This window comes from Bradyrhizobium sp. MOS001 (assembly GCF_004634465.1).
Classification (GTDB): Bacteria; Pseudomonadota; Alphaproteobacteria; order Rhizobiales; family Xanthobacteraceae; genus Bradyrhizobium; species Bradyrhizobium barranii.
The window spans coordinates 1-56,081 of the sequence record NZ_SPVJ01000009.1 but is presented as its reverse complement, the minus strand read 5'-3'; the positions used below and the strand labels follow the sequence as shown (position 1 = coordinate 56,081).

Annotated in this window: 52 protein-coding genes, 3 pseudogenes and 1 riboswitch (1 of these 56 running past the window's edge); of the genes and pseudogenes, 31 read left to right on the top strand and 24 right to left on the bottom strand. The window is 64.8% G+C overall.

Annotated elements, in window-relative coordinates; all coding sequences use genetic code 11:
- Positions 1-62 carry the 3' portion of a DUF1491 family protein gene (locus tag CT676_RS15190; RefSeq protein ID WP_063986550.1) on the top strand. It extends 283 nt beyond the left edge of the window, so only the last 62 of its 345 coding nucleotides appear in the window; its start codon lies off the left edge, out of view; the stop codon is at positions 60-62.
- Here CT676_RS15190 and CT676_RS15185 read toward each other — a convergent pair.
- Positions 59-1,033 (bottom strand): DUF2336 domain-containing protein, encoded by a 975-nt coding sequence (locus CT676_RS15185; protein ID WP_085402710.1) that lies wholly within the window; start codon positions 1,031-1,033, stop codon positions 59-61. The two genes, CT676_RS15190 and CT676_RS15185, sit on opposite strands and share 4 nt — an antisense overlap.
- A 255-nt stretch (positions 1,034-1,288) precedes the next feature.
- On the opposite strand from CT676_RS15185, the gene CT676_RS15180 reads away from it, so the two are divergent.
- Both CT676_RS15180 and CT676_RS15175 read left to right on the top strand, forming a co-directional pair.
- A complete protein-coding gene (locus CT676_RS15180) occupies positions 1,289-1,477 on the top strand; it encodes a hypothetical protein (RefSeq protein ID WP_014496746.1) in 189 nt (62 codons plus the stop codon).
- Between the two features lie 15 nt (positions 1,478-1,492).
- The gene (locus tag CT676_RS15175) at positions 1,493-2,254 is read left to right on the top strand and encodes a hypothetical protein (protein WP_085402711.1); all 762 of its coding nucleotides are present in this window, start codon (positions 1,493-1,495) and stop codon (positions 2,252-2,254) included.
- Here CT676_RS15175 and CT676_RS15170 read toward each other — a convergent pair.
- Positions 2,251-3,114: a LysR family transcriptional regulator gene (locus CT676_RS15170; RefSeq protein WP_085402712.1), complete on the bottom strand. Its 864-nt coding sequence runs from the start codon at positions 3,112-3,114 to the stop codon at positions 2,251-2,253. The genes CT676_RS15175 and CT676_RS15170 overlap by 4 nt on opposite strands.
- Before the next feature lie 95 nt (positions 3,115-3,209).
- On the opposite strand from CT676_RS15170, the gene CT676_RS15165 reads away from it, so the two are divergent.
- On the top strand, positions 3,210-4,037 hold the full coding sequence (locus tag CT676_RS15165) for an MBL fold metallo-hydrolase (protein WP_135214853.1): 828 nt from the start codon (positions 3,210-3,212) through the stop codon (positions 4,035-4,037).
- Between the two features lie 22 nt (positions 4,038-4,059).
- On the opposite strand, the gene CT676_RS15160 is transcribed toward CT676_RS15165, so the two are convergent.
- The 3 genes from CT676_RS15160 to CT676_RS15150 form a co-directional block, all read right to left on the bottom strand.
- A complete protein-coding gene (locus CT676_RS15160; protein WP_085402714.1) occupies positions 4,060-5,139 on the bottom strand; it encodes a Cj0069 family protein in 1,080 nt (359 codons plus the stop codon).
- Between the two features lie 160 nt (positions 5,140-5,299).
- Complete coding sequence (locus tag CT676_RS15155; protein ID WP_085402715.1) at positions 5,300-5,707, bottom strand: GFA family protein; 408 nt, start codon at positions 5,705-5,707, stop codon at positions 5,300-5,302.
- Positions 5,708-5,845: 138 nt separating this feature from the next.
- On the bottom strand, positions 5,846-8,194 hold the full coding sequence (locus CT676_RS15150) for a TonB-dependent receptor (RefSeq protein WP_244623169.1): 2,349 nt from the start codon (positions 8,192-8,194) through the stop codon (positions 5,846-5,848).
- Positions 8,195-8,393: 199 nt separating this feature from the next.
- Positions 8,394-8,602, bottom strand: a riboswitch (cobalamin riboswitch).
- A gap of 231 nt (positions 8,603-8,833) precedes the next feature.
- On the opposite strand from CT676_RS15150, the gene CT676_RS15145 reads away from it, so the two are divergent.
- The 4 genes from CT676_RS15145 to CT676_RS15130 all read left to right on the top strand — a co-directional run bounded on the left by CT676_RS15145 (position 8,834) and on the right by CT676_RS15130 (position 14,379).
- Positions 8,834-9,199 (top strand): hypothetical protein, encoded by a 366-nt coding sequence (locus tag CT676_RS15145; RefSeq protein ID WP_085402716.1) that lies wholly within the window; start codon positions 8,834-8,836, stop codon positions 9,197-9,199.
- 102 nt (positions 9,200-9,301) lie between these two features.
- The gene (locus tag CT676_RS15140; RefSeq protein WP_085402717.1) at positions 9,302-9,694 is read left to right on the top strand and encodes a FixH family protein; all 393 of its coding nucleotides are present in this window, start codon (positions 9,302-9,304) and stop codon (positions 9,692-9,694) included.
- A gap of 84 nt (positions 9,695-9,778) precedes the next feature.
- A complete protein-coding gene (locus CT676_RS15135) occupies positions 9,779-11,212 on the top strand; it encodes an efflux RND transporter periplasmic adaptor subunit (protein ID WP_085402718.1) in 1,434 nt (477 codons plus the stop codon).
- Entirely contained in the window at positions 11,209-14,379 is a 3,171-nt protein-coding gene (locus CT676_RS15130; RefSeq protein ID WP_085402719.1) for an efflux RND transporter permease subunit, read from the top strand. Before CT676_RS15135 ends, CT676_RS15130 begins: the two co-directional genes overlap by 4 nt.
- 80 nt (positions 14,380-14,459) lie before the next feature.
- On the opposite strand, the gene arsC is transcribed toward CT676_RS15130, so the two are convergent.
- Genes arsC through CT676_RS15110 form a run of 4 tightly spaced genes read right to left on the bottom strand, consistent with a single transcriptional unit; the run spans position 14,460 to position 16,459 of the window.
- Entirely contained in the window at positions 14,460-14,879 is a 420-nt protein-coding gene (gene arsC, locus CT676_RS15125; RefSeq protein WP_071915639.1) for an arsenate reductase (glutaredoxin), read from the bottom strand.
- The gene (locus tag CT676_RS15120; RefSeq protein WP_085402720.1) at positions 14,876-15,577 is read right to left on the bottom strand and encodes an MIP/aquaporin family protein; all 702 of its coding nucleotides are present in this window, start codon (positions 15,575-15,577) and stop codon (positions 14,876-14,878) included. The genes arsC and CT676_RS15120 overlap by 4 nt, the downstream gene beginning before the upstream one ends.
- Positions 15,577-16,104, bottom strand: coding sequence for an arsenate reductase ArsC (locus tag CT676_RS15115; RefSeq protein ID WP_085402721.1), 528 nt, complete (start codon positions 16,102-16,104; stop codon positions 15,577-15,579). Before CT676_RS15115 ends, CT676_RS15120 begins: the two co-directional genes overlap by 1 nt.
- Entirely contained in the window at positions 16,097-16,459 is a 363-nt protein-coding gene (locus CT676_RS15110; RefSeq protein ID WP_063984569.1) for a metalloregulator ArsR/SmtB family transcription factor, read from the bottom strand. The genes CT676_RS15115 and CT676_RS15110 overlap by 8 nt, the downstream gene beginning before the upstream one ends.
- A gap of 98 nt (positions 16,460-16,557) precedes the next feature.
- Here CT676_RS15110 and CT676_RS45225 point away from each other — a divergent pair, with 98 nt between their 5' ends.
- The 5 genes and pseudogenes from CT676_RS45225 to CT676_RS15085 all read left to right on the top strand — a co-directional run bounded on the left by CT676_RS45225 (position 16,558) and on the right by CT676_RS15085 (position 21,006).
- Positions 16,558-16,758, top strand: a complete 201-nt coding sequence (locus CT676_RS45225) for a GDCCVxC domain-containing (seleno)protein (protein ID WP_080586512.1) — start codon at positions 16,558-16,560, stop codon at positions 16,756-16,758.
- Between the two features lie 90 nt (positions 16,759-16,848).
- The gene (locus CT676_RS15100) at positions 16,849-17,166 is read left to right on the top strand and encodes a helix-turn-helix domain-containing protein (protein ID WP_085402786.1); all 318 of its coding nucleotides are present in this window, start codon (positions 16,849-16,851) and stop codon (positions 17,164-17,166) included.
- 50 nt (positions 17,167-17,216) lie between these two features.
- Positions 17,217-18,587, top strand: a complete 1,371-nt coding sequence (locus tag CT676_RS15095; RefSeq protein ID WP_085402722.1) for an NAD(P)-binding domain-containing protein — start codon at positions 17,217-17,219, stop codon at positions 18,585-18,587.
- Complete coding sequence (locus tag CT676_RS15090) at positions 18,584-19,804, top strand: MFS transporter (protein WP_167768055.1); 1,221 nt, start codon at positions 18,584-18,586, stop codon at positions 19,802-19,804. Before CT676_RS15095 ends, CT676_RS15090 begins: the two co-directional genes overlap by 4 nt.
- Before the next feature lie 28 nt (positions 19,805-19,832).
- Positions 19,833-21,006: pseudogene (locus tag CT676_RS15085) on the top strand (MFS transporter).
- A gap of 7 nt (positions 21,007-21,013) precedes the next feature.
- On the opposite strand, the gene CT676_RS15080 reads toward CT676_RS15085, so the two are convergent.
- On the bottom strand, positions 21,014-21,796 hold the full coding sequence (locus tag CT676_RS15080) for a sulfite exporter TauE/SafE family protein (RefSeq protein ID WP_049831723.1): 783 nt from the start codon (positions 21,794-21,796) through the stop codon (positions 21,014-21,016).
- Between the two features lie 712 nt (positions 21,797-22,508).
- Here CT676_RS15080 and CT676_RS15070 point away from each other — a divergent pair.
- The 3 genes from CT676_RS15070 (at position 22,509) to CT676_RS15060 (ending at position 24,905) form a co-directional block, all read left to right on the top strand.
- Entirely contained in the window at positions 22,509-23,405 is an 897-nt protein-coding gene (locus CT676_RS15070) for a DUF1259 domain-containing protein (RefSeq protein ID WP_085402723.1), read from the top strand.
- Positions 23,406-23,432: 27 nt separating this feature from the next.
- Positions 23,433-24,029: a Fe-Mn family superoxide dismutase gene (locus CT676_RS15065; protein WP_085402724.1), complete on the top strand. Its 597-nt coding sequence runs from the start codon at positions 23,433-23,435 to the stop codon at positions 24,027-24,029.
- A 129-nt stretch (positions 24,030-24,158) separates the two neighbouring features.
- Entirely contained in the window at positions 24,159-24,905 is a 747-nt protein-coding gene (locus CT676_RS15060; protein WP_085402725.1) for a sulfite exporter TauE/SafE family protein, read from the top strand.
- A 73-nt stretch (positions 24,906-24,978) separates the two neighbouring features.
- Here the strand turns inward: CT676_RS15060 and CT676_RS15055 are convergent, their stop codons facing one another.
- Both CT676_RS15055 and CT676_RS44025 read right to left on the bottom strand, forming a co-directional pair.
- A complete protein-coding gene (locus CT676_RS15055; protein ID WP_085402726.1) occupies positions 24,979-25,917 on the bottom strand; it encodes a transcriptional regulator GcvA in 939 nt (312 codons plus the stop codon).
- Between the two features lie 207 nt (positions 25,918-26,124).
- Positions 26,125-26,337, bottom strand: coding sequence for a hypothetical protein (locus tag CT676_RS44025; RefSeq protein WP_161495875.1), 213 nt, complete (start codon positions 26,335-26,337; stop codon positions 26,125-26,127).
- On the opposite strand from CT676_RS44025, the gene CT676_RS15045 reads away from it, so the two are divergent.
- Positions 26,324-27,016, top strand: a complete 693-nt coding sequence (locus tag CT676_RS15045) for a glutathione S-transferase family protein (RefSeq protein WP_085402727.1) — start codon at positions 26,324-26,326, stop codon at positions 27,014-27,016. The two genes, CT676_RS44025 and CT676_RS15045, sit on opposite strands and share 14 nt — an antisense overlap.
- 347 nt (positions 27,017-27,363) lie before the next feature.
- Here the strand turns inward: CT676_RS15045 and CT676_RS15040 are convergent, their stop codons facing one another.
- The 3 genes from CT676_RS15040 to CT676_RS15030 are packed head-to-tail and all read right to left on the bottom strand — an operon-like array spanning position 27,364 to position 30,818.
- Complete coding sequence (locus CT676_RS15040) at positions 27,364-27,948, bottom strand: DUF1254 domain-containing protein (protein ID WP_063984559.1); 585 nt, start codon at positions 27,946-27,948, stop codon at positions 27,364-27,366.
- A complete protein-coding gene (locus CT676_RS15035; protein ID WP_028149914.1) occupies positions 27,945-28,523 on the bottom strand; it encodes a DUF1214 domain-containing protein in 579 nt (192 codons plus the stop codon). Before CT676_RS15035 ends, CT676_RS15040 begins: the two co-directional genes overlap by 4 nt.
- A 9-nt stretch (positions 28,524-28,532) precedes the next feature.
- Positions 28,533-30,818, bottom strand: coding sequence for a PBP1A family penicillin-binding protein (locus CT676_RS15030; protein ID WP_135214850.1), 2,286 nt, complete (start codon positions 30,816-30,818; stop codon positions 28,533-28,535).
- A 292-nt stretch (positions 30,819-31,110) separates the two neighbouring features.
- Here CT676_RS15030 and CT676_RS15025 point away from each other — a divergent pair, with 292 nt between their 5' ends.
- The gene (locus tag CT676_RS15025) at positions 31,111-31,626 is read left to right on the top strand and encodes a YcgN family cysteine cluster protein (RefSeq protein WP_085402729.1); all 516 of its coding nucleotides are present in this window, start codon (positions 31,111-31,113) and stop codon (positions 31,624-31,626) included.
- A 156-nt stretch (positions 31,627-31,782) separates the two neighbouring features.
- A complete protein-coding gene (locus CT676_RS15020) occupies positions 31,783-33,366 on the top strand; it encodes an MDR family MFS transporter (RefSeq protein ID WP_135214849.1) in 1,584 nt (527 codons plus the stop codon).
- Positions 33,367-33,369: 3 nt separating this feature from the next.
- On the opposite strand, the gene CT676_RS15015 is transcribed toward CT676_RS15020, so the two are convergent.
- The 8 genes and pseudogenes from CT676_RS15015 to CT676_RS14980 form a co-directional block, all read right to left on the bottom strand.
- Complete coding sequence (locus CT676_RS15015; protein ID WP_085402731.1) at positions 33,370-35,070, bottom strand: alpha/beta-hydrolase family protein; 1,701 nt, start codon at positions 35,068-35,070, stop codon at positions 33,370-33,372.
- Between the two features lie 21 nt (positions 35,071-35,091).
- The gene (locus tag CT676_RS15010; protein WP_135214848.1) at positions 35,092-37,608 is read right to left on the bottom strand and encodes a GAF domain-containing protein; all 2,517 of its coding nucleotides are present in this window, start codon (positions 37,606-37,608) and stop codon (positions 35,092-35,094) included.
- Positions 37,609-37,710: 102 nt separating this feature from the next.
- Positions 37,711-39,354 (bottom strand): annotated as a pseudogene (locus CT676_RS15005) (thiamine pyrophosphate-requiring protein); the annotation flags it as partial.
- 191 nt (positions 39,355-39,545) lie between these two features.
- Positions 39,546-39,980, bottom strand: coding sequence for a hypothetical protein (locus CT676_RS15000; RefSeq protein ID WP_085402734.1), 435 nt, complete (start codon positions 39,978-39,980; stop codon positions 39,546-39,548).
- Positions 39,981-40,330: 350 nt separating this feature from the next.
- A complete protein-coding gene (locus CT676_RS14995; protein WP_014496710.1) occupies positions 40,331-40,495 on the bottom strand; it encodes a Flp family type IVb pilin in 165 nt (54 codons plus the stop codon).
- Positions 40,496-40,712: 217 nt separating this feature from the next.
- Positions 40,713-40,898: a hypothetical protein gene (locus CT676_RS14990; RefSeq protein WP_085402735.1), complete on the bottom strand. Its 186-nt coding sequence runs from the start codon at positions 40,896-40,898 to the stop codon at positions 40,713-40,715.
- Positions 40,899-41,096: 198 nt separating this feature from the next.
- Complete coding sequence (locus CT676_RS14985; protein ID WP_085402736.1) at positions 41,097-41,333, bottom strand: hypothetical protein; 237 nt, start codon at positions 41,331-41,333, stop codon at positions 41,097-41,099.
- A 60-nt stretch (positions 41,334-41,393) separates the two neighbouring features.
- Positions 41,394-42,380, bottom strand: a complete 987-nt coding sequence (locus CT676_RS14980; RefSeq protein WP_085402737.1) for a Ku protein — start codon at positions 42,378-42,380, stop codon at positions 41,394-41,396.
- A gap of 235 nt (positions 42,381-42,615) precedes the next feature.
- Here CT676_RS14980 and CT676_RS44020 point away from each other — a divergent pair, with 235 nt between their 5' ends.
- The 12 genes from CT676_RS44020 to CT676_RS14925 all read left to right on the top strand — a co-directional run bounded on the left by CT676_RS44020 (position 42,616) and on the right by CT676_RS14925 (position 55,539).
- Complete coding sequence (locus tag CT676_RS44020; RefSeq protein ID WP_166351390.1) at positions 42,616-42,771, top strand: hypothetical protein; 156 nt, start codon at positions 42,616-42,618, stop codon at positions 42,769-42,771.
- 235 nt (positions 42,772-43,006) lie between these two features.
- On the top strand, positions 43,007-43,681 hold the full coding sequence (locus CT676_RS14975) for a response regulator transcription factor (protein ID WP_014496705.1): 675 nt from the start codon (positions 43,007-43,009) through the stop codon (positions 43,679-43,681).
- A gap of 92 nt (positions 43,682-43,773) precedes the next feature.
- The gene (locus CT676_RS14970; RefSeq protein WP_085402738.1) at positions 43,774-45,150 is read left to right on the top strand and encodes a sensor histidine kinase; all 1,377 of its coding nucleotides are present in this window, start codon (positions 43,774-43,776) and stop codon (positions 45,148-45,150) included.
- A 161-nt stretch (positions 45,151-45,311) separates the two neighbouring features.
- On the top strand, positions 45,312-46,715 hold the full coding sequence (locus CT676_RS14965; RefSeq protein ID WP_085402739.1) for a hypothetical protein: 1,404 nt from the start codon (positions 45,312-45,314) through the stop codon (positions 46,713-46,715).
- Between the two features lie 99 nt (positions 46,716-46,814).
- A complete protein-coding gene (locus CT676_RS14960; protein WP_085402740.1) occupies positions 46,815-47,084 on the top strand; it encodes a hypothetical protein in 270 nt (89 codons plus the stop codon).
- A gap of 131 nt (positions 47,085-47,215) precedes the next feature.
- Positions 47,216-48,325, top strand: a complete 1,110-nt coding sequence (ccmI, locus tag CT676_RS14955; protein WP_085402787.1) for a c-type cytochrome biogenesis protein CcmI — start codon at positions 47,216-47,218, stop codon at positions 48,323-48,325.
- A 37-nt stretch (positions 48,326-48,362) separates the two neighbouring features.
- Positions 48,363-48,872 carry a cytochrome c maturation protein CcmE gene (gene ccmE, locus CT676_RS14950; RefSeq protein ID WP_085402741.1) on the top strand — a complete coding sequence of 170 codons (510 nt, stop codon included), beginning with the start codon at positions 48,363-48,365 and terminating at the stop codon, positions 48,870-48,872.
- A complete protein-coding gene (locus CT676_RS14945; protein ID WP_085402742.1) occupies positions 48,869-50,848 on the top strand; it encodes a heme lyase CcmF/NrfE family subunit in 1,980 nt (659 codons plus the stop codon). The genes ccmE and CT676_RS14945 overlap by 4 nt, the downstream gene beginning before the upstream one ends.
- 4 nt (positions 50,849-50,852) lie before the next feature.
- On the top strand, positions 50,853-51,335 hold the full coding sequence (locus CT676_RS14940; RefSeq protein WP_135214846.1) for a cytochrome c-type biogenesis protein: 483 nt from the start codon (positions 50,853-50,855) through the stop codon (positions 51,333-51,335).
- Between the two features lie 108 nt (positions 51,336-51,443).
- Positions 51,444-52,787: a methyl-accepting chemotaxis protein gene (locus tag CT676_RS14935; RefSeq protein WP_135214845.1), complete on the top strand. Its 1,344-nt coding sequence runs from the start codon at positions 51,444-51,446 to the stop codon at positions 52,785-52,787.
- Positions 52,788-53,006: 219 nt separating this feature from the next.
- Positions 53,007-54,584 carry a Do family serine endopeptidase gene (locus tag CT676_RS14930; RefSeq protein ID WP_135214844.1) on the top strand — a complete coding sequence of 526 codons (1,578 nt, stop codon included), beginning with the start codon at positions 53,007-53,009 and terminating at the stop codon, positions 54,582-54,584.
- A gap of 274 nt (positions 54,585-54,858) precedes the next feature.
- Positions 54,859-55,539 (top strand): response regulator transcription factor, encoded by a 681-nt coding sequence (locus CT676_RS14925; protein ID WP_063986547.1) that lies wholly within the window; start codon positions 54,859-54,861, stop codon positions 55,537-55,539.
- Positions 55,540-55,662: 123 nt separating this feature from the next.
- Here CT676_RS14925 and CT676_RS14920 read toward each other — a convergent pair.
- A pseudogene (locus CT676_RS14920) lies at positions 55,663-56,081 on the bottom strand (IS5/IS1182 family transposase); the annotation flags it as partial.

The following is a 56,081-nucleotide window of genomic DNA, read 5'->3' as shown; positions in this document are numbered from 1 at the left end:
CCTGGATCGTCGAGACCGAGGACCGCAAAGGTCGTCACTTCCTCGAATTGGCGAAGACCTAGCGGTCCGATCCGTCGGTGCCCGTCCGCACCGCGGGCGCGGAGCCCGGCTGCACGCCCGGCCGGGTCTGATTGGCGCCCGCACGCGCGCGCTGGCGTTCGCTCTCATGCAGCGACGACTGGTATTTTGCGCGCGTGACTGCGAGCGTCGAGCCGCGCCAGGCCGCCAGCATCACCAGCGCGGAGCGGTCGCTGAGCCGGTCGTAGAGCCGTGACAACCGGTACACCGCATCGACCGACGTGCCGATCTCCGGCTTGAAGAACAGGAGGATGCGCTGGAAGTTCGGGCTCGGCATGTCGAGCGCGCGCGCGGCGACCGCGAGCGCTTCGCCGCCGGCATCGTCGACGATCTGCGCTGCGACGCGCGAGGGCAGGATCAGGCTGTCGCCGAGCTCGTAGGTGAAATTCTCGACATCGTTGGCGATTGCCGCCATCTCCAGGATCTGGATCGCGCGCTTGGCACGCACGGTCGGAATCCGCGGCGCGGCCCTCAGCGGGGTCTGCCCCAGATTGTGCAGGACCAGCGCGCGCTGGGTCGCATCGGCGCGGAAGAACATCTCGTGGATCTCGGCCGCTTCCTTCGGCTGCATCGCCATGTTGGCGGCCATGCGCAACTCGGCGTCGGTCGGCGTGCGAGCAGGCGAAGCCGCCTGCTGCGAGCTGCGAATTTCGCGCGCGAGCGGAACCCTGCGGCCTTCCTGGGTCGCGACCAGCCCGAGTTTCTGCAGGACCGGGACGGGCGTCTGCGGATAGATCGCAAGCTTCGCCTTGACGGCCGCGCGCGTCGCATCGTCGACCTGGTCGATCAGCCGCGTCGCAAGCTCGATGAACTGGCGCTGCTCGTCGTCGCTGTGGGTGGGCGCCTGGACATAGAGGTCCGTCAGCACGCGCAGCAGCGTCGGGCGAACATCAACGCCTTCGCGACGGGAGAGGCTCATCAGCCCGTCGAATCCGGGAAACAGCGACTTGGTCATGGAGAGATACGCGACCTGGAAGAGATACTCGTCCGCGAGCCTAACGCAGGTTCCTTTAAAGGCTCGTTAAGGAAAACGAGGCGTGAAGTCGACCCCATCATTTCAGGTGTTGTCGTCCCGCAACGGGACGCGGGAGGCCGCCCGTGAAGTTACGGTCCGGCAGGCGCGTTTACACCCCGTTAACCATGAACTGATCTTAATGAACGCACGTTGCACCAGCGCGCTCGGTCGCGCGGCAATTGATAGAGAGCTGATATGGGGACCATTATCGAATTTCCGGCCGGTCGCCGGGCAGGCTCGTCGGGGGATGCCACGCCGCGTACGGAAACGGGAACGATTCTGATCCTCCCCGTGATCCGCATCGAGCGCCAGACGGAAGAAACCAGCGGCGATCGCGGGCCGGAGCAGGGCACAGCACCGGGGCGCCGTCGTCGTCGCCGCTAGCGTCCGGCTTTTGCAATGCCGGATGCCATCCGCCAGATTCGGCCTGTCGTAACGGCCGTCCTGCTCGCACTCGTCGGTGCGACGCTCGGCGCGTGCAGCGGCGGCGATTTCGGCCGCACCCGCGCTGACATGCGCAGCGACGACATGCATCGCTGGCTCGGGGCCGAGGCCACCGGCAGCGTTGGCCTGAAGTCGTCACAATTCCAGCTCACCGACGCGGAGCGCCAGCTTCGCGATCTTGCCTATCCCATGATCGAGCCGCCGCTGTCGCGGCCCGCCTGGAAGAGCGTATTCGGCGACTACAAGGCGCTGCCGTCGCCCTGGCAGCAGAAGGTCGTGTTCGACCGCACTATGTATGGGCGCACGCTGATCGACGAGCCGCATCGCTCGCATTCCTCGCGCTATGCGCAGCTGATCGAGGACGTGCGCAACGACATCACCCGTTTCGAGCCGTTCTTCGGCTCCGCGATCCGCGTCATCGATCTCGACAGGAAGCGCGATGCGACCATGGCGCGCGTCTCCGAGCTCTCGCCAAGGGAGAGGGAGGATGCGGTCGCGCGCATGCGGGAGAACTCGCTGATCATCCAGTGGGTGCAGCTGTGCCTCGAGCAGCGCGTCTCGTCCTATCGCTGGGCGCTGGAGCGTCTGGTGATCCAGGCGCCCGACGGCATGGCCGCCGATGCCGACCGCCTGATCGGCGAACTCGCAGCCCAGACCGCCAATCCGCCGGTTGCGGCCCAGCCGCCCTATGGCCGCGCAGTCATCTCGAAGGGCTAGGACTTCCTGCGTTTGTTGCGCCGTGGGCCGGTCGGATCCGGCTTGCGCCGCTGCTTCTGAAGTTTCCCGACAAAATCCTTCAGCGCATCCGCCAGCGGCTCTGAGGCGCGGTAGGCAAGCCCGACCTCGCGTTTGACCCTGACCTCGATCTCGCGCACCGCGACATCGGGATTGCCGCGCGCCACGCCTTCCGGGACGATCGCAATGCCGACGCCGGCCGCGACCAGCGCCATCGCCCAATCCTCCGATTGCGCGATCGCCGCGGTCTGCCTTCGTTGTGAACTCCGGCCGAAGAATTCGCTTTGCTCGCAATGGCAGCGGTCGATCAGGGGGACGCCGGCGAGATCGGCAGCCCGCAGCTTCTCCTTCAGCGTCAGCGGATGCGAGGGCGGAAGTGCGGCGACATAGCGCTCGCTCCACAGCGCGACGAAATGCTCGTCGGCGCGGAGCATGCTCTTTGAGATGATCCGCGCATCGGCGCCTTCGTCGCTGCCGACGAGGCGGAGCGCGATGTCGGTGCGCGCCGTCAGCGGCTTCAGCAGCGCGATCGTTCGGGGTATGTCGAGCGTGCGCATCAGTCCCAGCGTGACGGTGGTCTTCGTATTCGGCTTCCTGAAGAGGCTGCGTGCGGCGTCCGCCTCGTCGATGATGCGGCGGGCCAGCGCATGAAACTGCTCGGCCGAGGCGGTCGGCGCGACGCCCTTCTTGTGCCGGATGAACAGCGTGGTGCCGAGTTCGGCCTCCAGATGGGTGATCGCGGTCGAGATCGACGGCTGCGACACGAAGCAAGCGCGTGCCGCCGCGGTCAGTTTGCGCTCGCGATACACGGCGGCGAAGTAGCGAAGCTCGCGGATGTCCATAGGTTATGCCTAGAGATAGTATCAATATTCAATATTTTACTTATGGATTGCCCGGTGGCAAGCAGCGCCCTGCTCACAACAGGCAGGGAAGCGCCATGAAGATCCACCACCTCAACACCGGCACGATGTGCCCCATGGGCCGCCGCCTTGTGAACGGCACCGGCGGCCTGTTCCAGCGCGCCCGCCTGGTCTGCCATTGCCTGCTGGTCGAGACGAGGGACGGACTCGCTCTGGTCGACACCGGCATCGGTCTCGGCGATATCGCAACGCCCAATCGGCTGGGTGGCCGATGGCTGCGCCAGACCGCGCCGAGGCTGGACCCGGCGGAGACGGCGGTCGAGCAGGTGAAGGCGCTCGGCTACTCACCCGGCGATGTGCGCCACGTGCTCCTGACGCATCTCGACCGCGACCACGCCGGCGGCGTGCCGGACTTTCCCCATGCCGCGATCCACGTCCACCGCGCCGAATACGACATGGCGGTGCTACGCAAGCCCGCGCCGCCCGAAGGGCGCTATGTCACGGGGCAGTGGAGCCATGGGCCGGGCTGGACCTTCTATGGCGAGGCCGGCCAGGACTGGTTCGGCTTCAAGGGCGTGCGCGCGCTCGGCGACAAGGAAGCCGACATCCTGATGATCCCGCTCGCCGGCCACACGCTCGGCCATTGCGGCATCGCGGTGCGATCAGGTGACAAATGGCTGTTGCATGCCGGCGACAGCTATTTCCACCACGCCCAGCTCGACCCATCGCCGCGCGTGCCGTTGATGCTGGGTTATTTCCAGCGCCGCGGCGACATGGATCGCAAGATGCGGATCGCCAACCAGGCGCGGCTGCGCGCGCTGAAGCTCAACCACGGCGACCGCGTGAGCATCGTCAATAGCCACGATCCCGTCGCCTATGAAAGCTGCCGCTGCGCTGCGCATTAGGGTGTCGAAGCCAGGCCGCCGGTTATACGCCCGAACGCACTGCTTGAGTCCGGAGCAGGCGGTGCTTCACCGTTCGGGCGATTGCCGCCGGCGCGTCGTCGGGAATCGCGAAGCATGAGCTCGCGTTGATTTCGCACAGGACGTAGGTGTCGGTGCCGGCGGCGTCGCGGGGCCCGTACAGGAAGTCGGCGTCCCAGATCACCGGCAGCGACGGCTCGTCGATGCCGAGCGTGCCCATCAGCTGCGGCGTCCATTCGTCCTCCATCGCTCTTCGGAGCGCCTGGAATTGCGAAGCAGCGGGTCCGTGCATGATCCGTGGGCCCGGCTGAGCCTCGGGTGCGTCGGGGCCTTCCGGCGGCGGCGGGATCAGGGCCTTGATCAATTGATGCCCGAAGCCCGCGACCTTGGCGCCGCTCATGTAGCAGCGGATCATGCCGTCGGGTAGGCGGGGTTGGAACGCCTGGTCGATGATGCAGCCGCCCCATCCGAAATACGGTTCGCAGCGGGCGAGCAAGGCATCGAGCGGAATGTCCTCGGGTAGACTGCCGCGTTGGGCATGCAGCACGCGAACCATGGCGTCCACGTTGGGCAGGGCCTCCACCTTCCACACCCCCTGGCCACCATTGCCGCGATTTTGCTTGAGCACGCGCGGACCATTCGCCTGAAGGCGCGAAGGAAATTCGGCGCGGAAGCTTGCGGCGGTGTCATAGCGGTGCGTGTCGGCTCCCCAGCCGAGGTGACGCGTTCGGTAGAGCACGTCCTTGACGCCCATCTTCAGGATCACGTCGGGATGGGCGCTTACCCACGGCCCTTGCGCCGCAACGTCGCGAAGCAGCGGGTCGAGGGCCTCGCGCGTCTTGCCTTGATGGATCGGATCGACCCAGACGAGCACGCCATCGACGGCGAGCAGTTGATCGCGCGCGGCGTCGGCGAAAATCTCGTCGTAGATCACCGGCCGGGCTTCGATGCCGACCGCGGCGAGTGCTTCGAAAACGCGAACGAAGCGGCTGTTTTGCGCCGTCGCGTCCCGGCGCGCGGCTGCATCGCCGCGGGAGAGGATGGCAACGGTATGGCGGAGAGGAGGGTGGCGTTCGGTATCCATGCGCAAGCTCCACGAATGGCGTGCTGCGCAGAGCTTGGACCGAGGTCTCACGGGGAGTCTGCTTCGTCCCCACGCCGATGAATGTACGTGAAATCGTCCGGTCGTTGCAAGATGGTGCTTGTGCGGTTCCATCTAGACGGCGAACGCTTCGCGCGCGCCGCTACGGTGGCGGAGGATAGCGGTCGAATGTCGGCAGTTCGTGCGCGCGCTCCATCCATCGAAGGCGCTCTGCGACCTGGATGTGCATCGTCGCCGGTACGGCATCGGGATCGTCGTAGGTCGCGCTCTGGACGTCGATGACCCCGGGCAACATGTCGGCATTGACATAAAACAGGCCGGTTCCGCAGTCGCCGCAAAAGTGCCGCCGGGCATTTTCCGAGGAGTGATACACCTTGGGCTCGCCCTTGGTCACCTTGACGGCATCGTCCGCGTACATCGTCCAGCCGACGACGGGAGCGCCCGCGTGAAGCCTGCAATCGCGGCAGTGACACAGCGCGTGCACGATCGCTTCGCCCTCGACCTGATAGCGGATCGCGCCGCAGTGACAACCGCCGGTGATGGTGCTCATGCGTTCCTCCCGATGGAAGACAGGTCTCGTTGATCGATAGCTCTCGAGACCTGCGGCTTCAACGGCGCAATCGATTTGCGATTGCGTCCTACTGTCGCGTGACAACTCCTGCCACGGCGCGGGCGAGGTGATCCGCGACTACCACTTGAACGAAGCCGCGATCTCGTAGCTGCGCGGCGCGCCCAGGATGATCTGGTCGGTGTAACCCGGATCGCCCCAGGCCGCGTAGAGCTTGTTGGTCAGGTTCCTCACGCGAAAGCTGATCCGGGTCTGGTCGACGCCCGGGAAATAGGCTTTTGGAATATCGACGAACGCGTATGCGTCGAAGATCGTGTAGGCGTCCATCGTGACCAGATTGTCCTGGAAGTTGAAGCGGTCGCCGACGTGACGGACGAGGCCGCCGATCTCGACCGGCAGCTTCGTGTCGAAGCGATAGGAGGCGCCGGCGTTGGCGATGAAGTTGGGAACGTTGGGCGGCGTCTTGCCCGAATAGGACTGGAAGTCGCCATTGCCGTCGACATAGGTGAAGTCGATGAAGCGCGACTGCACGAAGGCGACGTTGCCCCATAGTTTCAGGCCCGCGACCGGATTGACCGCGGCGGCGATCTCGACGCCCTTGGAGGCCATCTTGCCGGCGACGTTGAAGAGGATGCCGCTTTCGGGGACGTAGACGTTCTTGCGCTCGATGTCGAAGGCCGAGAACGTGGCCTCCGCGCGCCTGTCGGCCGACAGCAGCTTCACGCCGGTCTCGTAGGTCCGCGACGTCGTGAGCAGCAGCGGCGTCGTGGGCCTGAGGATGAAGATGTTCGCCACCGTCGGGTCGGCTGCCGTCGCGTACTGGCTGTAAAGCATCACGCCGGGCGCGATGTCCCAGGTGTAGCCGATGCGTCCGGTGACCGGATTGAACGTCTTCGAGAAAGGATAGTTGGCTTTCAGGAGGCCATTCTCGTCGAAGCGGGTCCGCGACAGCTCGATATTCTCAAAACGGATGCCGCCGATCAGCGCAAAGGTCGAGGTCAGCTTGAGCCGGTCCTCGAACGACAGCGAGGCGGTGTCGAGATGGGTGTAGATCTTCTCGTCGCTGCGCGGGCCGTAGAGGCCGCGGTCCGGATTGAGGAGGTCGACGTAGTCATTGAAGAACAGCGTGTCCTGCGAGACGTTGAACTGGTTGCTGCTCGCCGCCACGGTGGCGACGAAGCGATTGTCCATTCCGCCGAGATTGGAATTGACGGTGAGGTCGGTGATGTTGCCGTAGAGCCGCTGCGCGTGATCGAGCGCCAGGCGCTCGCGGTAGATGCTCTGCGCGCCTGCGAAATTGCCTACGGTCTGGTCAAACGACGAGATCTCGTTGTTGAACCAGTGCCGGTGGGCGTCATAGCCATAGACCAGGCTCTTCAGCGAGATGTTGTTGGTGATGTCCCATTGAAAGCCGCTGCGCAGCCAGAGCTCGTTGGCGCCGCTGTGATTGTCGAGCACGTTGTAGTTCGTGGTCAGCGTGCGCGCGTCGATGGTGACCGGGACCGGCGTGCCGCCGCCGAGGTAATAGTTGCTCCAGAGGCCGGAGACGACGCCATACGTCGGCACGATGCCCGGCGCGTTCGCCGGCACCAGCGGCGTCCCCCAGTAGAAGCGGTCGTTGTCCTGCCTGTATTCGGTCGCGCCCCAGATCCTCAGGTTCTCGTTGACGCGATAGTTCAGCTGGCCCGAGACGTTGCTGAGCTTCGAATAGGTGTCGTCGATAAAGCCCTTGTTGTTGAAATGGCTGATGTCGAAGCGGTAGTCGAGGCCGTTGATCAGCGTGCTGCCGCCCGATCCGTAACCGGCGCGATAGCCGTTGAAGGAATCGTAGGAAGTGAAGGCGTCGTTGACGATTGGTCCGGTGTGCGGCGCCTTGTTCACGTAGTTGATGGCGCCGCCGGTCGCACCGAGGCCCGCCACCAGCGAGTCCGGTCCCTTGATGATCTCGACCTGCTGGAGACCAGCCACGTCCATGGGACGGCCGGTCATGGTCGACGGCCCGATCGGGATTCCGTTGTAGAGCGTGGAGATCTGGTCGCCGGAAAAGCCACGCATCGAGAAGATGGCGGGCGCGCCGGGCGCATCGCCGCCGGTGACGCCGACTGCAGCCTTGGCGACGTCGGTCGTGGTCCGGATGCCCAGGTTCTGCATCGTCTGTTGACCGATGACCTCGACGGTCGCCGGCATCTCGCGCGCCGTGATGCCGAGCCGGGAGCCGACGTCGGTGACGGCTGCCGTATTGAGCGGCGTCTGTACCGGCCCGCTCGGAGCTTGCGCGGCCGGAACGGCGACAGCAGGGGCGCCACGATTGCGTCCCGCGGCGCGCCGGGCCGCGCGCTGCTTCTGAGTGCCGGGGCTGACGGCAGGAGCCTGTCGCGGCGCAGGCGGCGACACGATCACCGGGCCGACCTCCCGGGAGCGGTTGTCCTGCGCCGCGCTTTGCGCGAGCGCCGCGGACGACAAGGACACCGACGAGAGCAGAGTAATCAGGAAAGCACGCGATAACGCTGGCCTTGCGCCAGCACGGAAATGAAGATTTTGCACGACAACGCTCTGCGGCGACGCAAACAAACCGTCACCGCGGTTGCCTTAGTCATCCACCTTCGCCCCAGGCGGCGGATGCACCGGCTACTTGTCCGACATCAGGGCACCCCGCCCAATGCGTTCGCGCGTGACCATGGCTGGTAGCAGGTTTCCTGGCTCGCGGGTCATCGCCTTCGACCACCTTCCCAGAGGCCCAAGCGGGGCTCCAGTGGTTCGTTTGGTCGTCGGCTATCCGCCTACAGTTGCGGGGGCAGCCGCGGAATTGCCCACTGAGGTGGACGCACCGCATTCCCTTGAAGAGTCCTTGCGGACACTACCGATCACGAAACTGGCATCAGGGGATGAGCGCGTCAACATCCGCGCGGGCTGCTGGACGGGCCGGTCGGTCGATGGTGGCCTTGTGTTGCTGTTTTGCACGATAGTCCGAAGGACCGCGTCGAAACGTCCAACCCGGCCTCCGGACGAGCCTGGGTAACGAACGCTTGACCACGATCAATAACTGCCTTTGGTGTCCGAGTATGCTACTGAGGCCGAGTTCCGGCCCGACAAGGTAAGTCGATATTGATGCAGTTCGTCCGTACCATCCTGGCAGTCGCCATCGCCATATCCTTGGCGATGCTGCCGGTTGGCGCGTCCGCGGCGAACCTCGCAATGTCGTCGGATGGCATGCAGACGGCCATGCACATGAGCGGCGACGCCGACATGTCGATGGACGATTGTTGTCCCGACATGAAGGGAACGGGCTCCCATAGCGGCGGCTACAAGTGCGGGATGGGCTTCTGCTGCGTCGGTGGGATCATCGCGCTCGGTGATGTCAGGCCCGTGGCGTTCGAACGTCTCGCCGTCATGGCCAGCACGATGGCTATTCCCCCGGATCAGGTCGTTTCCTTCCGCGGCGGCAGTCCTCCTTTCCGACCTCCTCGAATCTGATCTCGCAAAGCCCGAGACGCGAGCGGCGTGCCTGCTCGCGACGACGACTGACGTGCGCGCTTCACGCGCCACGGCGAAAGATCAATTCATGAGGACAGGACAATGCTTTCCAAAATCAGCACCGCGGCTCTCGCCGCCACCCTTTCGCTTGCCGCTTCCGCCGCGATGGCGGGCGCGGGCGACTACGCCTTCGAGCCCGTCACTCCGCAGATGAAGAAGGGCGAAGACGTCACGCTCGCCGTTCGCCTGACGAACAAGCAGACCGGCAAGCCGATACCGGACGCAGTCATCTTCAAAAGCCGCCTCGACATGGCCCCGGACGGGATGGCCGAGATGGAATCGGCGGTCGCGCCGCTGCCGTCCAGGGAGCCGGGTGTGTACGCCTTCAAGACGGACCTGCCGATGGCTGGACGCTACCAGATGACGCTGTCCGTGAAGGTGCAGGGCGAACCGGAGACCGTCACCGGCAAGGTGATCGTCACGGCGGTCAAGTGAGCGTTCGGGCGCTGCCCGGCGGCGCCCGACATTCCCCTTTTTCCTTCACACGGACGCGCGCTCCCGGGCGCGCGGATACACCATATGAAAACGCTGCGTCTCCTGACGGCTCTTGCGCTGGGCGGTGGCCTGGTCCTGGCCGGCTACTACTGGCATTCGAACGGTGCGGGCTGGCTCGCTGAGGCCGACATATCATCGGCTGCGGCTGGCGCGGAGCGAACGCCGCTTTACTACCGCGATCCAAGCGGTGCGCCGCTCTGGTCTGCGGGTCAGAAGAAGGACGACCGCGGGCGGGACTATGTGCCGGTCTACGACGACGATGGAGCGGCCGTCGCGCCGGCGCTACCGAAGGCGCAAGCGGCTTCGCCGCGAAAAATCCTCTACTACCGCAATCCGATGGGGCTGCCCGACACGTCGCCCGTCCCAAAGAAGGATCCGATGGGGATGGACTATGTCGCCGTTTACGAAGGCGACGACACCGACGACGGCACGGTGAAGCTGTCGCCCGGCAAGATCCAGCGCGCGGGCGTGAAGTCCGAGCCCGTCGCGCGGCGCCCGATCCGGGTCTCGGTGAAGGCGCCCGGCACGATCCAGCTCGATGAACGCCGCGTGTCGGTGATCGCGATGCGCGCCGAGAGCTTCGTGCAGAAGGTCGCCGACGTGACGACCGGCACGCGCGTGAAGGCCGGCCAGCCGCTGATGGAAATCTACAGTTCGGCGGTGGCGTCCGCGGCGGCGGAATATCTCGCGACGATCACCTCCAGGACGGTCGGCGGTGTCGAGATGTACGGCCGCGGCTCGCGGCAGCGGCTGGTCAATCTCGACGTTCCCGAGTCCGTCATCGCGGAGATGGACAAGACGCACACCGCGCCCGTGGCCATACGCTGGTCTGCGTCGCGCGACGGGGTCGTGCTCGAACGCAACGCGATCGAAGGCATGCGGGCCAATCCCGGCGACGTCCTGTTCCGGATCGCGGACACCTCGGTGGTCTGGGCGCTGGTCGACGTGGCCGAGCGCGATCTCGGCAACATCGCGGTGGGGCAGTCAGTCGCGGTGCGCGCGCGCAGTTTCCCCGGCCGAACCTTCACCGGGACAATCGCCGTCGTCTATCCGCAGGTGAACCGCGACACGCGAACCGTTCGCATCAGGATCGAGCTTGCCAATCCGGACGCGGTGCTGCTGCCCGACATGTACGTCGATGCCGATATCGACACGGCCGATGCCGCGCCCGTCCTGGCGATACAGGACAGCGCGGTGCTCGACACCGGCAGCCGGCAGGCCGTCCTCGTCGACAAGGGGGAAGGGCGTTTCGAACCGCGGGAAGTCAAGCTCGGCCGTCGCGGCGGCGGCTATGTCGAGGTGCGCCATGGTCTCGCGGACGGCGAGGCGGTGGTGACCTCCGCCAACTTCCTGATCGATGCGGAAAGCAACCTGAAGGCGGCGCTGAAGGGGTTTGGCGAGGCGGCATCCCAGGCCACCGACGCCGGCCCTGGCAATGCAACGGGAGATCACAAATGATCGCCCGCATCATCGCCTGGTCGGCGCGCAATCTGCTGCTCGTGCTGTTCGGGACCGGCTTCGCGGCCGCCGCCGGCCTCTATGCCCTGGTTCACCTTCCGCTGGATGCGATCCCGGATCTCTCGGATACGCAGGTCATCGTCTACACCGAGTATCCCGGCCAGGCGCCGCAGGTGATCGAGGATCAGGTCACCTATCCGCTGACGACGGCGATGCTCACGGTGCCGAAATCGAAGGTCGTACGCGGCTTCTCGTTCTTCGGCGTTTCCTTCGTCTACGTGATCTTCGAGGACGGCACCGACATCTATTGGGCGAGGTCGCGCGTCATGGAATTCCTGAACGGCGCGGCGTCCAGGCTTCCCGCCGGCGTCACCCCGACCATCGGACCCGACGCGACCGGCGTCGGCTGGGTCTACCAATACGCCGTGGTATCGAAGGAATTGAACCTGGCGGACACGCGCACGATCCAGGACTGGAATCTGAAATTCGCGCTGGCCAAGGCCGAAGGCGTCGCCGAGGTCGCCAGCGTCGGCGGCTTCGTCAAGCAGTACAACGTGGTCCTCGACCCGCAGCGGATGCGCGACCGCGGCATCAGCATGCAGAAAATACGTGAGGCGATCCGCGCCAGCAACGCCGACGTCGGCGGCCGCACCGTCGAGCTCTCCGAGTTCGAATACGTCATCCGCGGCAAGGGCTACATCAAGAGCATCAACGATCTCGGCAACATCGTGCTGAAGACGAGCAACGGCACGCCGGTGTTGTTGCGGGACGTCGCCAGCGTCGAGCTCGGGCCCGACGAGCGGCGCGGCATCGCCGAATTGAATGGCGAGGGCGAGGTTGCGAGCGGCATCGTGCTGCAGCGGTTCGGCGTCAATGCCCTCGACGTCATCGAAAACGTCAAGAAGCGCTTCAGGGAGATCGCGAGCAGCCTGCCGAAATCGGTCGAGATCGTGCCGGTCTACGACCGGTCGAACCTGATCTACGCGGCCATCGATACCCTCAAGCATACCCTGTTCGAGGAGAGCATCGTCGTCGGGCTCGTCTGCATCGTGTTCCTTCTGCATGTCCGCAGCGCACTCGTCGCGATCCTGATGTTGCCGGTCGGCGTGTTGATGGCGTTTGGCGCCATGAAGCTGCTCGGGCTGGGGTCGAACATCATGAGCCTCGGCGGTATCGCGATTGCGATCGGCGCCATGGTGGACGCCGCCATCGTCATGATCGAGAACGCACACAAGCACCTGGAACGGGCGAGGCCCGATCAGTCGCGCGTGCAGGTTCTGATCGACGCGGCATCCGAAGTCGGCCCCGCGCTCTTCTTCAGCCTGTTGATCATCACCGTGTCGTTCATGCCGATCTTCACGCTGGAATCGCAGGAGGGCCGATTGTTCAGCCCGCTGGCGTTCACGAAGACCTTCTCGATGGCCGCCGCGGCGTTGCTGTCCGTCACCCTGGTGCCGGCGCTGATGGTGATCTTCGTCCGCGGCAGGATCGTCCCCGAGAGCAGGAACGTCATCAATCGCGTCCTGATCTGGATCTACCGTCCCGTGATCAAGGGGGTTCTGCGCGCCAAGACGCTGGTCATCCTGGCTTCGCTCGTCGTGCTTGCGGTGACGATCTGGCCGGCGCGCCAGCTTGGCACCGAGTTCATGCCGGCGCTGAACGAGGGAACGCTGCTCTACATGCCAACGACGCTGCCCGGCATTTCGGTCACCAAGGCGGCCGAGCTGATGCAGATGCAGGACCGCATCATCAAGTCGTTTCCGGAGGTCGCTTCGGTCTACGGCAAGGCGGGACGAGCCGCTACTGCGACCGATCCCGCTCCGACCGAGATGTTTGAGACGATCGTCAACCTGAAGCCGAAGGAGCAGTGGCGTTCCGGCGTAACCGTCGACAGTCTCATCGCCGAGATGGACAAGGCGTTGCAGTTTCCGGGTGTCTCCAATGCCTGGACCATGCCGATCAAGGCACGTATCGACATGCTCTCGACCGGAATCCGCACGCCGGTCGGCGTCAAGGTCATGGGCAATGACCTCGCCGAGATCGACCAACTCGCGAAGCAGATCGAACGCGTCATCAAGACCGTACCCGGCACCTCGTCGGCCTACGCCGAGCGCGGCATCGGCGGCTATTATCTCGAGATCGTTCCCGACCGTGAGGCGCTCGCCCGTTACGGCATCCTGATCCAGGACGTCCAGGACACCATCGCGGCCGCGCTCGGCGGTCAGACGGTCACGACGACCGTGGAGGGACGGCAGCGGTTCACCGTGAACATGCGCTATCCGCGCGACCTTCGCGACAACCCCAAGGCCATCGCCAGCGACATCCTGGTGCCGATGCCGTCGGGCGGCGCCGTGCCGCTCGGCGAGGTGGCGAAGGTCGAGCCCGCGCGCGGGCCGACGTCGATCCGGACGGAGAACGGCCAGCTTGCGACCTACATTTACGTCGACATCCGGGATCGCGACATCGGAAGCTACGTCGCTGACGCGCAACGCGCCGTGACGGAGAGCATCCGGTTTCCCGCCGGCACCTACGTCGTGTGGAGCGGCCAGTACGAATATCTGCAGCGCGCCGCCGCCCGTCTGAAGATCGTCGTGCCCGTGACGCTCACGATCATCTTCCTGCTGCTGTACCTGAACTTCCGGGCGATGACCGAGACCCTGATCGTGATGCTGTCACTGCCGTTCGCGCTGGTCGGCGGCATCTGGATGATGTGGTGGCTCGGCTTCAACCTGTCCGTCGCCGTCGCGGTCGGCTTCATCGCGCTCGCAGGCGTCGCCGCCGAGACGGGTGTCGTCATGCTGATCTACCTTGACCATGCGCTGGCCGAGGTGAAAGCCAGGTGCAGCGCCGAAGGGAGGCCACTGACGCGCCGGGATCTCCACGACGCCATCATGGTGGGCGCGGTCGAGCGCGTGCGGCCCAAGATGATGACGGTGGTTGCCATCATGGCCGGTCTGCTGCCGATCATGTGGAGCACCGGGGCCGGATCGGAGATCATGCAGCGCATTGCGGTGCCGATGATCGGCGGCATGACGTCATCGACACTGCTGACGCTGGTCGTGATCCCCGCAATTTTCGGCTTGGTGAAGGGACGGGGGCTTCCATCGGGCGAGCGATCGGCTCCTGCCGACGAATGGACCGTGCGCGCGTCGCAAGCCGCCGAATAGGCGGGCCAGCGGAGATCGTCTTTCATGGCGACCGCCGCTCCGGCGTGAAAAAAACCGCGGCGGATTTCGACTGAGGAGCGTTAGGGGCGGTGAGTTGCCTGGCGCGCTTCGACCACCTCGCCATCTTCCTTCGTGAACCGGCCGACCGGATTGTCGAGGAGATCGACGACGGCTTCGGAAGGGCGGCACAAGCGCGTGCCCTTCGAGGTCACGACGATCGGGCGGTTGATGAGAATGGGATGCGCGAGCATCTGGTCGATCAACTGGTCGTCGGTCCATTTGGGGTCGGCGAGGCCGAGTTCCTTGTACGGCGTGCCCTTCTCGCGCAGCAATGCGCGAACCGGAATGCCCATCGCTGCAATCAGCTGCTTGAGCGTCTCGCGCGATGGCGGGGTCTTGAGATATTCGATGACAGTGGGCTCCGCGCCGCTCTGCCGGATCATCGCCAGCGTGTTGCGCGAGGTGCCGCAATCGGGGTTGTGGTAGATCGTAACGTTCATCGGGTCGTCTCCGCAATTGGGACAGGGCCGCGCGACTTCGACTGTCCGAGCAGCCAGTTCATCAACAGCATGCCGGCGAATGCTCCGCAGAGCTCCGCAAGGATGAATCCGGGCAGGTCGGTCGGACGAATGCCCGAGAACGTGTTCGTCAGCGACCGCGCGATGGCCACCGCCGGATTTGCAAACGACGTGGAGGCCGTGAACCAATAGGCTGCCGTGATGTAGAGGCCCACCAGCCAGGGAACCGCGGTCCGCTGAAATCGGATGCCGGCCAGGATCGTCGCGACCAGACCGAAGGCGGCGACCGCTTCGGCGAACCATTGCGGCCCGCCCGTTCGAACCTTCGTCGAGAGATCGAGCAGGGGAAGTCCGAACATCAGATGCGCGGCCATCGTTCCCGCGATGCCGCCGGCGATCTGCGCGACCGCGTAGAGCACGGCTTCGTTGACCGGAAGCTCGCGCTTGCCGGCGAAGACGAGGGTCACCGCGGGATTGAAATGCGCGCCGGAGATCGGACCGAGCACGGTGATCAGGACAACCAGAATGGCTCCGGTCGGCAGGGTATTGCACAGAAGCGCCAGCGCCACGTCCTTGGTCAGCGTCTCGGCCATGATGCCGGAGCCGACGACGGTGGCGACGAGAATGCCGGTGCCGAGCGCTTCGGCTGCGAGGCGCCGTGGAAGATCGAAATTGTCCATCAGCCGGCCTTCGGCGTTGAATGTGTTGCGCCCTGGGAGCGTCCGATCTCGCGCAGCTTGGTGCCGAGGGAGAGCTTGTCGATGCTCCTGAGCGGCAGGCTCACAAAGGTGTCGATCCGATTCTTGAGGTAGCGGAATGCGGTGACGAACGCTGCCTGTTTCTCCAGATCGGTACCTTCGGCTGCGGCGGGGTCCTCGATACCCCAATGTGCGGTCATCGGCTGTCCCGGCCAGATGGGGCAGGATTCACCGGCCGCATCGTCACAAACGGTGAAGACGAAATCCATCACCGGCGCATCGGAAGCGGCGAACTCCAGCCAGCTCTTCGAGCGCATTCCGTCGGCGGGGTAGTCCATGCTTTCCAGCGTGCGCAGCGCGAGCGGGTGGACCGTCCCTTTCGGGGTGCTGCCGGCGGAGAAGGACTGAAAGCGGGCGGCTCCGTCCTTGCGAAGGATCGACTCGGCGAGGACCGAGCGCGCCGAATTGCCGGTGCACAGGAACAAAACATTGTACATCTGGTCAGGCACGGCTTCGCTCCTTTCGCTTTGGCGAGCAGCAGGCTTGAAGGCTCTCGACGACCGGTTCGCAAACCTCGGGCCGGCCGCCGCAGCAATCCCGAAGCAGGAAAACCGCGACGTCCCTGAACTCCGCAAGGTTGGCGCGATAGACGATCGAACGGCTGTGTCGCTCGGAGGTGACGAGGCGGGCACGCGTCAGGATCGAGAGATGAGCCGAAAGCGTATTCGGGGGGACTTCCAGCAGACGTGCGAGGTCGCCGGCCGCAAGGCCATCGGGCTCGTGTCGGACCAGCGTCCGGAAGGCCTCCAGACGGGTCGATTGTGACAGGGCAGCGAGCGCGAGGACTGCTTCTTCAGTTTCCATATATCCAGATTTATAGAAATGATGATAAAGCGTCAATTGAATTTCCGAACTGGGCGCGTTTAGAATGCATCCTGTCTTGCGATCGAGGAAAGCCGGCAATGCAAACCCAATCGGTCATTACGTGTCCGGTCTGTCATCACGCGTCAGCCGAAACCATGCCGACCGACGCCTGTCAGTTCTTCTACGATTGCAAGGGATGCGGGACCCGGCTCAAGCCGACGAGCGGCGATTGCTGCGTCTTCTGTTCGTACGGATCGGTCCCTTGTCCGCCGATCCAGCAGAACGGAAAGTGCTGCTGAAGCCGCCCCGCCGGGGGGCGGTCTCTCCCATATTTCCAATATTCTAGAAATATGGTTGACGGCGAGGGCGGATCGGCGCATCTTATGGTCATGAAGATCGACGACGCAGCAGCACGCTTGGAAGCCCTGGGTAACCGGACACGGCTTCAGATCTATCGGGCCCTGGTCCGCGCTGGCCGATCGGGCATGCCCGTCGGCCGCTTGCAGGACAAGCTGAAGATCCCGGCATCGACGCTATCTCATCACATCAAGTCTCTGGTTGCGGTCGGGCTGATTAGTCAGGTCCGCGAATCCACGACCCTGGTCTGCCACGCGAACTACGACGGGATGCGGGGCCTGGTGGATTTCCTGGTGTCGGAGTGCTGTGCGGACGAAACCGAATGCAAGGATGCCAAGACGGCGGCCTGATTTTTTTGTGCCGAATTATTCGATGATTCTAGAACAATCGGAGTAGCGAAATGAGCGGCGGAAAGACAGTTGCCATTATCGGGGCAGGACCGGTCGGCCTGGCTGCGGCCGCGCACGTGCTCGAGCGCGGCATGTCTCCCATTGTGCTCGAGGCCGGACCCGAAGCCGGACACGCCGTCCGCCAGTGGCAGCAGGTCCAGCTCTTCTCGCCGTGGGAGTACAATGTCGACAAGGCCGCCGCGCGCTTGCTTGCACCGACGGGATGGAATTCGCCGGACCCGCAATCCTATCCGACCGGCGGCGAACTGCTCGATCGATACCTGACGCCGCTTGCGACGCGAACGTCGCTGCGCGATGTGATCCGGACCTCCAGCCGCGTCTCGGCCATCAGCCGCGTCGGCTTCGACAAGGCGAAGACCAGGGGGCGCGAGCAGGCGCCTTTTGAAATCCGCTACCAGAACGGCAGGGGGCCCGAGGTTCTGCGTGCAGATGCCGTGATCGATACCTCAGGCACATGGTTCTCCCCCAATCCGGCCGGCCGCAATGGCTTGCCGGCGATCGGCGAGCCCGAATACGGCGACCGTGTCGCCTATGGCATGCCGGATGTCCGGGGTGTCGCTCGTTCCAGATATGCTGGCAAGACCGTTGCTGTCTTGGGCGCGGGCCACTCCGCGGTTGGTACTCTCATTGATCTCGTGTATCTCGCCGGCGAAGTGCCGGGTACGCAGCCTGTCTGGCTGTTGCGCGGCGCCGATCCCGCGAAGGCTTTTGGCGGCGGCCGTAACGATAAACTCGCGGCACGCGGCGAACTCGGCAGTGCCTTCGCCGCACTTGTGGCCTCCGGGAAGATCAAGGTCGAAACCGAATTCGGCGTCACGCACCTCTCGGACTCCGAAGGTCGCCTCAAGATCGCGGCAGGGTCCTGTTGCGGTGGGCGAAGCGTGGTCGTGGACGAACTGATCGTGTCGACGGGTTTCCGTCCAGACTTCTCCTTTCTGTCTGAACTGCGTCTGCGGCTCGATCCCGCCATCGAGGCACCGGTCGCTCTGGCGCCGCTGATCGATCCCAACGAGCATAGCTGCGGGACGGTGCGTCCACACGGCGCGCGCGAGCTCGCGCATGATGAAGCGGGCTTCTTCATGGCTGGCATGAAGTCCTACGGCCGCGCTCCGACCTTCCTGATGATGACGGGTTATGAGCAGGTTCGCTCGATTGCGGCCGATCTCGCTGGCGACAAGGAGGCGGCGGCGAGGGTGGAGCTTGTGCTGCCGGAGACCGGCGTCTGCACACGTGGCGGTGTCGAGGCCGCCGGGACCGCATCGGGATGTTGCGGCGGGCCGGCGAAGGAGGATTTGTCCGCCTGCTGTTCTGCCGACGAAACAGCCAAGAAGGCCGGCGGTTCGGGGTGTGGTTGTTCATGAAGCGAGTTCTCGCGGGCCAAGCCCGAGGCCCGCTCGGCGTCGTCGCCGCGCTCGGCACCGCGCAAACGGTTGCATGGGCGTCGAGCTATTATCTCCCGGCCATCCTGGCTGCGCCGATTGCGCGCGATCTCGGTCTCGCGCCGACTTACGTGTTCGGCGCGCTGTCGGGAGCGCTCGTCATCTCTGGCCTGCTCGGCCCGCGCGTGGGGCATGCCATCGATACGTTTGGCGGGCGCAGCCTGCTCGCAATCTCGAACCTCGTGTTTGTGGCAGGCTTGCTCCTGCTGTCCGTGGCCCATGGCATGGCGGTGCTGATTGCGGCCTGGGCGCTGCTGGGGATCGGCATGGGGATGGGCCTCTATGAGGCGGCCTTTGCGACGCTTGCGCGCATCTACGGTACCAATGCACGACGAACCATCACCGGCATCACGCTGATCGCCGGTTTCGCCAGCACGCTCGGCTGGCCCCTCACGACCTGGCTCGCGTCGGAGTACGGCTGGCGCGTCGCCTGTCAGATATGGGCGGCGATCCATATCGCTGTTGCGTTGCCGCTCAATCTCTCGCTGCCGCGCGCCGTCCCATTGGACCAGCAGGCTCGACCGGGGCCGGGTGCAATCCAGCAATCCGGACGCCAGAGCGAGACCTTCGCGATGGTGCTGCTGGCTTACATGTTCGCGGCAGCTAGCTTCGTCAGTTCGGGCATCTCGGCCATTCTGCCGACCATGCTGGTTGCGTTCGGCGCGACACCGGCTCAGGCCCTGCTCGCGGGCGCGCTGGTCGGGCCTGCACAAGTCGGCGCGCGTCTGCTGGAAGCAGGATGGCTCGCCCGGTTTCACCCGCTGCTGTCGGCGAGGCTGGCCATGCTGATGAATCCGATCGGCGTCGTTGCGCTGGTGATGGGCGGACCCTTGCTCGCGTCGACCTTCACGGTGCTGTACGGAGCGGGCAACGGCATCATCACCATTGCCCGTGGGACGCTTCCATTGGCGCTGTTTGGGCCGGCCGGATTCGGCAAGCGGGTCGGCATGATCTCGCTGCCTTCTAGACTGACGGGTGCCGCCGCGCCGCTCGCATTGGGGCTGATGGTGGAGCACTTCGGCAGCAGTGCGCTGTGGATCAGCGCGCTCGTCTCGGTCTCGGCCTTCTTCGCTCTCTTGCTGCTTCGTACGGAGCGGGCAAACTCAGCGCCGCTTCAGGTGGGAGAACAAAATTCGTAAGCTCGGCGGCCGGTCTCTGATTGCGGTGATGTGCATAGGGCAGGTCGGCAACCTGTTGCCGCATGTGACGTTGTCCGCAAATCTGGCGCAGCACCTGATGCCTGAGTGGGGACTGTCGGCGGCCGAAGGCGGCTTGATGGCAAGCGGTTATGCATTCGGCTACATGCTCGCGGTGCCCGTGCTGACGACGTTGACCGACCGGATCGACGCGCGGATTGTCCTGCTCTGGGGCTCGATCGTCAGCGGGCTCGCGACCGCAGCGTTCGGAATCTTCGCGCAAGGGTTCTGGTCGGCGACCGCGATCTGGTCCCTTGCAGGACTTGGTTTTGCCGGCGCCTACATGCCGGGATTGAAGGCGCTGACGGACCGGCTTCCCGCCGGCGACACCTCGCGCGCCGTTACTCTCTATACGTCGAGCTTCTCCGTCGGCGTCGGCCTCTCGTTCCTGGTCGCGCAACTGATCGCCGACCGCTGGGGTTGGCGGATCGCCTTCCTCGTCACTGGCTTCGGCCCCGTCGCCATGGTCATCGCGTGCCTTCTGATGCGGGAGCAGCGGCCCGCGCCGAAGGCGGGGCGTCTGCTCAACTTCGCGCCCGTCTTCGCCAACCGCGAGGCGCTCGGTTACATCCTCGGCTACGGCGCGCACTGCTTCGAGCTTTACGGCATCCGCACCTGGCTGGTCGGGTTCTGGACGTTCGTCGTTGCGCACCAGGGCGCGCCGTCTTGGTTGAGTCCCGTCGTGCTGAGCTTCTGCTTCGCGGTGATCTCGATGCCCGCAAGCATCCTCGGCAACGAGGCCGCGCTGAAATTCGGCCGCCATCGGGCGATCACGGTCGTCATGATCGCATCGGCCTGTGTCGCACTTATCATCGGGCTCAGCGCGACGGCGCCGGCATGGGTGCTCGCACTGCTGCTGCTCGCCTATGGCCTGACCGTGCCCGCCGATTCAGGTGCGTTGACTGCCGGCATGTCTGCCGCTGCGATTTCCGAACATCGCGGCGCGACCCTGGCCTTGCATTCGACGGTCGGCTTCGGTCTGTCGGCGGTCGGAGCCTGGGGAACCGGCGCCGCGCTCGACGCCGCCGGCGGCCCACAGAGCGCGACCGGCCTGGCTGCTGGCGTTCGTCGTTCTTGCGGCCGGCATTGCGCTCGGTCCGTTCGCGCTGCTCTGGGCGCGGATGGATCGAACGCATCACGGCTGAGCCAGCTCTACTCGTGCCGCCATATCTCCACGGCTGAGATGACCAGGATCGCAGCCAATCCCGGCAAAAGAATCGAATTCGGGACAACGCCGAGCAGCAAGCCGCCGATGAATGTACCGACGATCGATCCGATCGCCATTGCAAGCATGAACTGCCAGTTGGCGCGGAGCACTGAAAAATTCTGATCGCGGCTATAGCGCGCGAAGCCCACCAGCATCGTCGGAAGGCTTACCGCGAGTGAGAGGCTGCCTGCCAGCTTGACGTCCGCGCCGAACAGCAGGATCAGGGTGGGGATCAGGAACTCTCCACCGGCAACGCCGAGCAACGACGCCACGATGCCAATCACGAAGCCTGCCGCTACGCCCGCGATAATCAGGTACATGCCAGTCAGCGCCGGGGCGGGTGCTGCCGCAGTGCTGTGTGCGAACAGAAGCACACCTGCGATCAGCAGCAACAAGACGGCTATGACCTTGTAGAGCGTTTCGGACTTGAGGCGCGTCGCCCAGGATGCTCCGGCATAGGCGCCAACAAGGCTGCCCGCCAGCAGATTCAGGATGACCGGCCAATGCGCATATATTTCGGCAAAGGGAACGGCGCGGGCACGAAATGGCAGCGCGCTGGCCACCACGATCAGGCTCGTCGCCTTGTTGAGGACCACGGCTTCAAGACCGCGAAACCTGAACAAGCTGATGAGTAGCGGCAGACGAAATTCGGCGCCCCCGAGGCCGATGAGGCCGCCCAAGGTACCGATGATTGCGCCCGAGCCGAACGCGGCGGAATTGTTTCGCATGGTCACGACGGAAAAAATGCGCTGGTGCGCGAAACTAGACTTGCCCGTAATCCGTCGTGGCGGGGAGCTTCACACCTGCTTACGGCAGGGCGTGGGGCTGAAGAACAGGCTAGTCTAGAATCTTGGGCGTTGCAAACTTACGTCCAATCGGCTTCGAGCGGCAGGAGACGATGACGATCCTTCGATCATGGCTCGCTTTGCTCCGACATGAAAAAAACCGCGACGGATTGCTCCGCGCGGGTGTTACGAACTTTAGATGCTGCCGGTATGCCGGTCTTTTGCTCGACGTGCCAAAGGTTCCAAACCGTCGGCGCAATCCTCGTGACGTGCCTCCGATGACTTCTGCATTCCCCGACTTAAGCAGGTTGACAGTTCGGCCATCCGGGTTTTAATTCGCCGCTACGGGGATGTGCGATCTCCCCGTGAGGCGACATGCCCAAGTATCGCGTCCTTAATCACCAAGGGCGCAGCATGTCAGCATCATACATCCCCATTTCTTCCGGCAGATTATCTAGACTGATCGGCACGGCGAATACGCCGGCGCTTATCGATGCGCGCATTGACGGGGACGTCTCAGCCGACCCCCGCCTGATACCCGGCGCCGGGCGACGCTCGCGCGACGTCCAGGATTGGGCCTCCCGCTTGATGGACCGATGCGATCGATCTCGGGGCGTGATTAGCCGCAGCTGCTTCAAGACCTAGGAGCACATCAATGAGAAACACACTCTTCGCGTTCATCGGTCTCGGCGCCTGCCTCCTTGGCTCGGTCTCGACGGCTCAAGCGCAGAACATCGACTGGCAGAAGGTTGACGAGACGCTGGGCCGCAAGCCCGCCGTTTCGGACGACGTCCACCGCTACGGCTTTCCCCGCAGCGATCTCTCCGTGACGCTGGACGGGGTGACGATCAAGCCGGCGCTGGCGCTCGGCGGCTGGGTTGCGTTCAAGCCTGGGCACGGCGGCGCCATGGTCATGGGCGACCTCGTGCTGCTCGAAACCGAGATCAATCCTGTGATGGCGAAGATGATCGCGAACGGCCTCGAGATCACGGCCATCCACAATCATCTGCTGCGCGCGAGTCCGGCGACGTTCTACATGCATGTTGCCGGGCACGGGGACCCGGTCAAGCTCGCCGCTGCGATCCACGATGCACTCGCCGAAAGCAAGACTCCATTGACCGTCGCAGCGCCGGCGAGCCCGCCGCCGGCCGTGGACCTCGACACCGCGAAGCTCGACCAGATTATCGGCAGCAAGGGACAGGCCAACGGAGGCGTCTACCAATTCAACGTGAAGCGACGTGATCCGATCACGCAAGACGGCATGCCATTGACCCCCGTCGCTCCAATGGGCGTTGCGATCGGTATCAACTTCCAGCCGACCGAGGGCGGGAAGGCGGCCATCACGGGCGACTTCGTACTGACGGGCAACGAGGTCAACCCTGTCATTCTGGCGCTGCGCGCGCACGGCATCGAGGTGACCGCGCTGCATAGCCACATGCTGGATGAGCAGCCGCGGCTTTTCTTCATGCACTTCTGGGCGAACGACGATGCTGTGAAGCTCGCCGAAGGCTTGCGCGCGGCCTTGGACAAGACTGCCAGCACGAAGAGTTGAGCCAAAGATCGAGGGAGGAGACGCCCGATGCGTTACGAACCCAAGCCGATGCCGTTCGATCCAAAGTCGATCAGCGGCATCTCCGAAAAGGTGCTCGTCAGCCACTACGAGAACAACTACGGCGGAGCCGTGAAGCGGCTCAACGCGATTGGCGCTCAGCTCGCAGAGCTCGATTTCGCCAAGGCGCCGAACTTTCTCATCAACGGCCTGAAGCGCGAGGAGTTGATCGCAACGAACTCGATGATCCTGCACGAGATCTACTTCGACGGTCTTGGTGGATCCGAGAGGCCGAGCGGCGCTCTCGCCGATGCGATTGCGCGCGACTTTGGCAGCATCGAGCGCTGGCGTACGGAATTCGCAGCCATGGGCAAGGCCGAAGGCGGCGGCTCGGGGTGGGTGATCCTTGCCTATTCACCCCGTGACGGGTGGCTCATCAATCAATGGGCCGCAGATCATACCACAACGCTCGCCGGCGGTCGGCCGGTGCTGGTGCTCGACATGTATGAGCACGCCTATCACATGGATTTCGGCGCTGCCGCCGCCCGCTATGTCGACGTCTACATGGAGGCCATTCGCTGGGAGAACGCCGCCAAATTGTACGATCGATACGCCGGGGAATCCTGAAAGAGGCGGGAGGGGGATAGGACGCCGAGGTATTGCCAAACGAGCGATCGACTGCGGGGACCCGCGACCTCCCCATCAGATGGATATCCATCCAAGTGCTCGCCTGCATTGTTCTTGGGGAGACGAGCTATGGAAGGACCTGTCTTCGCTCTCTTCGCTCTTGCCGCGCTCGCTGGCGGCTTCGTCAGCGGCTTTTCCGGATTCGCCATGGGCCTCGTGGTGTCGGGCGTATGGCTGCACATCATCACGCCGATGCAGACCGCTACCTTGATCGCGGGCTACGGCTTGCTCACGCAGGGCTACGGCATCTTCAAGCTGCGACGTCTCCTCGACCTTCGGAAGGCTTGGCCGCTCGCGCTCGGAACTGTCATCGGCATCCCGATCGGCGTCAGCATTCTCGCTTACCTGAACCCCAGCTACCTCCGATTTGGTGTGGGGGTCCTGCTGGTGCTCTACGCAATCTACGGCCTGACGAAGCCCGTATTCGCTCCGGTAAAGATCGGAGTCGGGGCCGATATCGCCATTGGCGTCTCCAACGGCTTGCTTGGCGGCCTGACAGGGCTCGGCGGCGTCATCTCGACGATTTCCTGCCAATGGCGTGGCTGGCCCAAGGACGTGCAGCGCGCGGTATTTCAGCCGGTGTTGTTCGTGGCGTTCGTTGTCATCTCGAGCTCTCAGGCCGTAGCCGGTACCATTACCAGGGAGACGCTGGTGCTCTATGCGCTCGGCGTTCCCTTCATGGTCGCCGGCCTTTGGTCCGGTTTCAAATTGTTCGGCAAGATCAACGATGAGAACTTCCGCAGGACCGTGCTGGCGCTTCTGCTGCTCGCGGGATTGTCGCTGATCGCATCGGTGCTGTCGTTCGGACTGCGTTGATATCAGCCGAATCCCCGGCGGCTTACCACCTCGGACTATTCTCCGCGGACGAGAAAATCGCCGGAAAGAGGCCTTATCGCCGCCTCGCTGCCTTTGGTGTTCCGGTGACGGATTTAAGCAGGCGCAGGTCGCTCGACGCCTCCGCGAGCAGCCAGTCACGAAATGTCGCAATCTTCGGAAGTGACGCGGTCGCCTTGGGGCAGACGATCCAATAGCTCTTCGACAATGGCACCGACTCCGGGAAGGGCAGCGCCAGCCGTCCATTGATCAGGTCCCAGGCGCCTAATGTCGTGCGGGCCAGGGCGATGCCCTGGCCGTTGATTGCGGCATCGATGACCATGCTGGCGCGATTGAGCACCGGACCATGCGTGACATCGGCGTCGTCAATGCCGACGCCACGTAGCCAATCTGCCCAGTCGGATCTGCTGTCGAGGTGGATCAGGGGAAATCTCAGGATATCCGCGACCCCGCCGATGCGGCGGCGTCCCGACAGCAGCTTGGGACTGCATACGGCGAAGAGCCGTTCCGTGCAGAGCCTTGTGGCATCGAGGCCCGGCCAGTTTCCATCGCCATGGCGGACCGCAAGATCGACCTCCTCACGCGCAAAATCGACGTGATGCATCGTTGCCGAGACGCGGAGATCGATTCCCGAATGCGCTTCCGCGAAATGGCCGAGGCGATGCACCAGCCATTTGGCGGCAAAATCCGGGGACGTGCTGACCGTGAGCACGCCTGCGTTCTGTCGCTGCAACAGCCGCTCCGTTCCGGTGGCAATTCGATCCAGCGCATCGCGTATCACCGCGAGATAGTCGCGGCCCGCTTCCGTGATGATCAGGCGCTGGCGCTCGCGGCTGAACAGCTTGATGGCGAGCTCCGTTTCCAACGCCTTGACCTGATGGCTCACCGCACCTTGCGTGACGCACAGCTCTTCGGCGGCCCGCGTGAAGCTCTCGTGGCGGGCTGCGGCTTCGAAGGCCTTTAGTGCGTTCAGCGGTGGCAAACGCGGGCGCATGACGCACCTTCCTGAGGGACTTCATGAGAAAAATTGGGGCTGGCCCGAGAAACGATGCTTTGCGGACTTTGCCCTGCCGGCCCTATGCAGGCGGCCACGACACGAAATCATGGGATTTGGAGGCAATAAATGTCAATACCTATTGCCGATCGCGGTTTTCCGGCGCGAGTTCGACGCAGCGCGACGGCTGCGGATCATAAGCAAAATTCATGGCAGGCGTTGATCGGCGGATGGCTTGCCCGCATCGAGCGGGTAAATCAGCGCGACGATCTTCGCGCGATTGCCGACAATCCCCATCTCCTTGCCGATCTCGGGCTCACTCGGGAAGAGGCCTTGGAGCAAGCGAACAAGCCGTTCTGGCGCTGATCGAGCCCGATCGACGGCAAGCGAACCGGGAGGAGAAAAGATGTCCGAGACCATCGTTTACGGCTTTCCCCGCAGCACGTTCGTCAACATCGTGCGGCTCGTCCTCACCCACAAGGACGTGGCCTACCGCTTCGAGGACCTCGAGCCCGTGATGGGCAGGAGCGAGCATCTCGCGCTCCATCCGTTCAACCGCGTTCCGATCTTCCGGCACGGCGACTTCACCGTCTACGAGACGCGCGCCATCGTCGGCTACATCGACGAGGTGTTCGCGGGAGCACGGCTGACGCCGCAGAACCCGCACGCGCGGGCTCGCATGAATCAATGGATCGGTGTCGTCGATTCCTACGTCTATCCCTACATGATCTACCATGTGACCCACGAGCGGCTGGTGTTTCCCGAGCTCGGGATTGCATCCGACGAGAAGGTGGTGGCGCACGCACTGCCGAAGGTCGAGAACGCACTCGTGGCCATCGAGCGCGAGCTCGCCGATGGTCGGGACTACCTCCTCGGTCCAGAACTCTCGATCGCGGATTTCTACCTGTTGCCAAGCACCTTTGCGTTCAGCCTGACGGAGGAAGGCAAGGCCATGTACCCGAAATATCCGGCGTTCTGTCTATGGCGGGAGCGCATGGAGAGCCTGCCGACGACGCAGAAGCTGCGCGCGATCCTGCCGCCGCGCGCGCCCATTGCGCATGCCCGCGAGTGGGCGCACTCGCACCGCCCGAGATATTGAGCTAGGTGGACTGACACTGGGGGCAGGGACTTTCCGCCAGGTACCCGACGCAGTGGATTGCGTTTTCGAGCGGCGGGGGACGACGGTGATCCTTAGATCACGGCAACCTGTGCTACGACATGAAAAAAACGCGGCGGATTGCTCCGCCGCGGGTGTTACGAACTTTCGATGTTGCCATCATGCCAGTGTTTTGCCCGACGTGTCAAAGGCGGCCAAAATGGTCTCGCCGCTGAGGTCGCGCTGCTGCTGATCGGTCGTTCAGATTAGCTAACAGTTTCAACGCCCCCGCTACTGTGCATGGGGTTGTTTTTCAGTTCTTGTTTTGAGGGCGCCGAAATGGCCGCGTTTCAGCGCCGCCCGCGCGGCGCTTCCGCCTTGGCCGGCGCTTCTGTCTGCGGCGCGCAGGTCGCAGCCTGAAGCGAGTTTTGCGCCTGCTGCATCAGGCCGGGCTCGGCGGCGAGCGCCTTCATCACGATCAGGCCGGTGGTAGCAGGGGAATCGATGATCAGGCGGTCGGCCGCGGTGATCTCTTCGTCCTCGGGCAGCTCGTTATGCTGCGGCTCGGTCATGAGGTCGAGCTCGATCACCTTCTTGCCGGCGGAGCGGTCGTTGATGGCGTAATAGGCGATCTCGTTGCGGGTGTAGAACGACACCGAGGTGTAGGCCTGGCTCACCGGCACCGTAAGCTTGAGCGGCCCGCCGGTGAGATCATAGCGGCAGATCGCGATCGCGAAGGCCGGGTCCATGAACGGCATCGGCGAATTGTTGGGATCGGCGAGGGGAAGCTGCGTCACGGCGTTGAGCTTCGTCATCGGCGTCAGCCGCGAATAGGCGTCCTGTGTCGCGATCCGCGGCAGCGCCAGCACGCTGACGAGATGGACCACGAGGCCCAGCACCACGCCCGCGACGATGGTGAACATCAGGCGGATCATGAGCAGCCCACCGTCTTGATCGTGGGCATCGGCGCATCGCGCTGGGTGCGCGTCGCAACGCCGACAGGGGTGTCGTAGAGGCGCAGCATCAGCGCGTAACGCTCGATGCCGCCGGTCGGCAGCCAGTTGCCGGCGCGCGAGCGCGAGGCGATGCGGATCTCGAACGTCCCGTCGGACTGCCGCACGATCTCCTGGCTGGTGAAGCCATAGCGCTGCAGCGAATTGGCGACGAGGTGGCCCTTGCGGTCGTACAGCGTCAGCGTCCAGAACCGCGCCGGCGGCGTCACGCCGGAGACGACGACGTCGCAGCGGCCGTCGAGCGCCTTCTTCTTCTCGTCGGCGGTCGCCGTGAAGGCGACGCCGTCACCGGTGCCGATCGGCAGCTCGCCATTGCGCACGATGGTGGCGCGCGAATAGGGATCGACGTCGGCGGTGCCGGTGCGCGGGCGGGCGGTCCAGGGGCCGATGGTCAGCGCGCCGATCTCGGTGCCGCGCGTCGTCGTCATCCAGGTCGCGCCGACGCCGACCACGCTCGCGAGCAGAAGGGCCGTCAATGTGATCAGGATCAGCCGCACGGGTTTCGATCAGTTCTTGCGCGGGACGGATGCATTCGCATTCTCTTCCGCATAGTTCTGCGGGAAGGCGAGCGCGCTCGTCGACGAGGCCGGCTTGGCCAGCTTGTCGTCGTCGGCAGCCGCCTTGGTCGCGGTCCTGGCGGCGTCATCGAGCAGCTTCTCGACGCGCACCAGCACGTCGGCGCCGCGCTTGGTCAGCACGGGCGGCGGGCCGGGCTTGGTCTCCAGCACCTTCGGTGCCGCATTGGCCTGCGCTGCCATCGGCTGCGGCGGCAGCTTCTGGCCCATGCCGATGCCGGGGATTTCCCGGACCTCGACGCCCTGATGCGCGGTGACCATGATGTCGTGCCAGGTCTGCGCCGGCAGCGAGCCGCCGGTCATGCGGTTGGTCGGCGAATAGTCGTCATTGCCGTACCACACCGCGCAGGTGAAATTGCCGGTGTATCCGACGAACCAGGCGTCGCGATACGCATTGGTCGTGCCGGTCTTGCCGGCGGTCGGAATGCCGTCGAGCGCGGCGCGGCGCGCGGTGCCTTCGCTGACGACGTGGCTCATCATGCCGGCCATGTCGGCGGCAACGGAGGCCGGGATCGCCTGTCGCGGCTTCGGACCGTCGCGGTCCCAGCGCCAGACCGGATCACCGGCACCGGTGCGCACTTCCAGCACCGAATGCGGCGTCACCGCCTTGCCGCGGTTGGGGAAGGTGGCGTAGGCGACGGCGTGCTCGATCACGGTGACTTCGTCCGAGCCGATCGGCAGCGACGGCGTGTCGGGCAGCGGTGCCTTGAGGCCGAAGCGGCGGGCGACCTCGACGATCTTGGCGCGGCCGAGCTTGGCCGGGTTCGGCGCCTTCGGCTGTTCCTTCTGGCCGATGGCAATGGACAGCTTGACGGGCACGACGTTGATCGAGCGCGTGATCGCCTGCGTCAGCGTCACCGAGCCGGAATAGGAATGGCCATAGTTCTGCGGACACCAATTGCCGATGCAGACCGGACCGTCGACCACGATCGAGTTCGGCGTGAAGCCGTTGAGGAGCGCGGTGGTGTAGACGTAAGGCTTGAACGACGAGCCTGGCTGGCGATAGGCGTCGGTGGCGCGGTTGAACTGGCTCGCGCCGTAGTCGCGGCCGCCGACCATGGCGCGGATGCCGCCGTCGAGGTCGGAGACGACGGTCGCGGCCTGGGTCGCGTGATAATCGCGGCCAAACTGGCGCAGCTGGTTCTCGATGGCGTCTTCCGCGGCCTTCTGCACGTTGGTGTCGATCGCGAGGCGCACCACGAAGACGCGCTCGGTGTACGACTTCGGGAAGGTGTCGACCAGCTTGCGCATCTCGTCGAAGGCGTAGTCGAGATAGTAGTTCGGCGAGGCCTCGTCGCGGCGATCGACCGCGAAGGCCGGGTTGCGGCGGGCGCCGAACACCTGGCCCTCGGTCATGAAGCCGGCATCGACGAGATTGTCGAGCACGACGTTGGCGCGGGCACGCGCCGCGGGCAGGTTGATGTGGGGTGCGTATTTGGTCGGCGCCTTGAACAGGCCGGCGAGCATCGCGGCTTCTGCCAGCGTCACGTCGCGCGCGGATTTGTTGAAGTAGAAGTGGGCTGCGCCGTCGACGCCGAAGGTGCCGCCGCCCATATAGGCGCGGTCGAGATAGAGCTTGAGAATCTCGTTCTTGGTCAGGCGCCATTCCAGCCAGACCGCGAGGAAGGCCTCGTTGACCTTGCGCTCGATGGTGCGCTCGTTGCTCAAGAACAGGTTCTTGGCGAGCTGCTGGGTGATCGAGGAGCCGCCCTGGCGGACGCCGCCGGCCTGGGCGTTGGTGACGAGCGCGCGCGCGGTGCCGGCGATGTCGATGCCGAAATGCTCGTAGAAGCGGCGGTCTTCGGTGGCGAGCGTCGCCTTGATCAGCACGTCCGGAAAGTCTTCCAGCGGGATCGAGTCGTTGTGCTTGATGCCGCGGCTGCCGATCGGGTTGCCGTAGCGATCGAGGAACGACACCGCGAGGTCGGACTTCTTCAGCCAGTCCTCGTCCGCGGTCTCGCGGAAGGCGGGGATGGCCAGGGTGAGCATCACCACCAGGCCGCCGAGGCCCAGTGTCGCGGCCTCCGACAGCGGCTCGATGAACACCCAGCGCTTCCACCGCCCGACATAGAAGCGGTCCATGAAGGTCGAGTAGCGCTCGTAGAGCTCGCGGATGCCCTTGGCGGAGGAGAACAGCGAGGAATCGATGCGCGCGTCGAGGTCCAGAAAGAAATTCCGGATGCGGCTCTTCCAGTTGGATGGTGTGTTCTGGACCACCTAGAACCCTTGAGGCTCGGTTCGACAGCGTTCAGGCACCCGGCCGGGCGGCACCGAGACGTCTTGAGGGAATGTTACGGCAAACCCAAGGCGCCGGTTTCGCGTCCGAGGGGACTTGCTGTTCCTTCTAGCCGAGCAGGGCCCATAAACCAATGGTCAGGCTCGCGATTTTGAACAACAGGCCTAATTGACCCCGGTTCATTACGGGCCTCAATTGGGCGTTGCTTGCAGCGTCCCGGCCGCACGCCGTAGATGAACGAGCCGTAGCTCTTTCGAACCCTTGTTGAGGCGCATGACCGCAGCTCCCAAACGACCTTCAGGCCAGGAAGGATTCTTCTGGAAAACCAAGACGTTGGAAGAGCTGTCGACGGCCGAATGGGAGAGCCTGTGCGACGGTTGCGGCCGCTGCTGCCTGAACAAGCTCGAGGACGAGGATACCGGCGATATCTATTTCACCCATGTCGGCTGCAAGCTGCTCGATGCCGGGACCTGCGGCTGCAAGGACTATCGGAATCGCTCCGCCAAGGTTCCCGATTGCGTCCGCCTGACCCCGGCCAATGTCCGCACCCTGAACTGGCTGCCGCCGAGCTGCGGCTACAAGCTGGTCGCCGAAGGGCGCGACCTCTATTGGTGGCATCCGCTGGTCTCGGGCGATCCCAACACCGTTCATGAAGCCGGCGTCTCCGTCCGCGGCCGGGTCGAGGGCAGCGAGGAGGAGATCCCGGACGAGGAGCTCGAGGACCACATCGTGCAATGGCCGGCGCAGCTGCCGAAACGGGCACGCCTGAAGCGACGTCCGAAGGACTGACCCGCCTGCGACGTCGAATCACGTCATCGCGATGACCCCGCGGCGGGATGCACCCATGCGCCGCGGTGCCTGCCTGAGAAGAACTTTCCTCTCTACATTGCCTGCATAGAACGAATCCTCCGCGGCGTTTGCGCCTCCTCACGGCTTCCGATCGAGATGAACAAGTTCGACCGGCAGAGCAGTTCTGCCGACATTCAGGCTTTGCCTGACGACATTGCCGAAGAGCTGTCCCGCCTTCCCAGCGAGGTCTTGAGCGTCGACGACGCGCCTTCGCTCGCGCCGCCGGCGCCGTTGTCGCAGGACGAGGTCCGGACCATCGTGATCAGCCTGATGCTGACGATGTTCCTGGCTGCGCTCGACCAGACCATCGTCGCGACCGCGCTGCCGACCATCGGGCGCCAGTTTAACGACGTCTCCAACCTCTCCTGGGTCATCACCGCCTATCTGCTCGCCTCGACCGCGGTCGCACCGGTGTTCGGGACGCTGAGCGATATCTACGGCCGCCGCGTGATGATCATCATTTCGCTCAGCGTGTTCGTCGCCGGCTCCGTGCTGTGCGCGATCGCGCCGAACATGCCGATGCTGATCCTGGCGCGCGGCCTTCAGGGCCTCGGCGGCGGCGGCATCATGCCGGTCGTGCAGACCGTGATCTCCGACGTCGTCTCCCCGCGCGAGCGCGGCCAGTACCAGGCCTATTTCTCCAGCGTCTGGATGGTCGGCGGCATTTTGGGCCCGGTCATCGGCGGCGTGTTCGCCGAGCATCTGCACTGGTCGATGATCTTCTGGATCAATCTCCCGCTCGCGGCCGCCGCCATCGCGATGCTGCTGCCGAAGATGAAGAAGATCCCGGTGTTCCACCGCAAGCGCAAGGTCGACTGGCTCGGCGGCGTGCTGCTGATGGCCTCTGCGGTCGTCTTCATGCTGGTGCTGACCTGGGGCGGCACGCGTTATCCGTGGCTCTCGCCGACGGTGCTTGCGATGGTGGGCGGCGCTGTCGCGCTCGCGGTCACCTTCGTGTGGCACGCGCGGCGGGCCGACGAGCCGTTCCTGCCGTTGAAGCTATTGACGGGTTCGGTGGCGCCTTTCGCCATGACGGCCGGTGGCTGCGGGCTCGGTGCGATCACGGGCCTCACCGTGCAGCTGCCGCTCTATTACGAGTCGGTCTACCATCTCAGCGCCAGCGAGGCGGGGCTCGCATTGATTCCGCTCGCGGCGGTCTCGACCTGCGGCGCGGCGATTGCCGGCCGCACCATGGCGCGCGCAAAACACTACAAGCGCGTTGCCATCATCGGCACGTCCTGGGCCGCGCTGTGTGGCCTCGCGCTCACGGTCACCACCTTGCCGCTGTGGGGCTTGCTGATGCTGATGGCCGCGTTTGCGCTCGGCCTCGGCACGACCTTTCCGGTCTGCGTGGTCTCGCTGCAGAATTCGGTCGCGCGCCCGCAAGTCGGCACCATCACCGGCGCGATGAACTTCTTCCGCTCGCTGATGTCCTCGTTCACGGTCGCAGCGTTCGCGGCGATCCTGCTGATCGCGCTCGGCACCGACGTTCCGCTGGCCGGCGAGCATCACGCCGCGGGTGCCATCGCAATTCCCGCCGACGACATGCGCCACGCCTTCCGCTACGTCTTCGGCGCCGCCACCGCGCTGATGACCACCGCCGCGCTCTGCCTGATCATGATGGAGGAGCGGCCACTCGCCGGCCCCTCCGTCACGCAGCAGGTGGAGATGGCGGAGTAGGGGTTAGCCGCCGCGATCGGGATCGTCGTCGGCATCACCTGCGCTCGTCTTTCGCGCCTTCGCCGCGAGCTGTTCCTTGAGCTTCGCGAGTGCTTCGGCGGACCAATCATTCACATCTGTCACCGCAACCCAGGCATCGACGTAATGCTCGGGCGCGTAGACATGGCCAAAGCCCATCGGCGTCGCGGTCGCGACCGCCATGTCGAGGGCGAGCTGCAGCATCGTCACGACAGGATACCATCGCAGCTCCGGCGACACGTCCGGCCCGCGCGGTGCATTCATCCAGTCCGGCGCCTGATAGGCGTCGCGGTAGGCGAAGAAGGTGATCGCGTCGCTGGCATATTGCAGATAGACGACGCGCATCGGCCCCCAGGGCGTATCCGGCGGCACCGTCGGTCCATTCTGGTTCATGAAGCGGACGAGGCGGCCGTCGCGGAATTCCGGGAGCCAGGCCGGCGATCCCGGATTGCGGTTCGCAGTGACCGAGCGCCAGATGCGGCTCTCGAATGGCGCCCCGCTCCACAGCGCGCCGCCAATGGGATCCCCGATCGTCTCGAACAGCTCCGCGGATTTCTCCGAGTTCATGGCGCCGAGGCTCAGTCCGTGCAAATACAGCATCGGCCGCTTGTCCTTCGGCAGCGTCGTCCAGTAGCCGTAGATCTCCGCGAACAACGCGCGCGACGCCTCTGCGCCGTATTCGGGCTGAAACAGCAGCGACAGCGGGCTGTTGAGATAGGAGTACTGCATCGCGACGCTCGCGACATCGCCATGGTGGAGATATTCGACCGTATCCATCGCGGCCGGATCGATCCAGCCAGTGCCGGTCGGCGTGATGACGATCAGGATTTTGCGGTCGAAGCCGTGCTGGCGCTTGAGCTCCTCGAGCGCGAGCCTGGCGCGCGCTTGCGCGGTGTTGCGGCTGCCGAGCCCCACATAGACGCGCACGGGATTCTGCGCGGGCCTTTCCGTGACGGCGCTGATCTCGGCTGCGGTCGGGCTTGAGGCGATGAACCGGCGCCCCATGCGCCCGAGCTCCGTCCACTTCACCAGCGATGCCGGGCTTCCCGTCCGGTCGGCTGCGGTTGGCTGCGGCCGCTCCGGCTCGAACAGAACATCGAGTTCGCGGAAGGAGGAATCGAGTGCGTTGAACGCCGTGCGGATCAGGACATTGCTGGCGATCGACCAGAACAGCAGGGCTGCGACGAGCACGCCGATCACGTTCGCGACCTTCCGCGGAACGAGGCGTCGTGTGCGCGCGGCGAGAAAGCGGGCGACAAGCGCGAACAGCCGCCCCAGCGCCAATAGCACGACGAACGTGATCAGGGCGATGGCGCAGACCTTGAGCGGATGGGCGGTCTCCACCGGCGCCATCTTCATCACGGTGCGGATCGAGTTCTGCCATTCGGCGGTGCGCGCGAGGGCGAGGATGACGACGAGCAAGCACCCGACTGCGACAAGCGCATTCGCAACTGATCTTGCGCGCGCCGAAGGCTCGGGCAGTTCGAGATAGTGCCACAGCCGGCGCCACAGGATTCCGGCGAAATAGCCGATCGCAAAGCAACCGCCGGCGAGGGCGCCTTGCGTGAGATAGCTGCGCGGGATCAGCGTCGGCGTCAGCGCGGCAGCGAAGAACAGCGCACCCAGCATGAGGCCGACGCCGGACAGCGACAGCAATTGTCGCCGAATGAACCGAGCTGGATTCATGAAAGCACCTCCCGAGCCACGCTATCCTCCGGTCGTGTCCGGAAAGCTGCTCTTTCGCGGCAACAGGATCGTGAACTCCGTGAACGCGCCGGGCTCTGTCGTGACGTCGATCGTGCCGCCGTGCTGCTTCACGATGATGTCGTGGCTCATCGACAGCCCGAGACCGGTACCTTCGCCGGCCGGCTTGGTGGTGAAGAACGGATTAAACATCTTCGCCTTCACGTCTTCCGGAATGCCGGTGCCGTTGTCGCGGATGCGGATCTCGATGCTGTCGCCGCGGTCGCGGGTCGCGGCGATCACCACCGGCTCGTAACCGGCGGCGCCGCTGCCCATCTGGCGCCTGGTCACCGCATAGAACCCGTTCGAGATCAGGTTCAAGAGCACCCGGGAAATCTCCTGCGGAAACACCTCCGCCGAACCTGCCGCCGGGTCGAGCTCGCTCTTCAGCGTCACGTCGAAGAGCGGCTTCTCGGCACGCGCGCCGTGATAGGCGAGGTTGAGACTCTCCTCGACCAGCGCGTTGATGTCGCTGAGCCGATGCTCGCCGCCGCCCTCGCGCGAATGCAGCAGCATGTTCTTGACGATGGAATCGGCGCGCCTTCCGTGCTGCACGACCTTTCCAAGATTGTCCCTCAGCAGCCCGGTCAGCTCGTCCACCTCCGCGCGCAGATCGTCGGCGAGCGGGACGGGCGCAAGCACCTCGTTCAGCTCGTCGGTCAGCTCGGCCGAGAGCGAGGCGAAATTGTTGACGAAGTTGAGCGGGTTCTTGATCTCGTGCGCGATGCCGGCGGTGAGCTGGCCGAGCGAGGCCAGCTTTTCGGTCTGGACCAGACGGTCTTGCGCCGCGCGCAAATCGTCGAGCGATCTGGCGAGCTCCCGCGTGCGGTCCTGCACTTCGTTGAACAGGCGGGTGTTCTCGACCGCGATCACGGCCTGGTCGGCAAAGGTCTTGAGCAGGCTGATCGCCTTGTCCGGGAAAGGGCCGGCCTCGCGGCGCGTCACGCCGATGGTTCCGATCGCAATGCCATCGCGCAACATCGGAATCACGAGGATGCTGCGATAGCCGCGCGTCCGCGCCAGCTCCCGCATGGCCTCCGTGAGGTCGGGCTCGTTCTGCATGTCGCTACGGAAGGCGTAGTCACCACTCGTCGCCACCCGGCTGTGAATGCCGGATGCCGCAAGCGGCGCCGGGAACGAGCTACGCAGCTCCGCGTTGCCGGCCTCGTTGTCGGTGGTGAAGGCGGCCAGATGCAGCATGCCGTTGATGACGCGGGTGACGGTGGAGGAATGTCCGCCGACCAGCGCCTTGGCACTGTCGGAGATGGCCTGGAACACCGGCGTGACGTCGGCGGGCGAGGCCGCGATCACCTTGAGGATGTCCGCGGTCGCGGTCTGCCGCTCCAGCGCTTCCCGGGTGGCGTTGAACAGGCTGACATTCTTGACCGCGATCACCGCCTGGTCGGCGAAAGTCTGCAGCAGCCGCACATGATGCTCGGCGAATGCGCCGGTCGTCCGCCGCGTGGCGATGATGACGCCTTTGGCCTCGCCCTCGCTCATCAGCGGCGTGAACAGCATGCTGCGAAAGCCGCGGGCGCGCGCGATGTCGCGTGCCGCCGGCTCGAGCTCGGTATCCGGCAGCTGCGCCGATTCACCATGGGCCGTGAGCTGGTACGCCGGGAACTGCGCGAACGGCACCGGAAACGAGGCCTGGAGCACGCGGTCGCCGGCCGGATCGCCCGGCGTGAATGCCACGAGGTGCGCGGCGCCGTCGACATAGCGCAGCACCGCGGTGGAGAAGCCGCCGATCAGCCGGTTGGCGTTGGCGGCGACGGCGTCGAACACCGGCTGCACGTCGGAGGGCGAACTCGCCAGCACTTTCAGAATGTCGGCGGTCGCGGTCTGCCGTTCCAGTGATTCCCGCGTCTCGTTGAACAGGCGCGCGTTCTCGATCGCGATCGCGGCCTGGTCGGCAAAGCTCTGTTGCAGCGCCATCTCATCATCGGTGAAGGGCGCGAGGCGGTCGCGGTAGACGATTAACGCGCCGATCGCCTTGCCTTCAAGCCGCAGCGGCGAGCCGGACATCGAACGCGTGCCGGCGGCGCGAGCGTGAGGCATGCCGGGCCAGTCGGCGATGGCCGGATCGACATTGTCGAGATCGGGAACATGAACCTGCCGGTTCTCGGCCACGATGGTGCCGGGCATGTTGCGGCCGCCGATCTTGAGCTGGGCGAGCGGCACGCCGGCGCCGACGCGCATGGAGCTGTCGCCGACCCGGATCACCCTGGACCACCCGTCGCCTTCCGCAATGTGAATGGTGGCGCTCGGCGCGCCGAACAGATGCATGGTCGCTTCCGCGATCTGTTGCAGCGAGCTCTCCGCATCGCCCGGGGAGTTGGCGATGGTGCGCAGGATCTCCATGCTGGCGTTCTGGCGGTCGCGCGCAATGGCAAGCTCGGCTCGCAGGCGGGCATTCTCGCCCGCTTGGGATCGCAATTGCCGTTCGAGCTCGGCGGCCTTGTCCTGGGGAGGCGCGGTCATTGATAATCCGGCTAAGCGCCGCGACGTACGCGGTACCAAGCCCGATTATCACATCTCCTGCGGCCGGAGCCAGCGCCGTGCCCCCGCCTTGGTGCAAACGGCTCACGTGCCCGGCCGCGACACCTCGGTCTCCTTGCTGGTGATGAACTCCAGCAGCACCGGCACGCCTTCCTTCGTCTTCTGGATGCCGCGCTTGATCGCGGGGATGATGTCCTCCGGCCGCGTCACCCGCTCGCCATGGCCGCCAAAGGCGCGCGCCATTGCGGCATAGTCGCCGGAGATGTCGGTCGAGCGATATTTCTCGGTCGAGATCGGCATCACCTTCAGTTCGATCGCCATCGAGAAATTGTTCAGCAGGATCGACATGATCGGGATGCGCTCGCGCACCGCGGTCTCGAAATCCATGCCGGTGAAACCGATGGCCGCGTCGCCCCAGACATTGATGCAGAGCTTGTCGGGCTTTGCGAGTTTTGCGCCCATCGCGAGCCCAAGGCCGTAGCCGAGCTGCGTCGTCTTGCCCCAGCCGAGATAGGTGAGGGGCTCGACCGCCTTCCAGAACGGCGAGAGCTGGTCGCGCGGACTGCCGGCATCGTGGGTGATGATGGTGTTCTTGATATCGACGGTGTGCTGGAGGTCCCAGAGCACGCGATAGGGGCTGAGCGGCGCGTCATTGCTGGTGAGTTTTGGCATCCATTTCGCCAGCCACTCCTTGTGCGAAGCGGCGATCTCGGCCGCGACCGCTGATGCATCGCGATCCTTCGTGACGGTCTTGCCGATCTCCTCCAGCAGCGCATCGAGCACGAGGCCGGCATCGCCGACGAGGCCGACCTTGGCTTCCACATCCTTGTTGAGATGGTTCGGATCGAGCGTGGAGTGGATGATGGTCTTGCCCTTCGGCATCGCGACGCCGAAACTGGTTTCCGTGAACGAGCAGCCGATGCCGAAGATGACGTCGGCCTCAGCGAGGAATTGGGGGACCGCGCGCGGCACCGCGAGGCCGCCCGAGCCGAGCGATAGCGGATGCGTTTCCGGGAACGATGATTTGCCCCCTAAACTGGTGGTGACGGGAATGGCGAGCCGCTCGGCGAGCCGCTTCAATTGCGGCCAGGCCTGCGCGTAGTGCACGCCCTGGCCGGCATAGATCACGGGACGCTTCGCGTTGACGAGCAGAGCTGCTGCCTCCTTCACATGAACAGGATCGGCGCCGTAGCGCGTGCGCAGCACCGGCGTGTAGTTCAGCGGCTCCGGCACCTCCTCGTTCCACATGTCGGCGGGGATCTCGACGATGACGGGCCCGCCGCGGCCGTTCTTGAGCTTGGTGAAGGCACGGCGAAAAATGTTGGTGACCTCCGCAGCCAGGATGATCGGCTCGGACGATTTCGAAAACGCCTTCATCGCCTCGCTGGAATTGAAGTTCGGCTCGATATGCGCAAGCCTGCGCTGATAGCCCATCGGCAGCACCAGCACGGGCACGGATTCGCCGTAGCATTGCGCAACGCCGCCCATCGCGTTTTCGGCGCCCGGCCCGTGCTGCATGCAGAACGCGCCGATCGATCGCCCCGACGTCACCCGCGAGATCGCGTCCGCCATGTGCACCCCGACGCGCTCCTGCCGCACCATCACCGGCCGGATCTCGGCCTTGGCCGCGTGCTCGATCAGATGGTTGACCGGATAGCCGCAGAGGATCTCGATCCCCTCGCGCTTCATGATTTCCGCAATGGCGGTGCCGAGCTTCATGGCGTCTCTCTCCTCAGGCTTGGCCGGTTGCTCCGGCCGATTGGGGAGAGAGGATCAGGAATTTGCAGGAGGGTAAAGCACGGGTGGGCGACGGGCGCGGTAGGTCAGCCATGCAGCGAGCTGCCGTAGCCTGGATAGGGCGACTTGTCCGCCGTAGCTCGAAGAGCGAAGGCGGAAGCGCAATCCGGGCTACAAACGTCCTACTTGCAGTTTTTGCAGATCGTCAGCTTTCGTTTCAGCGCCTCGTCTTCCTGATCGACCGATGACTGGCCGCCGAGGCCATTTGTATCGGGATTGGACGTGGAATTGGACTTGGCGCCCTTTGCTGCGCGTGACCTCACGGGCGGCGTCACCTGGCTTGAGGCGTCATTGTCGTCGACGGTGCCTACGCTGAAGCCATCGTAGTCGGCGGCCGGATTAGGCATCGGCGGAGGCCCGCCGATCACAGGGGGCGAAGCCTCCCTGCCGGATGTCGCCGGCGGAATTCTGGAAGTTTTGGCGCTCGCGCGCGGTGGCGATGCATTGGGCGGGGCAAGCGAAACCGGAGGCGCGACCGAAGTCTGTCCTCTCGCGCTGTCGTGCGACCAGGCGCCGACAAACATGAGGCTGAGAGCCAAGACCGTCGCGCTTCTCATCCGAATCCTTCAAATCGCTCTGGCCCAATGATTGAGCATGGCCCGTCGAACCACGCCGGGCCGAAGACTATCAGGACTCAAAAGGCCGTCAAAGCGCGGGAGCGCGAGGATGTGGTTGCTTGAAGGACGTTGCGTAGCGTCCGGGACACGATTTTGAGTGCTTTACGGGCCACCCACCGTCATTGCGAGCGCAGCGAGGTAATCCAGAATTCCTCCGCGGGAGGACTCTGGATTGCTTCGCTGCGCTCGCAATGACGAGATCGCGGAAGGAGCATGCGCCGACGGCCGCACCCGAGCCGGCGCGTGCAGGGACGTCGCCTCAGGCCAGGGCGGCCGTTACGAGGCGGCCGTTACTTCAGCGACGAGCTGATCGAGTTGAACTTGTTGTTGAGGAGCTGGCTGCCCGTGTTGTTCACGACGGTCACGATCGCCAGCGCAATGCCGGCGGCAATCAGGCCGTATTCGATGGCGGTTGCGCCAGTCTCATCGGCAAGGAAAGACCTAAGCAAAGTCATTGCCAACTCCTCTTCATCCGATCCAATGTGTGGCAGCGTCGTTTTCGGACTGGTAAATAGATCGAATAGATTTTTCTGCGCGACGGAAGAATGAAGCCCGGGCGGCCGCGCCTCCGTCACATACGATGGCATCCATTAAATTAAGGTTCCATCGATCCATCCAAATGGATTCAAATCGACCGCCCTCCGCAAGGACGCGCGGAAGCCGCGGTGTCTGTCAGGGCGTGATGGTCGGGCCCGGTGCGGCGGGGAGGCGGCGCTTCAGCACGGTCGCGAGACGGCCGACGAAGTCCTTCATCGTGCCCGGCTGCGGCTGCGGCCGCGGCGCGGTGCTCGCCGCCTGCTCGTGATCAGGCGCGTCGTTCACGATGCTGATGTAGTTCTTTCTGACGTCCTGCTGCACGGGGGCACGCGAACCTTGGCTCGATCGGAGCCGGAACCATGCTGCGCATAAGGGGAACCAACGGTTAATTTTGTCGCCCGTAGGAATACCCTGTCGTGCTGGACACGAGGGCGCCGATTAACGGTTTGTTGAGCCTGTTCGTCACGGTCGGCACGGATGCCTGCCCGGGATGACTACCAGGGACGACAACCAAGGCGCTCATCGGCCGCGGCCGTCCGCATTCAGCGCCCGCAACATCGCGATGCGGGCGAACATTACCCAGCCGCCGCCTGTCTCGGCTGCGTTGATCAAGGTCTCGATGGCGGTCTGCCAGTGCGTCTCGTGCTGCAAGTCTTCAGGCAGCTGCATGATGTAGTCCGCCGCGTCTTGCAGCGTCAGCAGCTTGCGCTTGTGGCTTACGCGAACAGGATCGTCGAACGCCGTCGACCAGGGCATGTCAGGCCGGCCGATCGGCGAGGGGAGACATCACGGCGCGATGGCAGACGCGGATTGCGTCTAACCGGCCTTCTTCGCCCGCGCCGGCGCGCGCACCGGCTTGTCGGCCTTCTTGGGCGGCGCTTCCTTGGCTGCTGCAGTCTTGCCGCCCTTGCCGGTGATCGGCAGCAGCATCTCGCGCTGGCCCTCGACGCGCTTCTTCGGCTTCTTGCCCTTGACGGTCTCCCTGACGGGCTCCTTGGCGGCCTTGGCCGCGGGCGCCATGTCCTTCTCGCTGGCGATGCTCTTCTTCAGCGCGTCCATCAGGTTGATGACGTTGCCGCCGGTCTTCGGCGCGGCCTTCGCCGCGATCGGTGCACCGCTGCGCTTCTTGTTGATGAGGTCGATCAGCGCCGTCTCGTAATGGTCCTCGAACAGCTCGGGCTCGAACGCGCCGGATTTCTTTTCGACGATGTGCTTGGCAAGGTCGAGCATGTCCCTGGTCAGCTTCACGTCCTGGATGTCGTCGAAATATTCCTTCTCGCTGCGGACCTCGTAGGGATAGCGGAGCAGCGTGCCCATCAGGCCGCTCTCGAGCGGCTCCAGCGCGATGATGTGCTCGCGGTTGGTCAGCACGACGCGGCCGATCGCGACCTTGTCCATGCTGCGGATGGTCTCGCGGATCACCGCGAAGGCGTCGTGGCCGACCTTGCCGTCAGGCACGAGATAGTAAGGGCGGATCAAATAGCGGCTGTCGATATCGGTCTTCGGCACGAACTCGTCGATCTCGATCGTGTGCGTGGAGTCCAGCGCGATGTCGTCGAGTTCGTCCTTGGTGACCTCGATATAGGTGTCGGTGTCGACCTTGTAGCCCTTGACGATGTCCTCGGAGGTCACCTCGTCGCCGGTCTCGGCGTCGACCTTGAGGTACTTGATCCGGTGGCCGGTCTTGCGGTTGATCTGGTTGAACGAGACCTTCTCGGTATCCGAAGTGGCCGGATACAGCGCGACCGGGCAGGTCACGAGCGACAGACGCAGAAAACCCTTCCAATTGGCGCGGGGGGCCATGGGCTACTCCAAACGCAACGGGGACAGAGGACGAGGATACCATCGGGGAACAACGAATCATAGCAAGGCGGATTGCGGAATCTTGCAACTGCGTTAACCGGCCGCCCGGCGCGCGGTTGCAGCCCGATGCAGCGGCAAAAACCGGAACATCATATCCAATCACGCGTTGGCTCAAGACATCAGGCCGCGAGGAGGTCGCGACCACCGCAGCCGACATCCAGAGATTGAGGGCATTATGGCAGCCACGCGAGAGCACGATCAGATCGTCGAAACCGCCACCGAGGCGCGTCAGGGCGAACCCGGGCCGTCAGTGGCGGCGCTGCTTACCATCTCGACCGGGCTCGCGATCCTGATCCTTGCCGTCATCTGGTTCGTGTTCTTCCGGACCTGACGGCCGATCGACGGGACGGTTCGGACCTTCCGACTCGCCGCGTAACGCGGCACATTGCGCCCGCCACGCCCGCCGGCTCGTCCGGTGGCTGCCTGGCGGGCGCCGTCGCGTCGGCGCTTGAGAAGCTCTATATGACCAAAAAGTAACGCGGCCGGTTCCCCGTGTTCATATTCAGTTCACGCCGGAATTGCTCATCTCTGGCGATCGATTGTGCAGTCTATTTCTGGAGAGAAGCGTGCGCCTGCTTGTTGTTGAGGACGACCCCGATCTCAATCGGCAGCTCACCAAGGCGCTGACCGACGCCGGCTACGTCGTCGACCGTGCCTTCGACGGCGAGGAGGGGCATTATCTCGGCGATAATGAGCCCTACGATGCCGTTGTGCTCGACATCGGCCTGCCGAAGAAGGACGGCATCTCGGTGCTGGAAGCCTGGCGCCGCAACGGCCGCACCATGCCGGTCCTGATCCTCACCGCGCGTGACCGCTGGAGCGACAAGGTCCAGGGGTTCGATGCCGGCGCCGACGATTACGTGCCGAAGCCGTTCCATCTGGAGGAGGTGCTGGCGCGCATCCGCGCGCTGCTGCGCCGCTCCACCGGCCATGCCCAGAGCGAATTGAGTTGCGGCCCCGTCACGCTCGACACCAGGACCGGGCGGGTCAGCGTCTCCGGCAATCCCGTCAAGATGACCTCGCACGAATATCGGCTTCTGGCCTACCTGATGCACCATTCGGGGCGCGTCGTGTCCCGCACCGAGCTGGTCGAGCACCTCTACGACCAGGACTTCGACCGCGACTCCAACACCATCGAGGTTTTCGTCGGCCGCATCCGCAAGAAGCTCGACGTCGACATCATCCAGACCGTCCGCGGCCTCGGCTATCTCCTGACCCCGCCGCCTGCTCCCGGCGCTTGAGGCGTCAGGACTTGACGGCCGGCCGAACAGGGGCCTTGGTCCGGTCATGACGTCCGACGCCCCGCCCCCCTGCGCCTGCCGGGATCCTTCCGATGGCCGCTAGCTCGCTTGCCAATCGCCTGTTCCTGTCGGCGACGGCGTGGCTCGTGGTGATCCTGGCCATCACCGGGGTGGTGCTGTCGTCGGTCTACAAGAGCGCCACCGAGCGCGCCTTCGACCGCCGGCTCAATCTCTATCTGCGCACCCTCATCGCCGAGGTCGCAACCCCCGACGAGCCGCCGGATCGTCAGTTCCAGTCGCTCGGCGAGCCCCTGTTCGAGCTGCCGCTGTCGGGCTGGTACTGGCAGATCACGCGGACCGATACCGAGAAGCCGGAGGTGCGCTCGTCGCGCTCGCTCTGGGACAAGAAGCTGCCGAAGCTGGAGGAGCAGGGCACCGAGCTCACCGCCGCCGGCATTCGCCTCGCCTATGTCGACGGGCCGGAGGGACAGAATCTCCGCATGGTGGAGCGGCCGGTCGATCTCGGCGCGGACGGCAAATATCTGGTCAGCGTCGCCGGCGACGACACCGAGATTTTCGACGAGACGCGGAGCTTCGACTACTACCTCGGCGGCACCTTCACCGCGCTCGGCATCGTGCTGCTGCTGACCACGGTGTTCCAGGTGAGGTTCGGTCTTGCGCCGCTCAAGCGCATCTCGGAATCTATCGCCGACATCCGCTCGGGGCGGGCGGAGCGGCTCGAAGGTGAATTCCCGGTCGAGATCGCGCCGTTGGCGCGCGAGACCAACGCGCTGATCGATGCCAATCGCGAGATCGTCGAGCGCGCGCGCACCCATGTCGGCAATCTCGCCCATGCGATCAAGACGCCGCTCTCGGTGATCGTGAATGAGGCCGGCACGCACGCCACCGAGCCGTTCGCAGCCAAGGTGATGGAGCAGGCGGACGTGATGCGCGACCAGCTCGCCCATCATCTGGAGCGCGCGCGCATCGCGGCGCGCGTCTCGGTGGTGGCGACCGTGACGGAGGTCGCGCCCGTCATCGAGGCGCTGCGGCGGACCATGGAGAAGATCCATCGCGATCGCGACATCGTGGTCGAGGCCAAGGCCGATCCGTCCGCAAAATTTCGCGGCGAGCGGCAAGATCTGGAGGAGATGGTCGGCAATCTCGTCGACAATGCCTGCAAATGGGCGGCCTCGCAGGTCTTCATCGAGGTTCTGGTGGAAGCGCCGCACCAGACGGGCGCCGGCCCGCGCCTGCGGATCATCGTCGACGACGATGGCCGCGGCCTGTCGGAGGCCGAGCGCGCCCAGGTCTCCCGGCGCGGCCAGCGGCTCGACGAGTCCAAGCCCGGCTCGGGGCTCGGCCTGTCCATCGTGACCGACCTCGCCGCGCTCTATGGCGGCAGCCTCTCGCTCGCGGGCGCCCCGACCGGTGGCCTGCGGGCGGAGCTGGTCCTCCCCGGAATATAATCCTTTGTTCCGGCACGACTATTTGGCTGGTCCGGTACCGATCCGGACCAAACCGGAGCTATTTCGGAGCGACTTCCTAAACGGCTTCTTAAGTGGGCCCCATCTATGATCGCGCAGGACGCATCCCACGTCTGCCATTTTATCGTGCATCACCCGAGCGCATGAGCCAGACATCGATCGAGCGGCTGAGGGAATATCTCGCGCAGCTCCCGCCGCAGTCGCAGGCGCTGCTGATGCGGGAGTTCGAGCGCGCGCTCGAGCGCGGCCAGGACACGGCGGTGGCGACGCTCGTGCTAGAGCAGCTGCGCAAGATCGTCCGCAAGACCGAAGTCGACGAGGCTGCGCCGCCGCGCACGGACGATCTGTCGCGGCTGTTGTTCCAGGTGCTGGAACCGTTCCTGGTCGAGACGGGCGCCCCTGTCAGGGTCGGCCAGATCCGTCGCTCCTCATTGCATCCGATCTGGCAATGGCTCGGCCGCGATGGCGCCCCCGACAAGGTCAACGAATTCGAGGCGGCGCTGGCGCGCATGCCGGCTTCAGACAGTGCAGGGCAGGTCGAAGCCCTCGCGGCGAGGCTCCAGGCCGTGGCCGCGGATGCCATCTTCGGGTTGACGGGTCCCGGCGGCGGCGACAAGTCGCGCGCGCTCGCCCGTGTCGGCCCGCCCAACGTGATCGAGGACCTCTATTCGATCGGAGCGGTGCTTCAGGTCCGGGAAGCCATCGCTACGCTGAACGAGAAGCTGCCGCGCTTCCTGCGTACCTTCGGCGAAGCCCAGATCGCATCTGTGACGTCCACACTCAACATCCCCGCGCTCCAGACGCCGCAGATGCTGGCCTTCGCGCTGTCGATGGTCGTGCAGCGGATGACCGCGCCGTGGCAGATCATCCGCCTCGCCATCAAGATTGCCGCGTCCGACGACGAGATCCGCGTCGCGGCCACGCCCTACGGTGTGGCCGTCACGATCGCCCTGCATGATTTGTCCTGCGTTGCCGCGATCCTGCGCATGGACATCAAGCGCGGCCATTTCGAGAACGTCGCCGACAATCTCAAGGCGCTGCATGACGGCGTGCGCGGTCTTCGCACGGAGCTCGATCTGCGCAACGATTCCGTCTGGGGCAAGCAGCTGACCTCGATCCGGGCCGACATCTCCAATGCGCTGCAATCGGAGATCGACAGCGTTCCCGGCCGCGTTCGCCGCATCCTGCGCCAGCGCGCCGAGAAGGACATTCCGCCGGGGGCGCGGATCGACAGCACCGAGGTCGAGGAAACCGCGGCGCTGATCGATTTCGTCGCGACCTGCCGCAACTACGCGAGCGAGCTTGCGATCAACGAGGTGACGTTGCGCACCTATTCCGATCTCCAGCAATATGTCGAACGCTCGACCGAGCAGTTGGTGCAGTCGCTGCGAGCGGCCGATCACAAGGTCCGCACCTATCGGCAGCAGCAGGTGCAGGCCGCGATCCGCTTCTGCCAGGTGCTGTTCGGCGATGATTACGCGTCGCTGATGAGCCGCGCCGCAGAGAACGCGGCCACGGGCGAGCGCAAATCGTCGCGGGCAAGCTGATCAAGCGCATTTTTTTGTGATCACAATTTGTGGTTGACGGTGCCGGTGGCGGGCCCTACGGTCGCCGTGCAAGATTTTGGAATTTCTATCTGTGGGCGCATGAAACCCCTTATCAGCTCCATCGAAATTGAAAACCGCGTCATTGTCGCCAAATACCAAAGGCTGATGGTTGGCGCGAAGGTGGTGCTGATCGAGAAGGCAAGCGGCCGCCAACTGCCTGAGACCGTCACCAGGGTCGCATCGACCGTTCCCGTCGGGGCGTTGCGCATCAGATTGCCTGAAGCAATCGAGCCGGGAACATACTTCCTGAGGGCCTTCAACGGGCACGGCGAGGACGCCGCTCAAAGCGCGGACTTCGAGATCCGTTAAGCCGTTGGATTTTCACAGTTTCGGGACTGTGTGCGGTCGCGCCGAATTGACAATTGTCAATTGCCGCATCGTCCGGCCGTGGTGTAAAGCCACCTATGGGCGCGGTTCGCGCGCCGCCGGAAGCTTGCCTGATGACGCTATGGTTCGTGTTCGCGCTGATGACGGTCGCGGCGATTTTCGCCGTGCTTCTGCCGCTCGGCCGCAGCGGACGCGCGCAAAATCAGGGGAGCGAGGTCGCGGTTTACAAGGACCAGCTGGCCGAGATCGAGCGTGATCTCGCCGCAGGACTGATCGCCGCGCCGGAAGCCGAGGCCGCACGTGTCGAGATCAGCCGCAGGCTGCTTGCCGCGGCCGGGAGCGAGCCTGTATCGGAACCGACATCGAGCCTCAAATGGCGCCGCGCGGCGGCTGTGCTGGCGCTTGCCGGCCTGCCGCTCATTGCGATCGGCGTCTACATGCCGCTCGGCTCGCCCAGGCTCCAGGACTTTCCCCTGGCGCAGCGGGAGCGCGGGGCCGGGTCCGGCATGGCGCTCGAGAATCTCGTCGTGCAGGTCGAGCAGCATCTGGAAAAGAATCCGACCGACGGGCGCGGCTGGAACGTGCTCGCGCCGGTGCTGGTGCGGCTCGGCCGCTTCGACGATGCGGTGCGCGCCTATCGCAACTCGCTTACCTACAATGGCGAGAGTTCGGAGCGCCGGGCCGATCTAGGCGAGGCGATCGCGGCTGCTGCCGGCGGCGTGGTGACTGCCGAGGCCAAGACCGAATTCGAGCGCGCGCATGGCCTGAACGCGGACGATCCCAAGGCGAACTATTTCCTCGGGCTTGCCGCCGAGCAGGATGGCCGCAAGGACGATGCCGCCAACATCTGGCGCGCACTGCTGGCGAAAGCGCCGGCGGATGCGCCGTGGCGCCCTCTGGTGCAGACCTCGCTGGCGCGGGTCGGCGGCGGTGGCGCTACGATGCCGGCGCTGTCTGACGAGACGATCGCAGCCTCCAAGGACATGAACGAGGGCGATCGCAACGCGATGGTGCGCGGCATGGTCGAACGCCTGGCCACCCGGCTGAAGCAGAACGGCGATGATGTCGAGGGTTGGCTGCGCCTGGTGCGCGCCTATCTCGTGATGGGCGATCGTGACAGGGCAATGGGCGCTTCGACCGACGCCCGACAGGCTGTCGCCAACGATGCCGCGCGGCTGCGCCAGCTCAACGAAGGCCTCAAGACTCTCGGGCTCGACGGATGACGATGTCGGGACGAGGCGAGCGGAGAACGGATACGCGATGACGCGCAAGCAGCGACGTATGACCATCATCGGCGGCTCCCTCGCGGTGCTCGCGCTTGCAGCCGCGCTGGTGCTCAACGCTCTGCGCGACTCCATCGTGTTCTTCTCGACGCCGACGATGGTCGCCGAAAAGCACGTCGAGCCCGGCAAGCGGTTTCGTCTCGGCGGCCTAGTGCAGCCCGGCTCGCTCCAGCGCGGCGATAATCTCGCCGTGACCTTCGAGGTTGCCGATGGCGGCGCCAAGCTGCCGGTCGCCTACAAGGGCATCCTGCCCGACCTGTTCCGTGAAGGGCAGGGCGTGGTGGCCGAAGGCGCGCTCGACGCCAATGGCGTGTTCAAGGCCGACACCGTGCTTGCCAAGCACGACGAGACCTACATGCCCAAGGAAGTCGCCGATGCCCTGAAGAAGCAGGGGCATTGGAAGGACGATTACGGCGCCAAGGCTTCTGATAGCGTCAAACCCGCGGCGACGACCGCGCAGGGCAACTCGCAGGGAGCAGTGCGTTGATCGCGGAATCCGGACACTACGCGCTGGTGCTGGCCCTCGGCCTGGCGCTGATCCAGTCCATCGTGCCGCTGATCGGTGCGCGTCTGCGCGATGCCGCGCTGATGAACGTGGCGCGCTCCGCCGCGCTGGCGCAACTCCTGTTCGTCGGTGCGTCGTTCATCGCGCTCGTGATGCTTCACGTGAACTCGGATTTCTCCGTCGCCAACGTCTACGAGAACTCCCATTCGATGAAGCCGCTGATCTACAAGATCACCGGCGTGTGGGGGAACCATGAAGGCTCGATGCTGCTGTGGGTGTCGATCCTGGCGCTGTTCGGCGGAATGGTCGCCGCCTTCGGTAACAATCTGCCGCTGTCGCTGCGCGCGCATGTGCTGGCCGTGCAGGCCTGGATCGCCAGCGCCTTCTATCTCTTCATCCTGGTGACATCGAACCCGTTCCTGCGCATCGCCAATCCGCCGATCGAGGGACGCGATCTCAATCCGGTGCTCCAGGACATCGGCCTCGCCGTGCATCCGCCGATGCTCTATCTCGGCTATGTCGGCTTCTCGATCTCGTTCTCCTTCGCCATCGCGGCGCTGATGGAGGGGCGGATCGACGCGGCCTGGGCGCGCTGGGTGCGGCCGTGGACGCTGGTGGCCTGGATCTTCCTGACCCTCGGCATCGCGATGGGGTCGTACTGGGCCTATTACGAGCTCGGCTGGGGCGGCTGGTGGTTCTGGGATCCGGTCGAGAACGCCTCGCTGATGCCGTGGCTCGCCGGCACGGCGCTGCTGCACTCGGCGCTGGTGATGGAGAAGCGCAACGCGCTGAAGGTCTGGACCATCCTGCTGTCGATCCTGACCTTCTCGCTGTCGCTGCTCGGCACCTTCCTGGTGCGTTCGGGCGTCATCACCTCCGTGCACGCTTTTGCCACCGATCCGACGCGCGGCGTGTTCATTCTGCTGATCCTCTGCCTGTTCATCGGCGGCAGCCTCTCGCTGTTTGCAGCGCGCGCGACCTCGTTGAAGCAGGGCGGCCTGTTCGCGCCGATCTCGCGCGAGGGCGCGCTGGTGTTGAACAATCTTCTGCTCAGCGTGGCCTGCGCGGTCGTGCTGTTCGGCACGCTCTATCCGCTGGCGACGGAAGCGCTCGACTTCAAGATATCGGTCGGCGCGCCCTTCTACAATCTCACCTTCGCCCCGCTATTCGCGTTGCTGCTGCTCGCGGTGCCGTTCGGGCCGATGCTGGCGTGGAAGCGCGGCGATCTGCTCGGCGTCACCCAGCGGCTGCTTGCGGCGGGCGTTGCCGCGCTCGTTGTGATCGCCATCGTCTGGGCCTGGACCCGTGGTGGCAGTGCGCTGGCACCATTGGCAATTGGGCTTGGAGTCTTCGTCATCGCCGGTGCCGTGACCGATCTGTCCGAACGGACCGGTTTGTTCCGCCTGCCGTTCGCAACGACGCTGCACCGGGCCCGCGGCCTGCCGCGTTCGGCCTGGGGTTCTGTGTTTGCCCATGCGGGCCTCGGCGTCGCGCTGATCGGGATCGTCTGCGAGACCACCTGGAACAGCGAGTATATCGCGACCATGAAGCAGAACGACGTTGCACACGTCGCCGGCTATGATCTCAAGCTCGACGGCCTGTCCCAGCGTCAGGGGCCGAACTTCCGCGAGATGATCGCCGAGTTCAACGTCAGCCGCGACGGTGAGAAGATCAGCGTCATGACGCCGTCCAAGCGCAACTTCACGACGCGCGGGTCCTCGACCACCGAGGCCGCATTGCTGACGCGCGGCGCGAGCCAGCTCTACGTTTCCCTCGGCGACGCGACTGCCGATGGCGCCATTGCGGTGCGCATCTATCACAAGCCGCTGGTGCTGCTGATCTGGTGGGGACCGGTGCTCATGGCCTTTGGCGGCATGCTGTCGCTGTCCGACCGGCGCCTGCGGGTCGGCGCACCGAAGCCGGCGCGGGCCAAGCAGCGCCTTCAGCCGGCGGAGTGATCCGATGCGGCGGATGATGGTCACGATCGTTGCGCTCATGCTGCTGGCTTTGCCCGCCGCCCACGCCGTGCAGCCCGACGAGATCATGTCGGATCCCGTGAAGGAGGCACGCGCCCGCGACTTGTCGCGCGAGCTGCGCTGCATGGTCTGCCAGAACCAGTCGATCGACGATTCCGACGCGCCGCTGGCGCGCGATTTGCGGCTGCTGGTGCGCGAGCGGATCGCTGCCGGCGACAGCAATTCGCAGGTGCTCGACTTCCTGGTCGCGCGCTATGGCGAGTTCGTGCTGCTCAAGCCGCGCTTCGAGCGGCAGACCATGCTGTTGTGGCTGCTCGCGCCGCTGCTGCTGATCAGCGGCGGCCTGGCGCTCTGGCTGCAAATCCGCCGGCGCGCGCGAAGCGGTGCAGACCTACCAGCTCCGCCGCTCACTGCGGATGAAGAGTCGCAGCTCGCCGCCTTGATGTCGGACGAGACGAAGTCGTCCTAGGCTACGTAATGATACGTAGGCCGTCTGCCACAGCGTGTTTCATGCTCTGTTGACCTTTGTCTGGAAGCTTGTCGCGAAATTCAATTCCAGATTTTTGAGTCCTCAGCGATGTTCACGAACAGCAATCTGACGATCCGCTTCCTGATCGGCGCCGTCGTCGCTGCATTATTGTTCCTGCTGGGCATCGGCGGCGGCACCGGCTTCGTCGCGGTGCTCTACCTCAACAACGAGATCACCAGCCTGTCGTCGGATTTCGCCGCGCTGAGCGGCCCCGCGCGCGAGCATGCAATGCTGATCTACCAGCAGGCGCAGGCGGCATTCTCCTATTTTCTGATCGCCTGCGGCGTAATCGCGGTGGTCGCTGTCGCGATCTGCCTCACCACCTGGTTCGCTGTGCGCAACGGCATCCTCAATCCGCTGGCGGCGATTGTGCACGCCATGCGTGAGGTCGCCGATCAGAAATTCGAGACGCCTGTTCCGGGCCTCGGCGGTACCAACGAGATCGGCCTGCTCGCCGGCGCACTGGAAGTGTTCAAGACCAACGGCCTGGAGCGGCGGCGCCTCACCGAGCAGCAATTGCACGAAGTGCAGCATCAGGCCGAGCGGTCGAAATTCCTGGACGCCCGGATCAAGCGCTTCAACGATCTCGTTGCCAGCGTGGTCGACAGCGTGGCGTCCTCGGCCGCGCACCTGAAGAGCAATGCCGAAACGCTGTCGCGGACGGCCAACGACACCAGCACCAAGGCCAATGCGGTCGCGAGCGCGGCGAACCAGGCCAGCGCCAGCGTTCAGGTCGTCGCGGGCTCGGCCGAGCAGATGACGAACTCGATCGGCACGATCAGCCGCCGCGTCACCGACGCGACGCAGCGCGCCGAGGGCGCGGCGACGCAAGCCGAGAAGAGCCGCGACACCATCCACACGCTGTCGGATGCCGCCGACAAGATCGGCGAGGTCGTGCAGCTCGTGCAGGCGATCGCCTCGCAGACCAACCTGCTGGCGCTCAACGCCACCATCGAGGCGGCGCGGGCAGGAGACGCCGGCAAGGGTTTTGCCGTGGTTGCCTCCGAAGTGAAGAGCCTCGCGCACCAGACCAGCAAGGCGACGGAGGAGATCACCTCGCACGTCGCCAGCATCCAGGGCATCACCGCGGAGACGCGCGGCGCGATCGACGGCATCTCGAAGACGCTGTCGGAGATCTCGTCGATCATGTCGGGCATCGAGGTCGACACCGCCCAGCAGCGCAACGCTACGCAGGACATCACCCGCAGCGCGCAGGATGCCGCGCATGGAACGCTGGACGTCTCCAACCACATCGTCCAGATCACCTCGACGTCGGCGGAGACCGGCCGCATGGCGGCTGAAGCGCGCGATTCCGCCGTCGATCTGTCGCAGCAGGCCGAAACCCTGAAGCGTGAAGTCGACGAATTCATCGGCAGCGTGAGGGCGAGCTGATCTCGCCAAAGGCGTGTTCGACGCTCGTCAGGGGAACTCGATTAAGTTCCTGTAAGGCCACGACTTTCGGCGTGCGATAAACTGCCGCAACGGCGCGACCCTTCATTACAAAAGTTTAACCCCGCCGCCAGCGCACGGTAAGGCGGGAGCCCCCATCTTCATGTCCGTAACGTGCTGCCATCCGGCACCGAAAGAATTCAAGGCCTTGGAGATTCCTGCATGACCGACCGTCCCGACCTCACGAACCTTCCGTCCTACCGGCCGCCCCGCCGGTCGGTTTTCTCCGCGCGCAGGATCGCGCTGATGGCTTCGGTCGTCGCTGGCCTCGGGATTGCCGTCCACGGCTTCAGCCCGTCGACCTCGCCGAGCGAGCTGTTCTCCAGCCCGGCGCATGCGCAGGTCAACAACGAGGTCCGGAAGGTTGAGCGTCCGGTCGGATTCGCCGACATCGTCGAGCGCGTGAAACCGTCGGTGATCTCGGTGAAGGTCAATATCAAGGAGAAGACCGCGAGCAACGACGATGGCGATGATTCCTCCTCGCCGTTCCAGCCCGGCTCGCCGATGGAGCGCTTCTTCCGCCGCTTCGGCGGTCCGGATGGTTTCCCGGGCCAGAAGGGTGGCCGCGGCCGCGTCGTGCAGGGCCAGGGCTCCGGCTTCTTCATCTCCGCCGACGGTTTTGCCGTGACTAACAACCACGTGGTCGACGGCGCCGACAAGGTCGAGGTCACGACCGACGACGGCAAGACCTATACCGCCAAGGTGATCGGCACGGACCAGCGCACTGACCTCGCCCTCATCAAGGTCGAGGGCAGCTCGAACTTCCCGTTCGCCAAGCTCGCCGACAGCAAGCCGCGGATCGGCGACTGGGTGCTCGCGGTCGGCAATCCGTTCGGCCTCGGCGGCACCGTGACTGCGGGCATCGTCTCGGCCAGCGGCCGCGACATCGGCAACGGTCCCTATGACGATTTCATCCAGATCGATGCGCCCGTGAACAAGGGCAATTCCGGTGGTCCCGCTTTCGACACCAACGGCGAGGTGATGGGCGTCAATACCGCGATCTACTCGCCCTCCGGCGGCAGCGTCGGCATCGCGTTCTCGATTCCGGCGAGCACCGTGAAGAGCGTGGTGGCCCAGCTCAAGGACAAGGGCTCGGTCAGCCGCGGCTGGATCGGCGTCCAGATCCAGCCAGTGACGTCCGATATCGCCGACAGCCTCGGTATGAAGAAGGCTGAAGGTGCGCTGGTGGCGGAGCCGCAGGCGAACGGTCCGGCGGCGAAGGCCGGCATCGAGTCCGGCGACGTGATCACCTCGGTCAACGGCGAATCCGTCAAGGACGCCCGCGAGCTTGCCCGTACCATCGGCGGCATGGCGCCCGGCGCGACCGTGAAGCTCAACGTGTTGCACAAGGGCCAGGACAAGGTCGTGAACCTCACCCTCGGCCAGCTGCCGAACACGATCGAGGCCAAGGCCGACACCGACAAGGATAGCGGCAAGAGTGCGAGCCGTGGCACCGACGTGCCCAAGCTCGGCATGACCGTCGCGCCCGCCGACTCCGTCGCCGGCGCCGGCAAGGAAGGTGTCGTGGTCACCGAAGTCGATCCGAAGAGCGCCGCGGCCGAACGCGGCTTCAAGGAAGGCGACGTCATTCTCGAAGTCGGCGGCAAGAGCGTAAGCACCGCCGGCGAAGTCCGCGACGCCATCAACACGGCGCGGACCGACAACAAGAACAGCGTCCTGATGCGCGTGAAGAGCGGCGGCCAGTCGCGCTTCGTCGCCGTGCCCATCGCCAAGGGCTAAGCCTTCAGGAGGTCTACGAGATGAGGGGTGTCGCCGGCATCAGTCGCCCCCGCCGCCGACGCCCTTCGGGGGAGCAGCGTAAGGTCCGCTCCCCCAGCCTACCTTCCGGTGGAATTACGCCCCCCTCCGTCGGAAGGCCTAGGGCGGTGAGGTCCCCCCAGCTTCACCGCCCGCCTTTTTGCCTACCCAAGTCCCGTTTGCTTGGCTTGCATGCGATTGCCGCTCGCGCCATGTTCAGAGAAGGTTGACCCCCTTGACCGCCGCCGAACGCACGATGCGCCTCCTCATCATCGAAGACGACCGCGAATCCGCCGACTATCTCGTGAAGGCGTTTCGTGAAGTCGGACACATTGCCGACCACGCCGCCGACGGCGAGGAAGGCCTCGCCATGGCCGAGAGCGGCGATTACGACGTGCTGGTGGTCGACCGCATGCTGCCCAAGCGTGACGGCCTGTCCCTGATCGGCGCGTTGCGCGACAAGGGCGACTCGTCGCCGGTGCTGATTCTCTCCGCGCTCGGGCAGGTCGACGATCGCATTAAGGGTCTGCGCGCCGGCGGCGACGACTATCTGCCGAAGCCTTATTCCTTTGCCGAGTTGCTGGCCCGGGTCGAAGTGCTGTCACGGCGCCGCGGCGGTCCGGCCGAGGACACGCTCTACCGCGTCGGCGATCTCGAACTCGACCGGCTGTCCCATCGCGTCGCCCGCGGCAAGGACGAACTGACGCTCCAGCCGCGCGAATTCCGCCTGCTCGAATACCTCATGAAGCATGCCGGCCAGGTGGTGACGCGCACCATGCTGCTGGAGAACGTCTGGGACTACCATTTCGATCCGCAGACCAACGTGATCGACGTGCACATTTCGCGGCTGCGCTCCAAGATCGACAAGGGTTTTGAGCGGCCGCTGCTGCACACGATCCGCGGCGCCGGATACATGATCCGTGACGGGATCAGATAAGAAGCAGTAATTGTTGAGTTTTTTTGGCGAGCTGTTTTTAGATGGCCAGTTATTTACCTCATCTCCCGGCCATCATGGTGTAGTACAGGAGTCGTTCGTGAAGAACTGGCGGCGGCGCCCGGCTCAAGCGGTGTTTCGAGCCGGGACGGTCTCGAAGAAGGCTCGGATGATGACACGCAAGAGCTCTGCGAGCCATCGCAGCAGCAGACCGAAGTTATAGCCGGCGGCGGCGAGAACAGTGTTGATGCGGTCGCCGAGGCGTCCCTTGAGATAATTTCTGTCCATGCGGTGCTCGGCCTTGACGTGGCCGATGACAGGCTCGACAGCCGCGCGACGCTTCATCTCGCGACGGATGGAAGCTGTGACGCGGCGGACCTGACCCGAGATCCAGACCCTGAACCGATGCGGGTGGTTGTGACCGCGATATCCTTTGTCGACGTGGATACGGCGAGTCTCCACCCCGGTGAGCTTCTCCATGTCGGCGATTACGGGACCGAGCGTGTGCCCATCGAAGGGATTGCCATGCAGGGCCTTGGCATGGA

What these genes read in the sequence shown, in the direction of transcription:
- ccmI (WP_085402787.1), top strand. Translation starts at nt 47,216, where the DNA reads ATGACGCTATGGTTCGTGTTCGCGCTGATGACGGTCGCGGCGATTTTC.
- CT676_RS15100 (WP_085402786.1), top strand. Translation starts at nt 16,849, where the DNA reads ATGAAGATCGACGACGCAGCAGCACGCTTGGAAGCCCTGGGTAACCGG.
- CT676_RS15140 (WP_085402717.1), top strand. Translation starts at nt 9,302, where the DNA reads ATGCTTTCCAAAATCAGCACCGCGGCTCTCGCCGCCACCCTTTCGCTT.
- CT676_RS45225 (WP_080586512.1), top strand. Translation starts at nt 16,558, where the DNA reads ATGCAAACCCAATCGGTCATTACGTGTCCGGTCTGTCATCACGCGTCA.
- CT676_RS44025 (WP_161495875.1), bottom strand. Translation starts at nt 26,337, where the DNA reads ATGGTCTCGGACATCTTTTCTCCTCCCGGTTCGCTTGCCGTCGATCGG.
- CT676_RS15165 (WP_135214853.1), top strand. Translation starts at nt 3,210, where the DNA reads ATGAAGATCCACCACCTCAACACCGGCACGATGTGCCCCATGGGCCGC.
- CT676_RS15055 (WP_085402726.1), bottom strand. Translation starts at nt 25,917, where the DNA reads ATGCGCCCGCGTTTGCCACCGCTGAACGCACTAAAGGCCTTCGAAGCC.
- CT676_RS15040 (WP_063984559.1), bottom strand. Translation starts at nt 27,948, where the DNA reads ATGATCCGCCTGATGTTCACCATCGTCGCGGGCGTGGTGCTGGGCCTC.
- CT676_RS14965 (WP_085402739.1), top strand. Translation starts at nt 45,312, where the DNA reads ATGAGCCAGACATCGATCGAGCGGCTGAGGGAATATCTCGCGCAGCTC.
- CT676_RS15145 (WP_085402716.1), top strand. Translation starts at nt 8,834, where the DNA reads ATGCAGTTCGTCCGTACCATCCTGGCAGTCGCCATCGCCATATCCTTG.
- CT676_RS15185 (WP_085402710.1), bottom strand. Translation starts at nt 1,033, where the DNA reads ATGACCAAGTCGCTGTTTCCCGGATTCGACGGGCTGATGAGCCTCTCC.
- CT676_RS15010 (WP_135214848.1), bottom strand. Translation starts at nt 37,608, where the DNA reads ATGACCGCGCCTCCCCAGGACAAGGCCGCCGAGCTCGAACGGCAATTG.
- CT676_RS44020 (WP_166351390.1), top strand. Translation starts at nt 42,616, where the DNA reads ATGGCAGCCACGCGAGAGCACGATCAGATCGTCGAAACCGCCACCGAG.
- CT676_RS15070 (WP_085402723.1), top strand. Translation starts at nt 22,509, where the DNA reads ATGAGAAACACACTCTTCGCGTTCATCGGTCTCGGCGCCTGCCTCCTT.
- ccmE (WP_085402741.1), top strand. Translation starts at nt 48,363, where the DNA reads ATGACGCGCAAGCAGCGACGTATGACCATCATCGGCGGCTCCCTCGCG.
- CT676_RS14930 (WP_135214844.1), top strand. Translation starts at nt 53,007, where the DNA reads ATGACCGACCGTCCCGACCTCACGAACCTTCCGTCCTACCGGCCGCCC.
- CT676_RS15065 (WP_085402724.1), top strand. Translation starts at nt 23,433, where the DNA reads ATGCGTTACGAACCCAAGCCGATGCCGTTCGATCCAAAGTCGATCAGC.
- CT676_RS15155 (WP_085402715.1), bottom strand. Translation starts at nt 5,707, where the DNA reads ATGAGCACCATCACCGGCGGTTGTCACTGCGGCGCGATCCGCTATCAG.
- CT676_RS14995 (WP_014496710.1), bottom strand. Translation starts at nt 40,495, where the DNA reads ATGACTTTGCTTAGGTCTTTCCTTGCCGATGAGACTGGCGCAACCGCC.
- CT676_RS15015 (WP_085402731.1), bottom strand. Translation starts at nt 35,070, where the DNA reads ATGAATCCAGCTCGGTTCATTCGGCGACAATTGCTGTCGCTGTCCGGC.
- CT676_RS15080 (WP_049831723.1), bottom strand. Translation starts at nt 21,796, where the DNA reads ATGCGAAACAATTCCGCCGCGTTCGGCTCGGGCGCAATCATCGGTACC.
- CT676_RS15170 (WP_085402712.1), bottom strand. Translation starts at nt 3,114, where the DNA reads ATGGACATCCGCGAGCTTCGCTACTTCGCCGCCGTGTATCGCGAGCGC.
- CT676_RS14985 (WP_085402736.1), bottom strand. Translation starts at nt 41,333, where the DNA reads ATGCCCTGGTCGACGGCGTTCGACGATCCTGTTCGCGTAAGCCACAAG.
- CT676_RS15095 (WP_085402722.1), top strand. Translation starts at nt 17,217, where the DNA reads ATGAGCGGCGGAAAGACAGTTGCCATTATCGGGGCAGGACCGGTCGGC.
- CT676_RS15110 (WP_063984569.1), bottom strand. Translation starts at nt 16,459, where the DNA reads ATGGAAACTGAAGAAGCAGTCCTCGCGCTCGCTGCCCTGTCACAATCG.
- CT676_RS14940 (WP_135214846.1), top strand. Translation starts at nt 50,853, where the DNA reads ATGCGGCGGATGATGGTCACGATCGTTGCGCTCATGCTGCTGGCTTTG.
- CT676_RS15025 (WP_085402729.1), top strand. Translation starts at nt 31,111, where the DNA reads ATGACCGCAGCTCCCAAACGACCTTCAGGCCAGGAAGGATTCTTCTGG.
- CT676_RS15045 (WP_085402727.1), top strand. Translation starts at nt 26,324, where the DNA reads ATGTCCGAGACCATCGTTTACGGCTTTCCCCGCAGCACGTTCGTCAAC.
- CT676_RS14970 (WP_085402738.1), top strand. Translation starts at nt 43,774, where the DNA reads ATGGCCGCTAGCTCGCTTGCCAATCGCCTGTTCCTGTCGGCGACGGCG.
- CT676_RS15020 (WP_135214849.1), top strand. Translation starts at nt 31,783, where the DNA reads ATGAACAAGTTCGACCGGCAGAGCAGTTCTGCCGACATTCAGGCTTTG.
- CT676_RS15160 (WP_085402714.1), bottom strand. Translation starts at nt 5,139, where the DNA reads ATGGATACCGAACGCCACCCTCCTCTCCGCCATACCGTTGCCATCCTC.
- CT676_RS15120 (WP_085402720.1), bottom strand. Translation starts at nt 15,577, where the DNA reads ATGGACAATTTCGATCTTCCACGGCGCCTCGCAGCCGAAGCGCTCGGC.
- CT676_RS14980 (WP_085402737.1), bottom strand. Translation starts at nt 42,380, where the DNA reads ATGGCCCCCCGCGCCAATTGGAAGGGTTTTCTGCGTCTGTCGCTCGTG.
- CT676_RS15060 (WP_085402725.1), top strand. Translation starts at nt 24,159, where the DNA reads ATGGAAGGACCTGTCTTCGCTCTCTTCGCTCTTGCCGCGCTCGCTGGC.
- CT676_RS14925 (WP_063986547.1), top strand. Translation starts at nt 54,859, where the DNA reads ATGCGCCTCCTCATCATCGAAGACGACCGCGAATCCGCCGACTATCTC.
- arsC (WP_071915639.1), bottom strand. Translation starts at nt 14,879, where the DNA reads ATGAACGTTACGATCTACCACAACCCCGATTGCGGCACCTCGCGCAAC.
- CT676_RS15000 (WP_085402734.1), bottom strand. Translation starts at nt 39,980, where the DNA reads ATGAGAAGCGCGACGGTCTTGGCTCTCAGCCTCATGTTTGTCGGCGCC.
- CT676_RS14935 (WP_135214845.1), top strand. Translation starts at nt 51,444, where the DNA reads ATGTTCACGAACAGCAATCTGACGATCCGCTTCCTGATCGGCGCCGTC.
- CT676_RS15090 (WP_167768055.1), top strand. Translation starts at nt 18,584, where the DNA reads ATGAAGCGAGTTCTCGCGGGCCAAGCCCGAGGCCCGCTCGGCGTCGTC.
- CT676_RS15175 (WP_085402711.1), top strand. Translation starts at nt 1,493, where the DNA reads ATGCCGGATGCCATCCGCCAGATTCGGCCTGTCGTAACGGCCGTCCTG.
- CT676_RS15130 (WP_085402719.1), top strand. Translation starts at nt 11,209, where the DNA reads ATGATCGCCCGCATCATCGCCTGGTCGGCGCGCAATCTGCTGCTCGTG.
- CT676_RS15135 (WP_085402718.1), top strand. Translation starts at nt 9,779, where the DNA reads ATGAAAACGCTGCGTCTCCTGACGGCTCTTGCGCTGGGCGGTGGCCTG.
- CT676_RS15180 (WP_014496746.1), top strand. Translation starts at nt 1,289, where the DNA reads ATGGGGACCATTATCGAATTTCCGGCCGGTCGCCGGGCAGGCTCGTCG.
- CT676_RS14960 (WP_085402740.1), top strand. Translation starts at nt 46,815, where the DNA reads ATGAAACCCCTTATCAGCTCCATCGAAATTGAAAACCGCGTCATTGTC.